This is a genomic window from Sphingomonas kyungheensis, assembly GCF_037120395.1.
GTDB lineage: Bacteria > Pseudomonadota > Alphaproteobacteria > Sphingomonadales > Sphingomonadaceae > Sphingomonas > Sphingomonas kyungheensis.
Genome location: NZ_JBBBDM010000017.1, coordinates 1 through 48,554, shown reverse-complemented (window position 1 = coordinate 48,554; position 48,554 = coordinate 1). Strand labels below are relative to the sequence as shown.

General features: G+C 68.0%; 41 protein-coding genes and 2 tRNA genes. 27 read left to right on the top strand and 16 right to left on the bottom strand.

Features of this window, described 5'->3' with window-relative positions:
- Window positions 1-264 precede the first annotated feature (264 nt).
- Complete coding sequence (locus tag V8201_RS18015; protein WP_336546150.1) at window positions 265-918, top strand: peptidylprolyl isomerase; 654 nt, start codon at window positions 265-267, stop codon at window positions 916-918.
- Between the two features lie 24 nt (window positions 919-942).
- Here V8201_RS18015 and V8201_RS18010 read toward each other — a convergent pair whose 3' ends face one another.
- Both V8201_RS18010 and V8201_RS18005 read right to left on the bottom strand, forming a co-directional pair.
- On the bottom strand, window positions 943-1,161 hold the full coding sequence (locus V8201_RS18010; RefSeq protein WP_336546149.1) for a hypothetical protein: 219 nt from the start codon (window positions 1,159-1,161) through the stop codon (window positions 943-945).
- Between the two features lie 3 nt (window positions 1,162-1,164).
- The gene (locus V8201_RS18005) at window positions 1,165-1,326 is read right to left on the bottom strand and encodes a hypothetical protein (RefSeq protein ID WP_271299133.1); all 162 of its coding nucleotides are present in this window, start codon (window positions 1,324-1,326) and stop codon (window positions 1,165-1,167) included.
- A 111-nt stretch (window positions 1,327-1,437) separates the two neighbouring features.
- On the opposite strand from V8201_RS18005, the gene V8201_RS18000 reads away from it, so the two are divergent.
- The 8 genes from V8201_RS18000 to V8201_RS17965 all read left to right on the top strand — a co-directional run bounded on the left by V8201_RS18000 (window position 1,438) and on the right by V8201_RS17965 (window position 9,492).
- A tRNA-Leu gene (locus V8201_RS18000) sits at window positions 1,438-1,522 on the top strand.
- Between the two features lie 74 nt (window positions 1,523-1,596).
- A complete protein-coding gene (tig, locus tag V8201_RS17995) occupies window positions 1,597-3,279 on the top strand; it encodes a trigger factor (RefSeq protein WP_336546148.1) in 1,683 nt (560 codons plus the stop codon).
- Window positions 3,280-3,466: 187 nt separating this feature from the next.
- Complete coding sequence (locus V8201_RS17990) at window positions 3,467-4,399, top strand: glycosyltransferase family 2 protein (RefSeq protein WP_037533121.1); 933 nt, start codon at window positions 3,467-3,469, stop codon at window positions 4,397-4,399.
- A gap of 56 nt (window positions 4,400-4,455) precedes the next feature.
- Window positions 4,456-5,145, top strand: a complete 690-nt coding sequence (locus tag V8201_RS17985) for an ATP-dependent Clp protease proteolytic subunit (RefSeq protein WP_336546147.1) — start codon at window positions 4,456-4,458, stop codon at window positions 5,143-5,145.
- Window positions 5,146-5,265: 120 nt separating this feature from the next.
- Window positions 5,266-6,537, top strand: coding sequence for an ATP-dependent Clp protease ATP-binding subunit ClpX (clpX, locus tag V8201_RS17980; RefSeq protein ID WP_037533125.1), 1,272 nt, complete (start codon window positions 5,266-5,268; stop codon window positions 6,535-6,537).
- A gap of 470 nt (window positions 6,538-7,007) precedes the next feature.
- Complete coding sequence (locus V8201_RS17975; protein WP_235199681.1) at window positions 7,008-7,541, top strand: hypothetical protein; 534 nt, start codon at window positions 7,008-7,010, stop codon at window positions 7,539-7,541.
- A gap of 75 nt (window positions 7,542-7,616) precedes the next feature.
- Window positions 7,617-8,261 carry a hypothetical protein gene (locus tag V8201_RS17970; protein ID WP_336546146.1) on the top strand — a complete coding sequence of 215 codons (645 nt, stop codon included), beginning with the start codon at window positions 7,617-7,619 and terminating at the stop codon, window positions 8,259-8,261.
- A gap of 142 nt (window positions 8,262-8,403) precedes the next feature.
- Window positions 8,404-9,492, top strand: a complete 1,089-nt coding sequence (locus V8201_RS17965) for a calcium:cation antiporter (protein WP_271299132.1) — start codon at window positions 8,404-8,406, stop codon at window positions 9,490-9,492.
- On the opposite strand, the gene V8201_RS17960 is transcribed toward V8201_RS17965, so the two are convergent.
- Both V8201_RS17960 and V8201_RS17955 read right to left on the bottom strand, forming a co-directional pair.
- Entirely contained in the window at window positions 9,465-9,731 is a 267-nt protein-coding gene (locus V8201_RS17960) for a hypothetical protein (protein ID WP_235199682.1), read from the bottom strand. The two genes, V8201_RS17965 and V8201_RS17960, sit on opposite strands and share 28 nt — an antisense overlap.
- 14 nt (window positions 9,732-9,745) lie before the next feature.
- Window positions 9,746-11,449, bottom strand: a complete 1,704-nt coding sequence (locus tag V8201_RS17955) for a M1 family metallopeptidase (RefSeq protein WP_336546145.1) — start codon at window positions 11,447-11,449, stop codon at window positions 9,746-9,748.
- Between the two features lie 150 nt (window positions 11,450-11,599).
- Between V8201_RS17955 and lon the strand changes: the two genes are divergently transcribed.
- From lon to V8201_RS17925, 6 genes are all read left to right on the top strand, one after another.
- Window positions 11,600-13,993, top strand: a complete 2,394-nt coding sequence (gene lon / locus V8201_RS17950) for an endopeptidase La (RefSeq protein WP_336546144.1) — start codon at window positions 11,600-11,602, stop codon at window positions 13,991-13,993.
- A gap of 149 nt (window positions 13,994-14,142) precedes the next feature.
- Entirely contained in the window at window positions 14,143-14,415 is a 273-nt protein-coding gene (locus V8201_RS17945) for an HU family DNA-binding protein (protein ID WP_037533138.1), read from the top strand.
- A 51-nt stretch (window positions 14,416-14,466) separates the two neighbouring features.
- A tRNA-Val gene (locus V8201_RS17940) sits at window positions 14,467-14,541 on the top strand.
- 148 nt (window positions 14,542-14,689) lie between these two features.
- Complete coding sequence (locus V8201_RS17935) at window positions 14,690-15,022, top strand: hypothetical protein (RefSeq protein WP_037533141.1); 333 nt, start codon at window positions 14,690-14,692, stop codon at window positions 15,020-15,022.
- A 413-nt stretch (window positions 15,023-15,435) separates the two neighbouring features.
- Window positions 15,436-17,058, top strand: coding sequence for a beta-helix domain-containing protein (locus V8201_RS17930; RefSeq protein ID WP_373276501.1), 1,623 nt, complete (start codon window positions 15,436-15,438; stop codon window positions 17,056-17,058).
- A 107-nt stretch (window positions 17,059-17,165) separates the two neighbouring features.
- Window positions 17,166-20,009 (top strand): TonB-dependent receptor domain-containing protein, encoded by a 2,844-nt coding sequence (locus V8201_RS17925; RefSeq protein ID WP_336546143.1) that lies wholly within the window; start codon window positions 17,166-17,168, stop codon window positions 20,007-20,009.
- 75 nt (window positions 20,010-20,084) lie between these two features.
- Here V8201_RS17925 and V8201_RS17920 read toward each other — a convergent pair whose 3' ends face one another.
- The 3 genes from V8201_RS17920 to V8201_RS17910 all read right to left on the bottom strand — a co-directional run bounded on the left by V8201_RS17920 (window position 20,085) and on the right by V8201_RS17910 (window position 23,631).
- Window positions 20,085-21,152 carry a hypothetical protein gene (locus V8201_RS17920; RefSeq protein WP_336546142.1) on the bottom strand — a complete coding sequence of 356 codons (1,068 nt, stop codon included), beginning with the start codon at window positions 21,150-21,152 and terminating at the stop codon, window positions 20,085-20,087.
- Window positions 21,149-22,852 (bottom strand): Hsp70 family protein, encoded by a 1,704-nt coding sequence (locus V8201_RS17915; RefSeq protein ID WP_336546141.1) that lies wholly within the window; start codon window positions 22,850-22,852, stop codon window positions 21,149-21,151. Before V8201_RS17915 ends, V8201_RS17920 begins: the two co-directional genes overlap by 4 nt.
- Window positions 22,853-22,974: 122 nt before the next feature.
- Window positions 22,975-23,631 carry a prolyl hydroxylase family protein gene (locus V8201_RS17910; RefSeq protein ID WP_336546140.1) on the bottom strand — a complete coding sequence of 219 codons (657 nt, stop codon included), beginning with the start codon at window positions 23,629-23,631 and terminating at the stop codon, window positions 22,975-22,977.
- A gap of 91 nt (window positions 23,632-23,722) precedes the next feature.
- Between V8201_RS17910 and V8201_RS17905 the strand changes: the two genes are divergently transcribed.
- From V8201_RS17905 to V8201_RS17890, 4 genes are read left to right on the top strand one after another with little or no spacing between them, the layout of a single operon-like run.
- Window positions 23,723-24,649: a bifunctional riboflavin kinase/FAD synthetase gene (locus V8201_RS17905; RefSeq protein WP_037533154.1), complete on the top strand. Its 927-nt coding sequence runs from the start codon at window positions 23,723-23,725 to the stop codon at window positions 24,647-24,649.
- A gap of 56 nt (window positions 24,650-24,705) precedes the next feature.
- Window positions 24,706-27,492 (top strand): isoleucine--tRNA ligase, encoded by a 2,787-nt coding sequence (gene ileS / locus V8201_RS17900; protein ID WP_336546139.1) that lies wholly within the window; start codon window positions 24,706-24,708, stop codon window positions 27,490-27,492.
- Window positions 27,485-27,994 (top strand): signal peptidase II, encoded by a 510-nt coding sequence (gene lspA, locus V8201_RS17895; protein WP_037533159.1) that lies wholly within the window; start codon window positions 27,485-27,487, stop codon window positions 27,992-27,994. The genes ileS and lspA overlap by 8 nt, the downstream gene beginning before the upstream one ends.
- A complete protein-coding gene (locus V8201_RS17890) occupies window positions 27,987-28,397 on the top strand; it encodes a DUF3035 domain-containing protein (protein ID WP_037533161.1) in 411 nt (136 codons plus the stop codon). Before lspA ends, V8201_RS17890 begins: the two co-directional genes overlap by 8 nt.
- 245 nt (window positions 28,398-28,642) lie before the next feature.
- Here V8201_RS17890 and metC read toward each other — a convergent pair whose 3' ends face one another.
- The 3 genes from metC to V8201_RS17875 all read right to left on the bottom strand — a co-directional run bounded on the left by metC (window position 28,643) and on the right by V8201_RS17875 (window position 32,304).
- Window positions 28,643-29,845 carry a cystathionine beta-lyase gene (gene metC / locus V8201_RS17885; RefSeq protein ID WP_336546138.1) on the bottom strand — a complete coding sequence of 401 codons (1,203 nt, stop codon included), beginning with the start codon at window positions 29,843-29,845 and terminating at the stop codon, window positions 28,643-28,645.
- Complete coding sequence (gene sseA / locus V8201_RS17880) at window positions 29,835-30,698, bottom strand: 3-mercaptopyruvate sulfurtransferase (protein WP_336546137.1); 864 nt, start codon at window positions 30,696-30,698, stop codon at window positions 29,835-29,837. The genes metC and sseA overlap by 11 nt, the downstream gene beginning before the upstream one ends.
- 61 nt (window positions 30,699-30,759) lie before the next feature.
- The gene (locus V8201_RS17875) at window positions 30,760-32,304 is read right to left on the bottom strand and encodes a cryptochrome/photolyase family protein (RefSeq protein ID WP_336546136.1); all 1,545 of its coding nucleotides are present in this window, start codon (window positions 32,302-32,304) and stop codon (window positions 30,760-30,762) included.
- A 29-nt stretch (window positions 32,305-32,333) separates the two neighbouring features.
- On the opposite strand from V8201_RS17875, the gene queF reads away from it, so the two are divergent.
- The 3 genes from queF to V8201_RS17860 all read left to right on the top strand — a co-directional run bounded on the left by queF (window position 32,334) and on the right by V8201_RS17860 (window position 36,514).
- The gene (gene queF, locus V8201_RS17870) at window positions 32,334-32,780 is read left to right on the top strand and encodes a preQ(1) synthase (protein ID WP_037533167.1); all 447 of its coding nucleotides are present in this window, start codon (window positions 32,334-32,336) and stop codon (window positions 32,778-32,780) included.
- Window positions 32,781-32,901: 121 nt separating this feature from the next.
- Window positions 32,902-35,175: a glycosyltransferase gene (locus V8201_RS17865; protein WP_336546135.1), complete on the top strand. Its 2,274-nt coding sequence runs from the start codon at window positions 32,902-32,904 to the stop codon at window positions 35,173-35,175.
- Window positions 35,176-35,230: 55 nt separating this feature from the next.
- Entirely contained in the window at window positions 35,231-36,514 is a 1,284-nt protein-coding gene (locus tag V8201_RS17860) for a glycoside hydrolase family 130 protein (protein WP_037533169.1), read from the top strand.
- A gap of 134 nt (window positions 36,515-36,648) precedes the next feature.
- Here V8201_RS17860 and V8201_RS17855 read toward each other — a convergent pair whose 3' ends face one another.
- Together V8201_RS17855 and V8201_RS17850 are read right to left on the bottom strand one after the other, a co-directional pair.
- Window positions 36,649-36,831, bottom strand: coding sequence for a hypothetical protein (locus tag V8201_RS17855; RefSeq protein ID WP_271299118.1), 183 nt, complete (start codon window positions 36,829-36,831; stop codon window positions 36,649-36,651).
- 142 nt (window positions 36,832-36,973) lie between these two features.
- Window positions 36,974-38,941 carry an OPT family oligopeptide transporter gene (locus V8201_RS17850; protein WP_037533171.1) on the bottom strand — a complete coding sequence of 656 codons (1,968 nt, stop codon included), beginning with the start codon at window positions 38,939-38,941 and terminating at the stop codon, window positions 36,974-36,976.
- A 140-nt stretch (window positions 38,942-39,081) separates the two neighbouring features.
- Here V8201_RS17850 and V8201_RS17845 point away from each other — a divergent pair, with 140 nt between their 5' ends.
- Window positions 39,082-40,377, top strand: coding sequence for a homoserine dehydrogenase (locus tag V8201_RS17845; RefSeq protein WP_336546134.1), 1,296 nt, complete (start codon window positions 39,082-39,084; stop codon window positions 40,375-40,377).
- 312 nt (window positions 40,378-40,689) lie between these two features.
- Here V8201_RS17845 and V8201_RS17840 read toward each other — a convergent pair whose 3' ends face one another.
- The 4 genes from V8201_RS17840 to V8201_RS17825 are packed head-to-tail and all read right to left on the bottom strand — an operon-like array spanning window position 40,690 to window position 42,888.
- The gene (locus tag V8201_RS17840) at window positions 40,690-41,091 is read right to left on the bottom strand and encodes a hypothetical protein (RefSeq protein ID WP_336546133.1); all 402 of its coding nucleotides are present in this window, start codon (window positions 41,089-41,091) and stop codon (window positions 40,690-40,692) included.
- Entirely contained in the window at window positions 41,088-41,441 is a 354-nt protein-coding gene (locus V8201_RS17835; RefSeq protein ID WP_336546132.1) for a hypothetical protein, read from the bottom strand. Before V8201_RS17835 ends, V8201_RS17840 begins: the two co-directional genes overlap by 4 nt.
- 51 nt (window positions 41,442-41,492) lie before the next feature.
- Window positions 41,493-41,924 (bottom strand): CoA-binding protein, encoded by a 432-nt coding sequence (locus tag V8201_RS17830; protein WP_336546131.1) that lies wholly within the window; start codon window positions 41,922-41,924, stop codon window positions 41,493-41,495.
- Window positions 41,925-41,934: 10 nt separating this feature from the next.
- Window positions 41,935-42,888: an Mrp/NBP35 family ATP-binding protein gene (locus V8201_RS17825; protein WP_336546130.1), complete on the bottom strand. Its 954-nt coding sequence runs from the start codon at window positions 42,886-42,888 to the stop codon at window positions 41,935-41,937.
- Between the two features lie 70 nt (window positions 42,889-42,958).
- Here V8201_RS17825 and hflK point away from each other — a divergent pair, with 70 nt between their 5' ends.
- The 4 genes from hflK (at window position 42,959) to V8201_RS17805 (ending at window position 48,338) form a co-directional block, all read left to right on the top strand.
- The gene (gene hflK / locus V8201_RS17820; RefSeq protein WP_037533185.1) at window positions 42,959-44,080 is read left to right on the top strand and encodes an FtsH protease activity modulator HflK; all 1,122 of its coding nucleotides are present in this window, start codon (window positions 42,959-42,961) and stop codon (window positions 44,078-44,080) included.
- Entirely contained in the window at window positions 44,077-44,952 is an 876-nt protein-coding gene (gene hflC / locus V8201_RS17815; RefSeq protein WP_200870370.1) for a protease modulator HflC, read from the top strand. The genes hflK and hflC overlap by 4 nt, the downstream gene beginning before the upstream one ends.
- Window positions 44,953-45,068: 116 nt before the next feature.
- Entirely contained in the window at window positions 45,069-46,625 is a 1,557-nt protein-coding gene (locus V8201_RS17810; protein ID WP_336546129.1) for a Do family serine endopeptidase, read from the top strand.
- Between the two features lie 108 nt (window positions 46,626-46,733).
- A complete protein-coding gene (locus V8201_RS17805) occupies window positions 46,734-48,338 on the top strand; it encodes a helicase HerA-like domain-containing protein (protein ID WP_336546128.1) in 1,605 nt (534 codons plus the stop codon).
- Window positions 48,339-48,554 lie beyond the last annotated feature (216 nt).

Below are 48,554 nucleotides of genomic sequence, written 5' to 3'. Positions count from 1 at the left end.
AAGGCCGGGGTCCAGATGGGTGAAGCTTTGTCGTGACTTACGACGGTCTCCCAACCGGGCCCCGGCCTCCGCCGGGGCGGTCAGGAGGGTGGTGGGGCGGATTTCGCCTCGCGGAGCGGAGGGTGCCGGGACATGTTCGCGCGGCAAGGGGTCGCCGGGGCCATCCCACCTTTGAGCGAGCAGCCTAATCGGCAGCTCCGGCTCATCACCGGGGCGACGGGTCGACGCAGGTCGGGTAAGGCCGTGCGCCGAAGGAGAGTGGCGATGAAGCGGATGGTCGGTCTGATGATGATGGCGTCGCTCGCGATGCCAGCCATGGCGCAGCAGGCAGTCGGGACGGCGCCACCGGTGCCGGCGCCCGCGCCCGCGCCGTCGACGCCCGCATCCGCGCTGCCGCGCGTCGCGCTCGACACCAGCGCCGGGCGGATCGTGATCGAGGCGGATACGCAGCATGCGCCGATCACCGCCGGCAATTTCCTCAAATATGTCGCGGGCAAGCGGCTCGACGGCACCGTCTTCTACCGCACGGTCAAGGTCGCCGACCGGTTCGGCTTCGTCCAGTTCGGCACCAATGGTGACGCCAAGCGGACGTTGCCGCCGATCAGGCACGAGCCAACGACGCAGACCGGGCTGCATCATACCGACGGTGCGATTTCGGTGGCGCGGTTCGCGCCGGGCAGCGCACGCGGCGACTTCACGATCAGCGTCGGCGATCAGAGCGCGTCGCTCGACGCCGATCCCGCCAAGCCGGGCGACAATCTCGGCTATGCCGCCTTCGGTCACGTCGTCGAGGGGATGGACGTGATCGTCCATATCCTCGACGCGCCGGTGTCGCCGACCGAGACGATCGGCGGTTCGTTCAAGGGCGAGGTGCCGGCGAGCAAGGTGACGATCCGCACGGCGCGGATCGTCCCATAAGGGGCGGCCCCGCGGGGCCGCCGGTCATTGCTGGGTCAGATCCTGATTCTTGACCTCGCCGCCGGTGCCGCTGTTGCCGTCGAAGGCGCCGGTATCGGTGAAGCGCGAGGGCTCTTTGCCGCCTTCGCCGCGGGCGACGGCGTCGGCGCGCGCCTCGACCGCCTGTTCGATGTCGCTGCGCTCGTCGTCACGCTGATCGTCGGGGTTGCTGTCCGGCGCGCCGGCCGGGATGGAATCGGCCATGGGTCAGATCTCCGCCGGTTGCGAGGTGCCAGGATCGGTCGCCGGTGTCGCGGGCGAGGGCACGTCGATATCGGGTGCCGGCGTCTGGATCTCCGGCGGCGGGGCGCTCGGCTGCACCGGCTGCGAATCGGGAACGGGGCTTTCGGGCGGCGGCTGGGTTGCCATGTCGGTCTCTCCTTCATATGACCCAACGTTCCGGGTGCGCGCCGGTTGCCTCTTGGCTTGCCCCCGGGCGTCAGGCTGGTATAGACGCGCGCCCAACGGCGGGTCCTTCGTGCGGGCGTGGCGGAATTGGTAGACGCAGCAGGTTTAGGTCCTGCCATCGCAAGATGTGGGGGTTCGAGTCCCTTCGCCCGCACCAGTCCCGCGCTCCTGTGGGCGGGACGACAGCCTTAGAAGATTTTCCGTCAGATTTCTCAAGATTGAAGGCCGAACATGCAGACTGTCGAGACGTTGAACGAGGGCCTGAAGCGTGCCTACACGCTGACCATCACCGCCGCTGACATCGACGCGAAGGTCGATGCCGAGGTGAAGCGGGTCGCGCCGCAGGTGAAGATGCCCGGCTTCCGCCCCGGCAAGGTTCCGGTCAATCTCGTCCGCAAGATGCACGGCGAGGCGCTCGCCGCCGACGCGCTCAACAGCGCGATCCAGCAGGGCGTGCAGCAGCTGATCGCCGACAAGGCGCTGCGTCCGGCGATGCAGCCCTCGGTCGCGCTCAACGAGGATTATGCGCCGGGCAAGGATGCCGCGGTGACGGTCGAGCTGGAAGTGCTGCCGACCGTGCCGGCGCCGGCGATCGATTCGCTCAAGCTGGAGCGGCTGACCGTGCCGGTCGCCGACGATCTCGTCGACGAGCAGCTGCAGAAGTTCGCCGACCAGTCGAAGAAGTGGGACGATGCGCTCGAGGACAAGGTCGCCGAGACCGGCGACCTTGTCACCGTCGACTTCGTCGGCAAGACCGCCGACGGCGTCGCCTTCGATGGCGGCACCGGCACCGACATGGGCGTCGAGATCGGCTCGGGCCGGCTCATCCCCGGCTTCGAGGAGCAGCTCGTCGGCACCAAGGTCGGCGAGGAGAAGGTGCTCAACGTGACCTTCCCCGAGGATTACGGCGCCAAGAATCTCGCCGGGCAGCCCGCGACGTTCGAGATCACCGTCAAGAAGATCCAGGTCGCCGGCGAGAGCACGATCGACGAGGATCTCGCCAAGAACCTCGGCCTCGAGAGCCTCGAGCAGCTGCGCGGCCTGATCAAGGGTCAGATCGAGCAGGAGCATAACGGCCTCACCCGCACGCACATGAAGCGCAAGCTGCTCGACCAGCTCGCCGAGGGCCATGATTTCGAAGTGCCGCCGTCGATGGTCGAGGCGGAGTTCGCGCAGATCTGGCAGCAGCTGGAGCATGAGGCGACGCACGAGGAAGATCCCGCCGCGGCGCTCGCCGAGATGGAGTCGGAGCGCGACGATTACCGCAAGATCGCCGAGCGCCGCGTCCGCCTCGGCCTGCTGCTCTCCGAGATCGGCCAGGCGAACGGCGTCGAGGTGTCGCAGCAGGAGATGAACCGGCTGATCGGCCAGGCCGCGCAGCAATATCGCGGCGAGGACCAGCAGCGCTTCATCCAGTATATCCAGCAGGAGCCGATGGCGGCTGCCCAGCTGCGCGCGCCGCTCTACGAGGACAAGGTCGTCGACTTCCTGTTCGATAAGGCCGAAGTGACCGATCGCGAAGCGACCCGCGAGGAGCTGGAAGCGGCGATCGAGAGCGAGGACGGTTTCGCCACCGGCACGCACTCGCACGACCATGACAACCACAAGCCGCGCGCCAAGAAGGCCGCCGGCGAGGGCGCGGCCAAGCCGAAGAAGGCCGCCGCCAAGAAGCCCGTCGCCGAGGGCGACAATGCTGCGACCGAGACGCCGGCCGCCGAGGCTGCGACCGACGAGGCCGCCACGGAGGCGCCTGCCAAGAAGCCGCGCGCCAAGAAGGCCGCGCCGGTCGAGGCCGAGACGGCGGTGACCGAATCGTCGCCGGTCGCGGCCGAGGCGGCGGAGGGCACCGAGGCGGCCGACGCACCGGCGAAGAAGCCGCGCGCCAAGAAGGCCGCAGCGCCGACCGAGGGTTGATCGACGGGGAGGGGAGCATCGGCTCCCCTCCTTTGCTTCGTCATACCGGCGCGAGCCGGGATCCATGGACGCGCGCGGGCTCGCGATGACGTTTGCGTCAGACGTTCCGTGACCGTGGGTCCCGGCTTTCGCCGGGATGACGAATGAACAAACGCTCAGGCTTGCATAACTTGGGACGCAGACCAACGTGACGCCACCGACGATCGCCGTCCTGCTACCCTGCTACAACGAGGCCGCGGCGATCGCGCAGACCGTCGCCGGCTTTCGCGCCGCGCTGCCGGACGCGACGATCTACGTCTACGACAACAATTCGAGCGACGACACGATCGCGGTCGCCCGCGCCGCGGGCGCGGTGGTGCGCAGCGAGCGCATCCAGGGCAAGGGCAATGTCGTCCGCCGGATGTTCGCCGATATCGATGCCGACGTCTATGTGATGGCGGATGGCGATGCGACCTATGACGCCGCCTCCGCGCCGGCGCTGGTCGCGCGGCTGCTCGACGAACCGTGCGACATGGTGGTCGGCAGCCGGGTGAGCCAGGTGCAGGAAAGCTATCGCCGGGGCCATCGCTTCGGCAATGCGCTGCTCACCGGCATGCTGGCGCGGCTGTTCGGGCGCAGCTTCACCGATATCCTGTCCGGCTATCGCGTCTTCTCGCGCCGCTTCGTCAAGAGCTTCCCGTCGCTGTCGGCGGGGTTCGAGATCGAAACCGAGATCAGCGTCCACGCGCTCGAACTCAAGATGCCCTGCGCCGAGGTCGAGACGCCGTATTTCGCGCGGCCCGAGGGATCGCAGTCGAAGCTCAGCACCTATGGCGACGGTTTCCGCATCCTCAGGACCATCCTGACGCTGTACCGGATCGAGCGGCCGTTGCTGTTCTTCGGTGCGATCGGCGCGCTGCTCGCCGCGCTGGCGGTGGGGCTGAGCGTGCCGCTGGCGATCACCTATATGCACACGCATCTGGTGCCGCGCTTCCCGACCGCGATCCTGATCACCGGGCTGATGATCATCGCCGCGCTGTGCGGCTTTGCCGGGCTGATCCTCGATACCGTGGTGCGCGGGCGGCGCGAGGTGCGCCGGCTCGCCTATCTGACCCACCCCGCCCCGTCCGGCGGGGCTTGAACTCCCCCGCCGGAGCGCCGATGTTGGCGATCTTCGGGGCCTATAGAGAGATTTCCATGCACAATCCGTTCGAGACCGGCGACTTCATGAGCCCGATCGCCCACGCCGGCCTTGGTTTGCAGCAGACCCAAGCAGGCCTCGTGCCGATCGTCATCGAACAGTCGAACCGCGGCGAGCGTTCGTTCGACATCTTCAGCCGCCTGCTGCGCGAGCGGATCATCTTCGTCACCGGCGGTGTCGAGGACGGCATGGCCAGCCTGATCACCGCGCAGCTGCTCTTCCTCGAGTCCGAGAACCCGAAGAAGGACATCTTCATGTACATCAACTCGCCGGGCGGTGTCGTCACGGCGGGCATGGCGATCCACGACACGATGCAATATATCCGTCCGCGCGTCGGCACGGTGTGCATCGGCCAGGCGGCGTCGATGGGCAGCTTCCTGCTCGCCAGCGGCGAGCCGGGGATGCGCGTGGCGCTGACCAATGCGCGGATCATGATCCACCAGCCGTCGGGCGGTGCGCAGGGCATGGCCAGCGACATCGAGATCCAGGCCAAGGAGATCCTGCGGATCCGGGCGCGGATGAACCAACTCTACGCGCAGTACACCGGCCAGCCGCTCGAGGAGATCGAGCGCCGGATGGATCGTGATACCTTCCTCGAAGCGAATGAGGCGAAGGATTTCGGCCTCGTCGACGAGGTGTTCGACAAGCGCCCGACGCCGGCGGACGAGACCGCGCCTTCGGTATAAAGGCGCGGTAACGCGCCCGGCCGATCCGTTAAGATCGTTTGGGCGTTGTGGTTTGCGTAATGGCCGGTCTACCATGGTCGGCCTCACCAGCGGGGCCTCACCCGCGACAAGGAAGTGTGAATGACGAAATTGAGCGGTGGCGACTCGAAGAGCACCCTCTACTGCTCGTTCTGCGGCAAGTCGCAGCACGAGGTCCGCAAGTTGATTGCCGGACCCACCGTGTTCATCTGCGACGAGTGCGTCGAGCTGTGCAACGACATCATCCGTGAGGAGACCAAGTCGGCGCTCGTCTCGAAGAAGGACGGCGGCGTCCCCACGCCGCAGGAGATCTGCGACGTACTCGACGATTACGTCATCGGCCAGAAGCGCGCCAAGCGCGTGCTGTCGGTGGCGGTGCACAACCATTACAAGCGGCTCAACCACGGCGCCAAGGGTGCCGACGTCGAGCTGAGCAAGTCGAACATCCTGCTCGTCGGGCCGACCGGCTGCGGCAAGACGTTGCTCGCGCAGACGCTGGCGCGCATCCTCGACGTGCCGTTCACCATGGCGGACGCGACGACGCTGACCGAGGCGGGCTATGTCGGCGAGGATGTCGAGAACATCATCCTCAAGCTGCTCCAGGCCTCGGACTATAACGTCGAGCGGGCGCAGCGCGGCATCGTCTACATTGACGAGATCGACAAGATCAGCCGCAAGGCCGAAAATCCGTCGATCACCCGCGACGTGTCGGGCGAGGGCGTCCAGCAGGCGCTGCTCAAGCTGATGGAAGGCACCACCGCGAGCGTGCCGCCGCAGGGCGGGCGCAAGCATCCGCAGCAGGAATTTCTCCAGGTCGACACGACCAACATCCTGTTCATCTGCGGCGGGGCGTTCTCAGGGCTCGAGAAGATCATCGGCGACCGGTTGCAGGGCAAGTCGATCGGCTTCGGCGCCTATGTCGCCGCCCCCGAGGAGAAGCGCACCGGCGAGCTGCTGCGCCAGACCGAGCCCGAGGATCTGCTCAAGTTCGGCCTGATCCCCGAATTCGTCGGCCGTCTGCCGGTGATCGCGACGCTGGAGGACCTCGACATCCCGGCGCTGGTCAAGATCCTGTCCGAGCCGAAGAACGCGCTGGTCAAACAATATCAGAAGCTGTTCGAGATGGAGCAGGTCGAGCTCGACTTCACCGACGATGCGCTGGTCACGGTCGCCAAGAAGGCGATCGAGCGCAAGACCGGCGCGCGCGGGCTGCGCTCGATCCTCGAGGCGATCCTGCTCGACACGATGTTCGATCTGCCCGGCATGGACGGCGTCGACGAGGTGATGATCGACAAGGACGTGATCGAGGGCCGCAAGGAGCCGATCCGCGTCTATGCCGAGAAGAAGAAGGACGGCGCCGGCGCCGCCGCCTGATCGGTTGGGTCTGGGTTGAGGAAGGGGCGTCGCGGAAGCGGCGCCCTTTTTTCGTGCGGGCGGTCGGAGGCGGCGGGTTTACGCGGTTTGTGGTCTTTTCGTGCCGCCAATGCGCTTTCCGCGACGGGGCGGGGCGTTTGCCGTACCTCCAGTGCTGCCGCGGAGGCGGGAGCTCCGTTTCTGCTTTCGCGCCGCCGTTGTTCTGCTGGGCCACTGGGTTCCCGCCTGCGCGGGAACACTGGGGCTCTGGCTAGCGGAACGACTTCGCACCCGTTTCGATGGGACGAAGGCGATGCTATCCTGCGCTGGCTGAGCGACCTTCGAACAACCCCCACGCGCTCGCCAAGCCGCGGCCACGTCGCGCCGCATCCCCGCCTCGCGCCGTAACGCCGCTCCTCGCGCATCGCGTTTCCCTCATCGCGCGTTAACCCGGCGCGCCGCACAGCGGGGCGGCAAGCGACGGAGCGATGATGGCGACACGAATAGACCCTGCGGTGGAGCGCAGTCCGGCGTGGCAGGCGGGGCGGGGGCCGCTGGCGGTGCTGCCGGCGCTGCTGTTCCGCGACCGGCGGGCGTGGCTGGCGATCCTCGTCGGCTGGCTGCTGACGATCGGTGGCAGCCTCATCCTCAGCTGGATCATCGAGCATCTCGCACCGGGCCATCCGGGGCCGGACCTCGGCGATACCTCGGGGCCGATGAAGCTGTTCCTCGTCGCCGGCTTCAGTCCGGTGGTCGAGACGCTGATCATGGCGGCGGTGCTGACGCTGCTGCTCTACGTCCTCAAGGGCTGGCAGGCGGTGCTGGCGAGCAGCCTGCTGTGGGGCATCGCGCACAGCCTCGCCACGCCCCTGTGGGGGGCGGTGATCTGGTGGCCGTTCCTGATCTTCTCGACGCTCTACGTCACCTGGCGGCCGCGCGGCTTCTGGGTGGCGGTCGGCGTCGTCATCGCGGTGCACGTCCTTCAGAATCTGTTTCCGGCGCTGCTGATGGTGTTCGGCCAGTGAGGCGCGGTCGCATTCGCCCGTGGCGATAATCGAGGAGTCGGTCTACGTCAGTGGGATGCACAGATTGTCCCCGTCATGACCGTGACCGAGGCCTATCGTGCCGAGGGCCATGTCGCGCTGCCTGCGCTGTTCGAGCCCGAGGTGCTGCTCGCCTTCTACCGGATGATGCAGGCCGATCTCCAGGCGGCGGGGCGGCCGTTGCAGAGCTTCGCGGCGCGCGGGCCGTTGCTGCGCCAGCCGGCGATCGAGGTCTATGCGTTTCAATATGCGCCGATGCTCACCTTCCTCTGGGGTCTGACGCCGCGTGTCGCCGAGGTGGTGGGGGCGACGTTGCTGCCGACCTATGCCTATTTCCGCGCCTATCGGCAGGGCGATGTCTGCCGCATCCATTCCGACCGGCAGGCGTGCGAGCACAGCCTGTCGCTGACCATCGCTTATGGCGAGGACAAGCCGTGGGCGCTGTCGGTGGGACGCGACCGTATCGCGGTGCCGCAGCCCGAGGTCAGCGATGATTTCGGTGGCCAGCCTTATGGTTCGGTGGCGATGGCGGCGGGGGATGGCGTGCTCTATCAGGGGACGCATCACCGGCATGGCCGGCTCGACCCCAATCCCAACAGCTGGTCGGCGCATCTCTTCCTGCACTGGGTGGAGAAGGACGGGCGCTACAAGGATCAGGCGTTCGACCGGCCGGCGCAGGCGCGCGCGGCGCAGGGGCGGTGAGGCCGGCCCGCTGGTCGGCAGACCGCCGCATCCGTGGGGGCCATTGTGTTAAAGTGTGAACGGCGCGCATGCGTCAGGGCCGTACCGGAGCTTTCGGCGCGACCGAGCATTCGCTTGCCATGACGATGTGCGGACCATGGCGATGACGGCGACGAACGGATGGATCGGCCTGCCGCGCTGGGCGATCCTCTTTCCGGCGGTGGGCGTGCCGGCGGTGCTGGGATCGGTCTATGCGATGGGGCTGGTCGGCACGATCGTCGCGGCGGTGGTGCTGATCGGCGCGGTGATCGCAGCGGTCCATCATGCCGAGGTGGTGGCGCATCGCGTCGGCGAGCCGTTCGGCACCCTGGTGCTGGCGATCGCGGTGACGGTGATCGAGGTGTCGCTGATCGTGTCGCTGATGCTGTCGGGATCGGGCGACGTCGCGGCGCTGGCGCGCGATACCGTGTTCGCGGCGATCATGATCATCCTCAACTTCATCATCGGCCTGTGCCTGCTCACCGGCGGGATCGCGCATGGCGAGCAGCGCTTCACGCTGCGCGGGATCAGCGCGGCGCTGGCGACGCTCGCGGCGCTCGCCGTGCTGTCGCTGATCCTGCCCAATTATACGACGAGCGCGGCGGGGCCGACCTATGCGCCGTCGCAGCTCGTCTTCGTCGCGATCGTCAGCCTCGTCCTCTACGGCACCTTCGTGCTGGTGCAGACGGTGCGCCATCGCGACTATTTCCTCCCCGCCGGCGACGTCGAGCCCGACGACCATGCCGCGCCACCGAGCGACCGCACCGCCTGGACCGCGTTCGGCGTGCTGCTCGTCGCACTGGTCGTCGTCGTGCTGCTCGCCAAGGGGCTGTCGGCGCAGGTCGAGGCGGCGATCCTCGCCGCCGGGCTGCCGCTGGCGATCGTCGGCGTGGTGATCGCCGCGCTGGTGCTCGCGCCGGAGAGCCTCGCCGCCTATAATGCCGCGCGGCGCGACCGGCTGCAGACCAGCCTCAACCTCGCGCTCGGATCGGCGCTGGCGACGATCGGGCTGACCATCCCGGCGGTGGCGATCGTCAGCCTGATGCTCGGCCTGCCGCTCACGCTCGGCATCGGCGCGAAGAGCATGACCTTGCTCGCGCTGTCGCTGTTCGTGACGACGATCTCGCTCGGCACCGGACGCACCACCGTGTTGCAGGGGGTGGTGCATCTGGTGATCTTCGCGGCCTATCTGTTCACGACGATCGTGCCCTGACCGGCGCGCGGCCGCTGGCGGCTCGCCAGCCACAGGCCGCCGGCGATCTGCGCCAGCGCATAGAGCCGCCGCCGGCCGGGGCGGCCGACGAACGGGCGCACCGTCGCCTCGGCACCGAGCGCCTCGTCCTTCCACAGGTCGACGTGGCGCGTGGGCTGGAGCAGGCCGACGAGGCCGTCGCCGACCATGAAGATCGCCGCCATCTCGGCGGCACGGGCGGTCCAGGGCTGGTCGGTCATCGGGCGTCCTCCGCTCATTTCGGCTTGGGCTGGGCGGCGCGCCACGCCTGATAGGCGTCGATCGCGTCATCCTGTTTGAGCACGCGCGCCATCGGATCGACGATCACATGCGCTGCGGCCGGCACGGTGATCGTCGCCAGCCCGCCGCTCATCGGCACCGTCTGGACGCTCCCGTCGACCGATACCTCGACCGGCAGCGGGAAGGGCTTGTTGGTCGGCGTCGTCCATTTGAGCGACAGCTGCGTCGCGTTGCGCGTCACGGTAAGCTTGGGCAGCGCCGCCTGATAGAGATAGACGTCGAAGAACCATTGCCAGTCCTGCCCGGTCACCTGCTTCACATAGCCGATGAATTCGGGGGTCGAGCGGAACAGCGGCTGGAAATTGCCCGGCGCGGGATCGGCGCGGCCGTAGACGGTCCAGCGCAGCACCTCGTCGAACGCCTTGTCGCCGATCGCATTGCGCAAGGTGTGCAGCACCCAGGCGCCCTTGTAATAGATGTCGCCGCCGCGGCCGGGCGCGGTCTTGTAGACCTCCTCGGCGGTCTGCGGCTTGCCGGCGACCAGCGCCGACTGGTTGAGGATCTTCGGCCGCATCTCGAGCATCATCGCCGCATAGCGGGCCTCGCCCTCGCGCCAGCGACCGTAGAGCGGCTGCATATATTCGGTGAAACCCTCGTGCATCCAGAAGTCGTCCCAATTGGGCGCGGTCATCTGGTTGGCGAACCATTCGTGGCCGAACTCATGCTGGAACAGCCAGTCGAACCCCTCGGGCGCCTTGGCATAGTCGTTGCCGTAGGCGTTGATCGTCTGATGCTCCATGCCCTTGTGCGGCGTCTCGACCACGCCGACCTTCTCGTCCGCCCAGGGGTAGGGGCCGACGACGCTCTCGTAGAAGTCGAGCGTCGGGGCGAATTCGGCGAACAGTTTCTCCGCCTTGTCCTTCTCGCCGGGCAGATACCAGTAGAACATCGGAATCTCGTTGCCGAACCGGCTCTTGTAGGTGCCGGACAGCTCCTCATAGGGGCCGACGTTGAGCGCGATCGTATAGGGGTTGGGGTGCGCCACCTCCCAGTTCCAGGTGGTGCGGCCGTCGTCGAGATGATCGACGCCGAGCAACTTGCCGTTCGACGGCGCCTTCAGCCCCTTGGGCACGGTGATGTGCAGCGTCACCTTCTGCGGCTCGTAGGTCGGATAGTCGATGCACGGCCAGAACAGGTCGCAGCCCTCGCCCTGCACCGCGGTGGCGATCCACGGCGCGCCGGCGGGGGTCTTGGCCCAGACGAAGCCGCCGTCCCACGGCGCGCGGACGGCGGTATGCGGACGGCCGCCATAGGTGATCTTGACGGTGAGCTTGGCGTCCTTGGCGACCTTCTTGGCGAGCTTGATCGTCATGCGGCCTTCGGGATTGGCGAAGCTCGCCGGATCGACGCCGTCGACCGTCACCGCGGTGACGGTGAAATTCTTGTCGAGGTCGATCGCCAGCCGGTCGGTACGCTCCTTGGCGTTGAACACCAGCGTCGCGGTGCCGTTGATCACCTCGCGCACCGGATCGACCTCAATCTGCAGATCGGCGGTGTCGAACGTCACCTTCTTCTGCGCCGGATCGAGCGGCCCGCCCGAGGCCGCGGTCTGTGCGCTGAGCGGCGGCTTGCCCGGCTCGGCGGCATAAGCGGCGGTCGACAGCAGCAGCAGGGCGGCAAACGGCAGGCGAGGCGACATTCGATACTCCCGGGTGGAAGCGGCGGGTTTCCACGCTCGGCGGAGCGAAGACAAGTCCCGCCGTGCCGTGCGCGCAACGATTGATGGATAGGCCTCCGACCCCATATAGAGGGTCACAGCCGCCCCGTTCGAGGCGGCGCCGGAGTATCCATGACCAGTTTTCCCGTACTGCCGTTGCGCGACATCGTCGTCTTTCCGCATATGATCGTGCCGCTGTTCGTCGGCCGCGACAAATCGGTCGCCGCGCTGGAAGCGGCGATGGGAGCCGACAAGGAGATCTTCCTCGTCGCGCAGCTCGACCCGGCGGAGGACGATCCCGCGCGCGAGGACCTGTATGAGGTCGGCGTCACCGCGACGGTGCTGCAATTGCTCAAGCTGCCCGACGGCACGGTGCGCGTGCTGGTCGAAGGCAAGGCGCGCGGCCGGCTCGGCGAGCTGACCGAGGCGGACGGCTATCTGCAATCGACCGTCGAGATGCTTGAGGAGCGCGAGGCGGAGGGTGTCGAGGTCGCGGCGCTGATGCGCTCGGCGGTCGAGCAGTTCGAAACCTATGCCAAGCTCAACAAGAAGCTGCCGAGCGAGACCGCGCAGCAGTTGAGCGAGATCGTCAAGGCGTCCAAGCTCGCCGATGCGATCATGGCCAACGTCCAGGTCAAGGTCGCCGACAAGCAGGCGCTGCTCGTCGAGCCCGATCCGGTCAAGCGACTGGAGATGGCCTATGCGCTGATGGAGGGCGAACTCGGCGTCCTCCACGTCGAGAAGAAGATCAAGAGCCGCGTCAAGCGCCAGATGGAGAAGACGCAGCGCGAATATTATCTCAACGAGCAGCTCAAGGCGATCCAGCGCGAGCTGGGCAATAGCGACGACGAGAGCGACGGCGACGAGATCGCCGAGCTGACGCAGAAGATCGCCGGCCTCAAGCTGAGCAAGGAAGCGCGCAGCAAGGCGACGTCGGAGCTGAAGAAGCTCAAGACGATGGCGCCGATGAGCGCCGAGGCGACGGTGGTGCGCAATTACCTCGACGTGCTGCTCGGCCTGCCGTGGGGCAAGAAGTCGAAGATCAAGAAGGACATCGCCGCCGCGCAGGCGGTGCTGGACGAGGATCATTACGCGCTGGAGAAGGTCAAGGACCGGATCGTCGAATATCTCGGCGTGCAGGCGCGCACCAACAAGCTGAAGGGACCGATCCTGTGCCTCGTCGGCCCGCCGGGCGTGGGCAAGACCAGCCTCGGCAAGTCGATCGCCAAGGCGACGGGGCGCGAGTTCATCCGCCAGAGCCTCGGCGGCGTGCGCGACGAGGCCGAGATCCGCGGCCATCGCCGCACCTATATCGGCTCGCTGCCGGGCAAGATCGTCACCAATCTCAAGAAGGCGGGGACGGGCAATCCGCTGTTCCTGCTCGACGAGATCGACAAGCTCGGCCAGGATTTCCGCGGCGATCCCGCCTCGGCGCTGCTCGAGGTGCTCGACCCCGAGCAGAACGGCAAGTTCAACGACCATTATCTCGAGATCGACATCGATCTGTCCGACGTGATGTTCGTCTGTACCGCCAACACGCTCAACCTGCCGCAGCCGCTGCTCGACCGGATGGAGATCATCCGGCTGGAGGGCTATACCGAGGACGAGAAGGTCGAGATCGCCAAGGGCCATCTGATCGACAAGCAGATCGAGGCGCATGGCCTGAAGGCCGGCGAGTTCACGCTGACCGAGGAGGGGCTGCGTGCGCTGATCCAGAAATACACCCGCGAGGCGGGGGTGCGGACGCTGGAGCGCGAGATCGCCAAGCTGGCGCGCAAGGCGCTGCGCCAGATTCTCGAAGGCAAGGCGACGAGCGTGACGATCACGCCCGACAATCTGCACGAGTTCGCCGGCGTGCAGAAGTTCCGCCACGGCCTCGGCGAGACCGAGCATCAGATCGGCGCGGTCACCGGTCTCGCCTGGACCGAGGTCGGCGGCGAATTGCTGACGATCGAGAGCGTCACCGTGCCCGGCAAGGGCGCGGTCAAGACGACCGGCAAGCTCGGCGACGTGATGAAGGAATCGGTGCAGGCCGCCTTCAGCTTCGTCCAGGCGCGCAGCCCGAGCTACGGCATCAAGCCGTCGCTGTTCCACCGCAAGGACATCCACATCCACCTGCCCGAAGGCGCGGTGCCCAAGGATGGTCCGTCGGCTGGCATCGGCCTTGTCACCTCGATCGTCTCGACGCTGACCGGCGTCGCGGTGAAGAAGGATGTGGCGATGACCGGCGAGGTGACGCTGCGCGGCCGGGTGCTGCCGATCGGCGGGCTCAAGGAAAAGCTGCTCGCGGCGCTGCGCGGCGGCATCACCACGGTGCTCATCCCGCAGGAGAATGAGAAGGACCTCGCCGACATTCCGCAGAACATCAAGGACGGGCTGACGATCGTGCCGGTCAGCCATGTCGACGAGGTGCTGACGCTCGCGCTGACCGAACCGCTCGCCGCGATCGAATGGACCGACGCCGACGAACTCGCCGCACTGCCGCCCGCGGGGGTTGCACCGGCCGGCGGCGAGTTGCATCACTGACCGGCTGCTACCGAGCACGGCGGTTAAGGTTTTGAAACCACATTGCCTTCATAGGCGGCATATCGATTGACTCGGCCGGGCCGGAGCGCGTTACTGATCGTTCTGGCTCGGCAATGATTCTCCAGGAATACCGAAGGGGGCTGCATTTCATGAACAAGCAAGAGCTGATCGCGACCGTCGCCGATACGTCCGGGCTCGCCAAGGGCGATGCCATCAAGGCGGTCGAGGCGGTCTTCGAAGCGATCACCGACAGCTTGAAGAAGGGCGACGAAGTGCGCCTGGTGGGGTTCGGCACCTTTTCGGTGACGAAGCGCAAGGCCTCGCAGGGCCGCAATCCACGCACCTTGGCGCCGATGACGATCAAGGCGTCCAACCAGCCCAAGTTCAAGGCGGGCAAGGGCCTCAAAGATTCGGTCAACTGAGGCTGGACAGCGGCGGCGGCGTTCCGTAAAGGCGCGCCTCCGAACAGTTTCGGGCGCGTAGCTCAGCGGTAGAGCACACCCTTCACACGGGTGGGGTCACAGGTTCAATCCCTGTCGCGCCCACCATATCAGCCCGTCCGATCCACCGATCGGCGGGCTTTTTGGTCTCCGGCGCCGTCCCGCCGCGGGCCATCGCCGATCGCCCGGTCGTTGCGGGCAGGGAACAATATGTTGCTGACCGGATTACCTTCCTCAGTTCAAAGGGAGAGTGATCATGGTTGAATACACCACCGACCGGAATGGCGATCGTGTCATCGTCGAGCGTCGCGGCGGCGCGGGCCGCGTGCTGGCGATCATCGCCGTGATCGCGATCATCATCGTCGCCTTGCTGTTCCTGACCGGCTTCTGGAGCGCGGACGTGACCAAGAAGGGCTCGCTGCCGTCGGTCGACGTCAGCGCCAAGGGCGGTTCGCTGCCGAAGGTCGACCTCGATTCGAAGAAGGTCGTCGTCGGCACCAAGGAGACCACGGTCGAGGTTCCCAAGGTCGAAACCAAGAAGGAAACGATCTCGGTGCCTGCGGTCGGCGTCAAGGACGGCGACAAGTAAGCTTCGCCAGATCGGCGTTTCGACGGGCGTCCCTCGCGAGAGGGGCGCCCGTTTTGCGTCGGGGGCGACGATCCTTCCCCCCTCCGGACCACCCCGGCGCAGGCCGGGGTCCAGTTCGGTGACGCTGTGCGAGCAATAGCGGCCTTCACCCAACTGAGCCCCGGCCTCCGCCGGGGTGGCCGGCGGCATGATTCCTTCGATGCAGCGCGGATTGAAGCGGCGGGCAGGGCCTGGATGCCGCCCTCCGCCGCCGTCGTAACAAAAGCATCACATCACCGTCATCATTCTGTCTCCCGAATCTCATTCAGGAGTCATTTACCGCTCGTACCGCGGCTCTCAGGGACCGGCCGCAGGGGGAGCCTCGGCCGGCCGACACGATATACGACCGGGAGCTTTCGATCATGGCGAGCCACATGCGCATCGGTACCATCCTCATGGCGTCGAGCGCCTGCCTCGCGCTGGCCGGCTGCGGCGGCGCGGACAGCGTCGCCTCGCCGGGCGCGGGCAGCGTGACGATCGTCTCGCCGACGCCGACCCCAGCGGCGACCCCGACCCCGTCGGCGACGCCGAGCGCGATCACCGCCGCGCAATTCGCTGCGGTCACCACGGTCAACGGCATCTCGGTCACCGCCGACGAGCAGCTCGCGATCGTCAACGCCGGGTCGAACAACAACGTCAACGGCGTCGGCTCGGTGCTGAACGGCGTCTATCCGACCTCGGCGACGTCGCTGACCACCGCGATCGATCCGTCGACGATCAACAGCTTCTTCACCAGCACCAATTATGTCGGCGCGCTGAGCGGGCCGACCGATACCAGCTTCCAGGGCTGGACCTGCAATTCGACCGCCGCCGAATTCGGCGGCAGCGGCGCGCGCTGCACCGCGGTGCCGGCGATCGGCACGCTGGCGAGCGGCGCCGCCTGCCCGAGCGGCACCACCGCCGCGACCGGCGGCAGCGGCAGCGCGACCGCGGCGACGATCGGCGGCTTCAAGATCTGCGACCTCCCGCAGGCGATCACTTCCAGCCTGACGCTGCCGCGCATCGCCGGCATCGCCTATCGCTTCACCGGCCAGACCGAGGTCGGCACCGATCTCGGCGCGACCGGCGGCAGCGGCGTGACGCTGACGATCGAGCCCGGCGTCACCGTCTTCGCGAACGCGAATGAGTCGACCAACGACCTGCTGCTGGTCAACCGCGGTTCGAAGCTCAATGCGATCGGCACGCGCGATGCGCCGATCATCTTCACCTCGCAGCAGAACGTCAGCTCGGCGACCGGCGAATCGGAAACCAGCCAGGGCCATTGGGGCGGCATCATCCTGCTCGGCCGCGCGCCGACCGCGGTGTGCGCGACCGGCAGCGGCGGCAGCAACCCGACGCCGTGCCAGCTCGCGATCGAGGGCGTCACCGGCCGCTTCTACGGCGGCACTAACACCGCCGACTCGAGCGGCCAGATGTCCTATGTCCAGATCCGCTATTCGGGCATCGCGATCAGCGACGGCAACGAATTGCAGGGCCTGACGCTCGGCGCGACCGGTTCGGGCACCGTGCTCGACCATATCCAGAGCCACAATTCGGCAGACGACGGCATCGAGATCTTCGGCGGCACCAGCAACCTCAAATATATCGCGATCACCGGCGCGGACGACGACGGCTTCGACATCGACAACGGCTATCGCGGCTTCATCCAGTTCATGATCGCGGCGCAGCGGACCAGCGGCGCGACCGTCGACAGCTTCTCGACCGAGATCGACTCGAACAACGCCGAGGACCTGCTGCCGCGGACCTTCGCGACCTATGCCAACTTCACCTTCGTCCAGACCGCGCTGGCCCCCGCCGCGATCCGTCAGCGCGGCGGCAGCGACATGCGCTTCGTCAACGGCGTGGTGAAGACGGTGAGCAACGTCGCCTGCGTCAACATCATCGCCGGCGAGCAGACCAGCGGCGGCCGGACCACGGTGCGCCCGGCGGATACGACGCTGCAGGACTTCGGCCCGCCGTCGTTCAACTCGGTCTATTTCGCCTGCCAGGGCCGCTGAGGCGATGGGGCGCCTGACGGTGCCCCGACCCAGCATCGGTGCCGCAGGTGGCGATCCCGCCACCTGCGGACACCTGTATCCAGACTTCTGATCCGGGATTGACGGTCATGCCGCAGCGGCTCGCTTTCGCCACCCTTCTTTCACTTTCCTCGATGCTGGTCGCGCCCGCCGTGCTTGCGCAGACCGCGGGCGGCACCGCGGCACCGACGCCGCCGCCGGCGCAGACCTCGACCCCCGCCACCTCGCAGCCCGGCGGCGCGAGCGATCCGCAAAGCGCCGAGCCGACCGCCAACGACCAGCAGGAGGCGCCGGTCGAGGTGTCCGCGCCCGGCATGAACGGCGATGCCGGCGATATCGTCGTCGTCGGCCGCAACATCCCCAACGTCGTCCGCGCGACGCCGCAGATCGTCTCCGTCCTGTCGAGCGCCGATATCGCGCGCACGGGCGAGGGCGACATCGCCGGGGCGCTGACCCGCGTCACCGGCCTGTCGGTGGTCGGCGGCGGCTTCGTCTACATCCGCGGTCTCGGCGACCGCTATTCGTCGTCGCTGCTCAACGGATCGCCGCTGCCGAGCCCCGAGCCGCTGCGCCGGTCGGTGCCGCTCGACATCTTCCCGACGACGATCGTCGGTTCGGCGCTGGTGCAGAAGACCTATTCGGTCAATTATCCCGGCGAATTCGGCGGCGGCGTCATCAACCTGACCACCAAGGCGATTCCGGACAAGAACTTCCTCTCGTTCGGCGCGACGATCGCCGCCGACGATGCGACGACCAGCGAGCTCGGCTATACCTATGCCGGCGGCGACGCCGACTGGATCGGCTATGACGACGGCACGCGCAAGGTGCCCGCCTTCATCCGCAACGCCCCCGACGGCAGCGGCATCATCCCCGCCGAACAGGTGGCGCAGCTCTCCAATGCCTCGACGACGCTGCTCCAGCGCAACAACCAGCTGCCGGCCAATTGGTCGGGCGAGATCAGCGGTGGCTCGGTCTATGACATCGGCGGCTCGCGGCTCGGCGTGATCGCCTCGCTGAGCGCGAGCAACACCTTCCGCACCCGCTTCGCCAACCAGCAGGACAGCGTGTCGGCGGACGGCACGCTGCGCAACGACTTCACCACGCTGATCACCGACAATCGCATCGTCGCCAATGCGCTGGTCGGCGTCGGGCTGGAGTTCGGCGAGAATACGATCCGCTGGACCAACGTCTATATCCACGACACGCTCAAACAGGGCCGCGGCTCGGCGGCGACGCTGTACAACAATGCCAGCGGGCTGCGTTTCCAGCAGAACACCAACTGGTTCGAGCGCCAGCTGATCGAGACGCAATTGGTCGGCGAGTTCAAGCTCAGCGACGCGCTGAAGATCGACGCACGCGGCGCCTATGCCAATTCGAAGCGCAACGCGCCCTATGAGCGCCAGTTCGACTATCTCTGCTCGGCGACGACCACCACCGGCCTGCCGATCACCAGCGACGGCGAGCAGCAGGCGGGCGGCTATCAATGCGCCGGCGCCTATCAGGTGACGCAGCGCTTCACGCCGTTCGCCTCGATCATCTTCAGCGAGCTTAACGAGAATCTGTGGACCGGCCAGGCGGACGCCTCGTACAAGATCGATGGCGACCGGCCGATCACATTGTCGACCGGCTATTTCTATCAAGGCACCGACCGCACGTCGTCGCGGTTGCAGTTCAACTATCAGACCTCGAACGGCGGCGGCACCGCGCCGGGCTATCCGTACAATCTGCTGCGGCCCGACTATCTGCTCAGCCCGGACGTGCTCAACAACGCCTGTCCGCTGACCGCCAATACCGCGCCCTGCACGATCCAGTTGCAGTTCAACACCGCGGCGGGCGCCTATCGCTATGACGCGAGCCTCGACGTCCATGCCGGCTATGTGCAGGCGGAGGGCGAGGCGTTCGACGGGCTGCGCGCGGTGGTCGGCGTGCGCTACGAGCGCGGCGACGAGCGGGTGACGCCATTCGGGGTGACCACCGGGCTGGCCCGGCTCAAGAACGATTATTTCCTGCCGGCGTCGACGCTGACCTGGAATTTCGCTGCCGACATGCAGCTGCGCGCCAGCGCCGCCAAGACGATCTCGCGCCCACAGTTCCGCGAGCTCGCGCCGCAGCAGTTCCGCGACCCCGATTCGGACCGGCTGTTCTTCGGCAACCCGCTGCTCCGCGATTCGAAGCTCTACAATCTCGAAGCGCGCTACGAATGGTTCTTCAAGCGCGACCAGCGCTTCACGCTCGCGGGCTTCTACAAGCGGATCGACAATCCGATCGAGCAGGTCGGCTTCTACACCGGCGCCGACGACCGGTTGCAGACCGGCTTCACCTATCTGCCGAAGGCGACGCTATACGGCGGCGAGGTCGAGGTGCAGAAATATTTCCCGCTCGCCAATGTCTTCGGCGGCGACTTCTTTGCGACGCGGCGGGCGCTGCTGATCGCCAATTACACCTATACCAAGTCGCGGATCACCGCGAACGGCGAATGCGCCCCCTCGGTCGCCTCGTCGACGCAGGCGGTCGGCGGCTGCCCGGTCGGCTTCGCGCCGGCCTCGTCGCTGTTCCGCGATGGCGCGCCGCTGACCGGCCAGTCGGATCATCTCGTCAATCTGCAACTCGGCATCGAGGACAGCGCGGCGCTGTCGCAGATCACGCTGTTGTTCAACTATGCGAGCAAGCGCGTCACCAATCGCGGGCCGTCGCTGCTCAGCGGTACCGGCTTCCAGCCCGACATCGTCGAATATCCCGGCATCCGGCTCGACCTCGTCGCGCGCCAGGGATTCGAGCTGATCGGTGGCAAGTTCGAGATCAAGGCGGAGGCGCGCAACCTGACGCGCACCCGCTATCGCGAGAGCCAGACGTTCAGCAACGGCAACGAGGTCTATATCAACCGCTATAACCTCGGGCGGGTGTTCAGCCTCGGGGTGAGCACGACGTTCTGATGGGGGCAGGGCGGGGGCGGCGTCTGGCCGGCACCCGCCCGGCGTCCGGAGCTATCCCCGGTCGGACAGCTTGTCCTACGATCGATAGCCGGACCGGTGGGACATCATATTATAGGCCGCCACCCAGCCAATCGGCCCAATGGCGATGAGGACCAGGCACAGGAACAGGAAAGCGGCGCCACCGATCGTCCACACCAGATACTGCCAGATGCGGGCAAGGATCGCCTGCGTGCCGGGCTGGCGTCGGTCATACCAGGCGGCAGGCGACAGGCTCAGCAGCCACCGGCCGGCGCGGCGATACCAGCGGGCGTCGCGGCGGGTGAGATAGGCGTCCCACGCCGTCACGGCGGCCGGTGACACATCGTGGAGCGCGGTCGGGTGATGGCGCCGGATGACCCCCAGCAGCGCCGCGACCATCGCGGCCGGGCCGCTCCGCGGCGGCAGGCTCGGATCCCGCAGCAGCGCGAGCGCATAGACTTCGTCAAAGCGTTCGTCCGCACGGCCGTCGCGGTCGAGCGACTGGATCCAGCCGATGTCCCAATAGCGTTTCATCACCTCGCGGATGCGCGGCGGGCAATCCCAGCGCTCGGCCGTGGCGACCCAGTCGAAATGGTCGGCGGCGAGGATCAGCAGGGCGTCCGATCGCGGCATGCCGTCGATGGCGATGTCGATCATCCAGCGTTCGATCTCGGCGGCATGGGCGATCGAGAGCATCGCGGGGTCTTGCAGGATCCGCGATGTGCGCGCGATCAGTTCGTCGCGTATGTCTGCCGCGGGCGTATCACTCCAGATGAGCCGCTCGACGGCCTCGACGTCCGCCATCCACGCCGGCGGTGCGGCGGCGAGCGGCGCCGGGGCTTGCGCGGGCTCCGGGATGCGATTCGGCACCTCCGTAACGCTGGCGGGTGCGTCGGGTGCGATCCCGGCGTCGGTGTCCGACGCATCGAACGGCGCCGCCTCATCCTCGTCCGGCGATGCTCTGGCGAAGGCGCGTGCCTGTTCGAAGGCGTGGCGGAGAGCGATGAATGCCGCGGGCTCCCCCTCGGGATCGATCCGCTTCAGCTGCACGGCATAGGCGCGACGGATGCTCGCCTCGTCGCGCGTCGCGGCGATCTTCAGGCGGTGCCAGATCGCGTCGTTCACAGGAAGCGCTCGCCTTCCATGGCGTCGAGCATCGCCTCAAGCTCCCGGCGCAAATCGGCGATCGCATGTGGCTCCTGCCGGTCGAGCACGGCCTGGAAGGCCATGACCATCTGTCCGATCCGCTCGCGCTGGTCGCCAAGGAACGATTCGTAGCAGCGTTCGGCGCGGGCCATGGCCGCCGCATTGGGCGCCGCCTCGCGGGGATGGATCTTGAGCGCCGCCAGTGCGCTCCGCCGCGCATCGAGCGTGTCGGCGTCGCCATCCCCTTCGCTCACCACCCGTTGGAACGTCTGCTGGGTGATCGGGATCGTGACATCGACCTCAAGCAGGCCGCTCGCGTCACAGGAGAAGCGGACGTCCGCCCGCACCTCGCCGGCGGGCCGGCGCGGTACGGCGACCTCCACGGTATCGAGCAGGACGTTGTCCGATGCCCGTCGCGCCTCACCCTGGTAGATCTGGAACTGGATCTTCGTTTGCCGGTCGACGATCGTCTGGAACCCGTGCGACCGGCTGAGCGGCACGACGCTGTTGCGCTCGATGATCGGCACGAAGACGTCATGGTGGAGGTTGCCGAAGGTATCGTGGTCGGCGGCGGCGACACCCAGCGTGAAGGGGCAAACGTCGGTCAGCCGCACCTCCTCCAAGGCGGCATCGCGTGCTTTCAGCCCGGCCTGTACCGCCGCCCCCAGCGCGACGGCATGATCGGGGTGGAGCGACGCATTGGGAAAGCGGCCGAACAGGCGCGTCACCGCGCGGCGGACGATCGGCATGCGGGTCGCGCCGCCGACCAGGACGATGTCCGACAGGCTGTCGCTGCGCAGGCCGCCGTCGCGGAGCGAGCGCAGCACCGGATCGCGCAGGCGGTGCAGCAGCGGCTCGGCCGCCGCCTCGAAGGCGTGCGCGGTGAGGGTGGCGACATGCTCCTTCCCGTCCCAGACGATCCGGAAGAGCGCCTCCTCGGCTTCGCTGAGCGTGCGGCGACACCGTTCGGCTGCCGCGCGCCACACCGCCTCGAACCGATCGGCGCGCGCGCCGCCCGCCAAGGCGTCGGCAGGATCGATCGTCTCGCGCGCGAGCCGCATGACGACATCGTTGAAGTCCTCGCCACCCAGCCGGTTGTCGCCGGCGGAGGCGCGCACCTCGACCACCCCGTCGAACACCTCGACCACCGACACGTCGAAGGTGCCACCGCCCAGGTCGAAGACGAGGAACGGCTCGCGATCCTGCCGGTCGTGAATGCCATAGGCGAGGGCCGCGGCAGTGGGTTCGTTGATCAGCCGGTCGACCGTGAACCCCGCGATCTCGCCCGCGCGGCGTGTCGCCTTGCGCTGGCGATCGTTGAAATAGGCCGGAACGGTGATCACCGCATGCGTGACCGCTGCGCCGAGATACGCCTCGGCATCGCGTTTGAGACTGGCGAGCACCAGCGCCGAAAGATCCTCGGGCAGATAGGTGTGGCGGCCGAGCTGCGTCGTCCTGCCGGTGCCCATCAGGCGTTTGAAGACGGTCGCGGTCTGCGCGGGGTGCGTCGACTGGCGATCCCGCGCCGGCCGCCCGACCAGCAGCTGCCCATCGTCGGCAAGGCTGACGGCGGAGGGCGTCAACAGCTCGCCGAGCGCGTTCGGAATGAGCTCGGGCGCTCCGTTCCGGAAGCAGGCGACGGCACTGTTGGTCGTGCCGAGGTCGATGCCGACAATCATGAAAGGACCGCGCAGATGAGGATGAGACCATCTGTCTTTTAGGATGCGATCAGGCGATCCGCGTCGCGGCCCTTCGGTTTGGGGCGTGCCGGTCGGAAGTACCTGCGGTCACGCCGCCCGCGTCACGCCCACTCCCGCTCGCGATACCATTTGGTGATGACGTATTTGACGCCGGTGCGCACCTTCATCCCCTGGTGGAGGGTTGCGGGGTTGAGCGAGCCGTCGGGACGGCGGTTGTTCCAGGCGACGAGCTTGCCGGTTTCCGGCTGGATGATCTTGTCGACCGCCTTGAAGCGGGTGGCGCCGCCCGCCTCGGGCTGGTTGAGATAGACCATTACCGTCCAGGTGCGGTTGCCCGCCACCGAGCAATATTGCGCGAAGTCAGCGCCCTGCGGGTCGAAATAGTCGGTGTGGCCCTTGAATTCCTGGCCGACCGCGTAGCGCTGGCCCTGCAACGGCTCGCCATAAGCGGGGTCGAGGCCGGTGAAGGCGGCGAGGCGTGCCTCGACCGCCTGCACCACCGGATCGGTGGCGGAGAGGTCGCCCGTCTCGCTGGTGCGGAAGGTGGCGTCGCCGTTGGCATCGGCGATCGTCGACGGGCGACGCACCGCGTCGATCCGCTCGATCAGCGCCTCGCACAGCAGGGCGCCGATGAAGTCGCGCGCGATGAACAGGTCGAGCTTGGGGCTCGGCACCTTCTGCAGGCCGGGCTGGGCGAGCAGCCGCGCGACGATCGGCTCTGCGGCGAGGCCGTTGCCGAGGGAGGGGAGGGTCGTCATGCCCGCCCTTCTACCCGCGCCGGGGAGGTGGCGGAAAGAGGGCGTTTGCACCCTGTTGCCCGATCGCCGCGCGCGGCCTAAGGCGCGGGCGATGGAGCGGCTGGACGGTGGCTCGGCGGTGCCGTCGCATCTGGCGGGCGGGATCGTCGCGCTCGGCAATTTCGATGGCTTTCACCTCGGGCACCAGGCGGTGGTCGGTCGGGCGGTCGCGCGTGCGCGCGCCGAGGGGCGGCCGGCGCTGGTCGCGACCTTCGATCCGCACCCGGTGCGCCACTTCCGGCCCGACGCGCCGCCGTTCCGGCTGACCACGCTCGACCAGCGCCAGCGGCTGTTCGCCGCCGCCGGCGTCGATGCGATGGTCGTCTTCCACTTCGACGCGGCGCTCGCCGCCCTGTCGGCGGAAGACTTCATCGCGACCGGGCTGCACCGCAACCTCGCCGCGGCGGGGGTGGTGACCGGCGAGGATTTCACCTTCGGCCATCGCAAGAGCGGCAATGTCGCCCTGCTCGCCGCGCGTGGCAGCGCGCACGGCTTCACCGCGGAGACGGTGGCGGCGGTGACGCTCGACGGCGAGCCGGTCTCGTCGACGCGCATCCGCACGTTGCTGCGCGCGGGCAAGCCGCGCGAGGCGGCGCGGCTGCTGACCCGGCCCTTCGCGGTCGAGGGAATCGTCCAGCACGGCGACAAGGTCGGCAGGACGATCGGCTATCCGACCGCCAATCTCGACATGGGCAAATATCTCCGCCCGGCGTACGGCATCTATGCGGTGACGGCGACGCTCGCCGACGGGCGGCGGCTGAACGGGGCGGCGAATCTCGGCATCCGGCCGACCTTCGATCCGCCGAAAGAGCTGCTCGAGCCGTATTTCTTTGATTTCTCGGGCGATCTTTATGGCCAGCCGATCGAGGTCGCACTGATCGACTATCTGCGCGCGGAGGCGAAATTCGACAGCCTCGACGCGCTCACCCGGCAAATGGCGCGCGATTGCGCCGCGGCACGGGCGTTGCTGGGCGGTTAACCGTTCGCGTTTATGCGCTTTGTGCTGACCGACACTCACGATAAGACGCGCCCCGTATGACCGACGCCCCAACAACCGCGCCAGACTGGCGCGACACCGTCTTCCTGCCGAAGACCGACTTCCCGATGAAGGCGGGCCTCGCCGCCAAGGAGCCGGCGATCCTCGAACGCTGGGCGCGGATCGGCGTCTACGACCGGCTGCGCGAGCAGCGCGCCGGGCGCGAGCGGTTCATCCTCCACGACGGCCCGCCCTATGCCAATGGCGACATCCATATGGGCCATGCGATGAACAAGGTGCTGAAGGACATCATCGTCCGCAGCCAGTCGCTGATGGGCAAGGATGCGCCCTACGTCCCCGGCTGGGACTGCCACGGCCTGCCGATCGAATGGAAGGTCGAGGAGGCGTATCGCGCCAAGAAGCAGAACAAGGACGAGGTGCCGGTCGCGCAGTTCCGCGCCGAATGCCGCGCCTATGCCGACCGGTGGGTCGGCGTGCAGCGCGACCAGTTCGCGCGGCTCGGCGTGATGGGCGACTGGGCCGATCCCTATCTGACGATGAATTATGACGCCGAGGCGGCGATCGTCGGCGAATTGCTCAAGTTCGCCGAGAGCGGTCAGCTCTATCGCGGCGCCAAGCCGGTGATGTGGTCGCCGGTCGAGAAGACCGCGCTCGCCGAGGCGGAGGTCGAATATGAGGACGTCGTCTCGACGCAGATCGACGTCGGCTTCGAGATCGCCTCCGCGCCGGAGGCCGAGCTGCTGGTCGGCGCGACCGCGGTGATCTGGACGACGACGCCGTGGACGATCCCGGTCAACCAGGCGCTCGCCTATAATCCGGCGCTCGATTACGTGCTGTTCGAGAGCGGCGGGCGGCGCTTCCTCGTCGAGGAAAACCTGCTGCCGGCGTTCGGCAAGCGCACCGGCCTTGCGGTCGACAGCGTCGTCGCGCTGGTCAAGGGCAGCGCGCTGGAGGGCGCGACCGCGCGCCATCCGATGCACGCGCGCGGCGGCTTCTTCGCGCGGCCGCGGCCGTTCCTCAGCGGCGACTTCGTCACCAGCGACGCGGGCACCGGCCTCGTCCATATGGCGCCCGACCATGGCGAGGACGATTTCCTGCTGTGCAAGGCGAACGGGCTCGAACCCGTGTTCGCGGTCGACGGCGCCGGCATGTACCGCGCCGACTGGCCGTGGCTGGGCGGGCAGGGCAGCGTCATCAACAAGAAGTTCGTCGGCAGCGACGGGCCGATCTGTGCGGACCTGCGCGAGGTCGGCGCGCTGCTCGCGGCGTCGGACGATTTCGCGCACAGCTATCCGCATTCGTGGCGGTCGAAGGCGAAGGTGATCTTCCGCGCGACGCCGCAATGGTTCATCCCGATGGACCGGCCGATCCTCAACGGCGGCGAGGGGGCAAGCAACGGCGCGACGCTGCGCGAGACCGCGCTCGACGCGATCGAACATACGCGCTGGGTGCCGGCGCGCTCGCAGAACCGCATCCGCTCGATGGTCGAGGGGCGGCCCGACTGGGTGATCAGCCGCCAGCGCGCCTGGGGCGTGCCGATCGCGCTCTACGTCGATCGCGCCACCGGCGACTATCTCAACGATCCCGCGGTCAACGCGCGGATCATCGCCGCCTTCCGCGACGGCGGGGCGGATGCCTGGTTCACCGCCGATCACCAGACCTTGCTCGGCGCGGACTATGACCTCGCCGATTACGAGCCGCAGAACGACATTCTCGACGTCTGGTTCGACAGCGGCTCGACGCACGTCTTTACCGTCGAGGCGCGCTATGGCGCGGACGTCCGCGCCAACCTCTATCTGGAAGGCAGCGACCAGCATCGCGGCTGGTTCCAGTCGTCGCTGCTCGAAAGCTGCGGCACGCGCGGCCGCGCGCCCTATGATGCGGTGCTGACCCACGGCTTCGCGCTCGACGGGCAGGGGCGCAAGATGTCGAAGAGCCTCGGCAATGTCGTCGATCCGCTCAAGGTGATCGGCGAGAGCGGCGCCGACATCCTGCGCATGTGGGTCGCATCGACCGACTATTTCGACGACGTGCGGATCGGCAAGGAGGTCCTCGGCACCGCGTCCGACGCCTATCGCAAGCTGCGCAACACCTTCCGCTATCTGCTCGGCGCACTCGACGGCTTCACCGAGGCGGAGCGGGTGCCGGTCGCGGCGATGCCGGAGCTGGAACGCTATGTGTTGACCCTGCTCGGCCAGCTCGACATGGACCTGCGCGAGGCGGCGGACGGTTATGAGTTCAACCGCTATCTGCGCCGGCTGACCGATTTCGCCAACGAGGATCTGTCGGCCTTCTTCTTCGATATCCGCAAGGATTCGCTCTATTGCGACGCCGCGGACGATCCCAAGCGGCGGGCGTATCGGACGGTGCTCGACACGCTGTTCCACGCGCTCGTCCGCTATGCCGCGCCGATCCTCTGCTTCACCGCGGAAGAGGTGTGGCAGGCGCGCTTCCCGAGCAAGGACGGATCGGTCCATTTCCTCGAATGGCCCGAGCTGCCGGCGCTGCCCGGCGATCAGCCGCTCGCCACCGACTGGGCCGACGTCCGCCGGCTGCGCGCGACCGTGACCGAGGCGATCGAGCCGCTGCGCCGCGCGAAGACGGTGCGCTCCAGCCTGGAGGCGGAGGTGACGGTGCCGGCGCTGCCGCTGTCCGCCGCCGCGCTCGCCGAGACGTTCATCGTCGCCGATGTCGCGCAGGGCGAGGACGTCACCGTGACGCGGACCGATTACCACAAATGCGGGCGCTGCTGGCGGCACCTGCCCGAGGTGACGGCGGACGGCGCCTTGTGCGACCGCTGCGCCGAGGTCGTCGCGCATGCGTAAGCTGCCGATCGCAGGCCTTGCCACCGCCGCCGTGCTGTTCGTCGTCGACCAGCTGACCAAGGTGACGATCACCGACGTGTTGCAGCTCAACGAGCTGACCGCGGAGCGGACGGTGACGTCGTTCTTCAACCTGCGCTTCGTCGCCAATCACGGCATCTCGCTGGGGCTGCTCCATGCCGACAGCAACACGATGCGCTGGGGGCTGGTCGCGATGACCGGGGCGATCGCGCTGGCGGTGGCGATCTGGATGACGCGCGAGCCGCAGCGCGGCGATCAGATGGCGCTGGGCGCGGTGCTCGGCGGCGCGCTCGGCAATATCGTCGACCGGGTGCGGTTCGGCTATGTCGTCGACTTCGCCGACCTGCATTTCGGCGACTGGCGGCCGTTCCTCGTCTTCAACGTCGCCGATGCGGCGATCACCCTCGGCGTGCTGGTGCTGCTTGTCCGCGCGCTCCTGATGCGCGACAAGCGCGACATTCCCTCGGAGAATCCCCATGCGTAAGTCAGTTCCGATTCTCGCCGGCCTCGCCTGCGTCGTCCTCCTCTCGGGCTGCGGCAAGCGTGGCTATGACCGGGCGCGTCCCGACGAATTCGCCGTCGCCCGTCAGGCGCCGCTGGTGATCCCGCCCGATTATGCGCTGGTCCCGCCGCAGCCGGGCGCCGCCCGCCCGCAGGACAATGCCAACAGCGCGCAGACGCTCGACGCGCTGTTCGGCGGCAACACGCAGCGCAGCGCCGCCGAGAATGGCGTCGTCAACCAGGCCGGCGGCGACGTCGCCGATACCGGCATCCGCTCGTCGGTCGGCGATCCGGCGACCAACGTCGTCGACAAGGGCACGACGACGCGCGACATCGTCGCGGCGCCCGAGGGCGACGGTCAGGACGCCCGCGCGTCTGCGCAGTAACGCCGCGGGCGGGATAACCGACTCAGCTTGGTGGTAGGTTGGCGTGCATTTCGGCGGGCACGAAGCTGCTGCCGATCCCTCGTCACCACCCCGGCGAAGGCCGGGGTCCAGATGGGAAGTCCGTCGTGAGCTGTCACGGAGCTTCACCGGACTGGACCCCGGCCTTCGCCGGGGTGGCCGGACGCTCCGCGACCCTGGGCTCCTGCGTCCGCAGGAACCCCCGCCGGGTCTGACGAAGGCCCCCTCTACAAGGCTGCGCGGAACGCCGCCAGGCCGCGGTCGAGGTCGGCGATGAGGTCGTCCGCATCCTCCAGGCCGATCTGCAGGCGGACCAGCGGGCCGGCATAGTCGCGCGGTGCGGCGGTGCGGATGCGCGCCGGGTCGGCGGGGATGGCGAGGCTTTCGAACCCGCCCCAGCTGTAGCCGATGCCGAACAGCTCCAACGCGTCGATCAGCGCCGCGCGTGACGCCTCGCCGCCGCCGTCGAGCACGAAGGAGAAGAGGCCGCTCGATCCCTTGAAGTCGCGCACCCATGTCGCGTGACCGGGGCAGGCGGGCAGCGCCGGATGGAGCACCTGCGCGACTTCGGGCCGGGTTTCCAGCCAGCGCGCGACGGCCAGCGCGCTGCGCTGATGCTGGGCGAGCCGCACCGCCATCGTCCGCAGGCCGCGGCTGCCGAGCCAGCTGTCGTCGGGCGAGGCGACCTGGCCGAGCTGGAAGCTCATGTCGCGCAGCCGCGCGAAATGGCCGGGCGCAGCGGTCACCGAGCCAAGCATCGCATCGCTGTGGCCGACGACATATTTGGTCGCGGCGAGGATGGTGAGGTCGACCCCCTGTTCGATCGCGGGGAAGAACAGCGGCGTCGCCCAGGTGTTGTCGAGCAGGGTGACCAGCCCGTGGCGCTTGGCGACGGCGACGATCGCCGGCACGTCCTGCACCTCGAAGGTCAGGCTGCCCGGGCTTTCCATGAAGATCGCCCGGGTCGCCGGGCCGATCAGCGATTCGATCCCCGCGCCGATCAGCGGATCGTAGAAGCGCGTGGTGATGCCGAAGCGCTTGAGCAATTGCATCGCCTGCCCGCGGGTCGGGTCATAGGCGCTGTCGACCAGCAGCAGCTCTTCGCCGGGCGACAGCACCGACAGCAATGCCGCGGCGATCGCCGCCACGCCCGACGGATAGAGGAAGGTCGCCTCCGCACCGGGTTCGAGGCTGGTCAGCGCATCGGCAAGGCTCCACTGCGTCGGCGTGCCGCGGCGGCCGTAGTACAGGCGGTGATGCGTGTCGCGCCCGGCATTGGCGCGCAGATCGGCGATGCTGTCGTAGAGGATCGTCGAGGCGCGCCACACCGGCGGATTGACGATGCCCTGCGTCCATTCGGTGCGTCGCCCGGCCTGGACGACGCGGGTCGCGTCGGCCAGGTCACGGTCCTTGCTCGCTTTATCCGTCAACTGTCTCTCTGGCTCCCATGGCCTTGGGGGTCGAGCGATCGGCGCCCCATTCCGACCAGCTGCCGTCATAGATCGGCATCGCCTTGCCGACCAGATGCGCGCCGAAGGCGAGCACCGCCGCGGTGATGCCCGAGCCGCAGGTCGCGACCATCGGCCGGTCGAGATCGACCCCCGCCGCGGCAAAGGCCTCGCGCAGGGCGTCGCCCCGTTTCCACGTGCCGTCGGCATTGAACAGCTTGCCCTGCGGCAGGTTGCGCGAGCCGGGGATATGGCCGGCGTGCGTCGCGGGACGCGGATCGGGCTCCTCGCCGGTGAAGCGCGCCGCCGAGCGGGCGTCGACCACCTGTTCGGCGCCGCTGTCGATATTGGCCTTCATCTGGTCGAGCGTGCGGACGTTGCCGCGATCCGACCAGACGGTGAAATGGCGGTGGCGCAACGCCTCCCGGCTGCTCGCCGTCGGCCGGCCCTCCGCCTGCCATGTGGCGAGGCCGCCGTCGAGGATCGCGACGTCATGCGCGCCGAAGGTGCGCAGCATCCACCAGGCGCGCGCCGCCGTGTGATGCGGCGAATTGTCGTAGAGGACGATGCGGCTGCCGTCGCCGAGGCCGAGGCTCTGCATGCGGCTGGCGAATTTCTCGGCGCTGGGCAACATCATCGGCAGGTCGCTGTCGGTATCGCGCAACTCGCCGAGGTTGAGGAACACCGCGCCGGGGATATGCGACGCCTCATATTCGGCGGCGGCGTCGCGCGGCGCTTCGCCGGGGAAGTTGGCGAAATAGGTGGCATCGACGATCCGCAGATCGCTTGCGCCCATCTCCGTCGCCAGCCATTCGGTGGTCACCAACGCGTCCATAGCATTCCTCCTGCACATAGCTTGACCGGGCGAACGACTGGGGAGGAATGCCCGCCGCCGGTCAATAGCCGGCCGGACCCGATGCGTCCAGTGCTTGCAAGAATGTTTCGGCCTGACCTAGCGTTTCGTTACGAGATTGCGCAGATTGCTTGTCCCACGTGCTGTAGGGCATCCGCAGCCGCATGTTGTCGCCGAGCTTGTCGCGGTGGCGGTGCAGGAAATCCCAGTAGAGCGCGTTATAGGGGCAGGCGTTCTCGCCGACCCGCTTGCGCACGTCGTAGCGGCAATGGCCGCAATAGTCGCTCATCCGGTCTATATAGGCGCCCGACGAGATATAGGGCTTCGATCCGAGCAGGCCGCCGTCGCCGAACTGGCTCATGCCGAGCGTATTGGGCAGCTCGACCCATTCATAGGCGTCGATATAGACTTCGAGATACCAGCGATGCACTTCGGCGGGGTCGGCACCGATCAGCAGCGCGAAATTGCCGGTGACCATCAGCCGCTGGATATGATGGGCATGCGCGGTGGCGATCGTTTGGCCGATCGCCTCTTTCAGGCAATGCATGTCGGTGTCGCCGGTCCAATACCAGCCGGGCAGCTGCCGATGATGGTCGAGGAAATTGCGGCTGACATAGTCCGGCCCCTCGCGCCAATAGATGCCGCGCATATATTCGCGCCAGCCGATGATCTGGCGGACATAGCCCTCGACCGAATTGAGCGGCGCGCGGCCCGCCTCATATTCGGCGACGGCACGGCGGCAGAGGTCGAGCGGATCGAGCAGGCCGGCGTTGATATAAGGCGACAGGATCGAGTGCCACAGATAGCGCTCGCCGGTCAGCATCGCATCCTCATAGTCGCCGAACCTGGGCAGCGCCTGGTCCAGGAAATAGGCGGCCTGTTTTTCCGCCTGCGCGGCGGTGACGGCATAGCCGAAGCCGTCGAGCGTGCCGGGATGATCTGCAAAATGCTCTGCGACCAGCGCGAGCACCTCGCGGGTGGTCACGTCGGGCTTGAAGACATGCGGGTGCGGCATGAACAGGTCGGCCTTGGCGGGCTTGCGATTCTCCTTGTCGAAGTTCCAGCGGCCGCCGACCGGGTCCTTGCCGTCCATCAACAGCCCGGTCTTGCGCCGCATGACGCGATAGAAGAATTCCATCGTCAGCTGCTTGCGGTCCTTGGCCCAGGCCTCGAACTCGGCATGGTCGCAGACGAAGCGGTCGTCGCCGCGGATCTCGACCGGGATGCCGAACAGCGTCTGCCAGCCGTCGATCATCGCGACGACGCGCCATTCGCCCGCCTCGGTGACGACGATCCGGTCGGGGGCGTGGCGCTGCACCGCGCGGGCGATCTCGCCGGTGAAGGAGCCGCTGTTGGCGGGATCGTCGAGGCGGACGTAATCGACCGTCCAGCCGGCGTTTTGCAGTGCCGCGGCGTGATGCCGCATCGCCGAAAGGATGAAGGCGATCTTCTGCTTGTGATGGCGGACATAGGTCGTCTCGTCGCCGACCTCCATCATCAGTACGACCGTCTCCGCCGGATCGGCGTCGCGCAGCGACGTCAGCGTCATGGTGAGCTGATCGCCGAGTACGGGAACGAGCGTTTTCATATCGGGGTCGACGTCCTACATGGCGGGGCATGACCCCCAAGCATCTCGGCCAGACCAGCCAGCTGCCCGCTTCTCCCGAAGAGGCGGTGCTCGATTATGTTCCCAATCCGCGCGTCGGCACGACCTATCTCGTCCGTTTCGCGGTGCCGGAGTTCACCTCGCTCTGTCCGGTGACCGGCCAGCCCGACTTCGCGCATCTCGTCATCGACTATGCGCCCGGCGAGACGATCGTCGAATCGAAGTCGCTCAAGCTGTTCCTCGGCGCGTTCCGCAACCATGCCGGCTTCCACGAGGATTGCACCGTCGGCATCGGCCAGCGGCTGTTCAGCGAGATGAAGCCGCTGTGGCTGAGGATCGGCGGCTATTGGTATCCGCGCGGCGGCATCCCGATCGACGTCTTCTGGCAATCGGGCGCGCCGCCCGCTGACCTCTGGCTGCCCGATCAGGGGGTTGCGCCGTACCGCGGGCGAGGTTGATCCAAATCAGCCCGATCCTTTGGTTGCACTGCAACAACCATGCAACCTTTGGGCCGGGCGCGTGTTCATCCTGTTGCAAGGTCATGGGTCCGCCCTGATCGGCATCAATGAAGGGACGGGCATGGTCACGACGGCGGGGAATGGCGACGCAATCCAGCATCTGGCGATGATCGGCAACTTCCTGCCGCGCCAGTGCGGTCTCGCGACCTTCACCACGGACGTGTATCAGGCGATGCGCGATCGCTTCCCCGGCGTGCAGGTCGACGTCTATGCGATGGACGATCATCCCGGGCGCTACGACTATCCGCCGGCGGTGACCGGCACGATCCCGCAGAACGAGCTGTCGGCCTATCTGACGACCGCCCGGACGATCGAGGCGAGCGGCGCGCAGGCGATCTGGGTGCAGCACGAATATGGCATCTACGGCGGCCCGGCGGGCGAGCATCTGCTCGCCTTGCTCGACCGCACGACGCTGCCGGTGATCGTGACGCTGCACACCGTGCTTGAAAAGCCCAATGCCGACGAACGCCGCGTGCTTGAAGGCCTGCTGCGCCGCGCCGCCAAGGTCGTGGTGATGGCCGAGCGTGGCCGCGATATCCTCCGCCGCGTCTATGGCGCCGCGCCGCGCCAGATCGCGATGATCCCGCATGGTGTGCCCGACCGTCTGTTCGTCGATCCCGAGACGCTCAAGCCGCGCTTCGGCTGGGAGGGGCGCGACGTCGTGCTGACCTTCGGCCTGCTCGCCCCGAACAAGGGGATCGAGACGATCATCGACGCGCTGCCCGCGGTCGCCGAGCGGCACCCCAATCTGCTCTACGTCGTGCTCGGCGCGACGCATCCCAATCTCGTCGCGCATGAGGGCGAGGCATATCGCGACCGGCTCAAGGCGCTCGCCGCCGAGCGCGGTGTCGCCCATAATGTCGCCTTCATCGACGCCTTCGTCGAGCATAACGAGCTGATCGATTATCTGCAGGCGGCGGATATCTACGCGACGCCCTATCTCAACCCGGCGCAGATCACCTCGGGCACGCTGTCCTATGCGGTCGGCGTCGGCAAGGCGGTGATTTCCACCCCCTATGTTCACGCCACCGAGATCCTTGCCGACGGGCACGGCGTGCTCGTCGACTTCCGCGACGTCGCCGCCTTCGCGCGCGAGATCGACCGGCTGCTGACCAGCCTGCGCGATCGCAACCGGCTGGCGCAGCGGGCCTATGACCGCGGCCGCACGATGATCTGGCCGCGCCTCGCCGAAGCGACGCTGCACGAGACCGAGGTCGCCGTCGCCGCCCGCCCTAGGCGGCTGGCGCAGGCGCAGCCGCAGGGGGTGCGGGCACTCAAGCCCAATTTCGCCGCCGTCGAGCGGATGAGCGATGCCACCGGCATGCTCCAGCATTCGATCTATTCGGTGCCGGATCGACGCCACGGCTATTGTATCGACGACAACGCCCGCGCGTTGATGCTGATGAGCGCGATGGACGATCTCGATCCGGTCGAGCGCGACAAATGGACGACGATCTATGCGTCGTTCGTGCAATATGCGTGGAACCCGGACGAGCGCCGCTTCCGCAACTTCATGAACTTCGATCGCACCTGGTGCGAGGATGTCGGGTCGGAGGATTCGAACGGCCGCGCGATCTGGGCGCTCGGCGTCACCGCACGTGACGGCAAGGATGCCAAGCATCGCGACTGGGCGCGCAACATGTTCGACGCGACGGCGAGCCTCGCGCTCGACCTCGGCTCGCTGCGCGCGCAGTCGTTCGCGATGCTTGGCGCGGCGGCGATGCTCGAAGCCTCGCCCGGCCATGATCTCGCCCGGTCGATCCTCGAGCGCTTCCCCGACGACCAGCTCGCGCTGCTCGCCGAGGCGCGCCGGCCGGAGTGGAAGTGGTTCGAGATCGTCCTCGCCTATGACAACGCGCGCCTGCCGCAGGCGCTGATCGTCGCCGGCAAGGCGCTGGGCCGCAAGGACCTGATCGACTGCGGGCTGGAGACGCTCGACTGGATCGTCGCCAAACAGACCTCGCCCGAGGGGCGGTTCCGCGCGGTGGGGACCGAGAGCTTCGGTCGGCCCTATGCCGATCCGCTGCAGTTCGACCAGCAGCCGCTCGAAGCGCAGGCGACGGTCGATGCCTGCCTGTCCGCGTGGCAGGCGACGGGCGATGCGCGCTGGGTCGCCGAGGCGGAGCGTGCCTATGCCTGGTATCTCGGTCAGAACGACCTCGATCTGCCGCTCGCCAGCCCGGCGGACGGCGGCTGTTTCGACGGTCTGATGCCGACCGGGCTCAACCGCAATCAGGGCGCCGAGTCGATTTTGGCGCTGCAACTCGCCAGCTGCGCGATTTCGGGGCTTTCAAAGTCGGTCCAAGGCGTGGCAGGGACGACCCGCGTCGCCTGATCGGTTCGGGCGACCGCTCAGTCAACGACCCGACCGGCGAGGCTTAACAATCGCGATGGATCTGTTCACCCACCGCTTGCGGCTTCATGCCGATCCATCCCGCGTCGTCGTCCGGCCGTTCCACATTGCGTGGGGCGGCAAGGGCGGCCCGCCCAACCGTACCGAGCGACTGGTCGGCGAGGTGCTCGCCATGTCGACGAGCGAAGCGCGCGAGCAGCTGTCCGAGGTGCTCAAGGACTTCGAGGCGCGCCACTGGCAGACGCGGCGCGTGTTCATGACCCGCTATGACGAGATCGAGGATCTGCTCGGCCTCGACGGGGCGGAGATCAGCGACGAGAAGCGCCAGCTGATCGGCGCCTATTTCTGCCACGAATACAGCTATGCCGCCGCGGCGCTGATGAATCCCAGCGCGGTGCCGCATTTCGACCAGACCGGCATGCCGGAAGGATCGATGCGCATCCTGATGAGCCTGCGGTCGGTGGGTGAGGGGCATATCTCCTCGGTCGCCTTCCGCGAGGGGATCATCACCAGCGACCATGAACTGAAACTTGCGCCCGAGCCGCCCTTCGCCACCGCGACCGACGTCGTCGGCGCCGGCGAGGACGAGATGCCGGAAGGGCCGGTGACGGTCTGGCGGCATCGCGATTCGACCTTGTCGGGCACGGTGATCTTCCCGATCACCCAGGCGCAGTCGAAGGGGCTGGAGGATCTGCGCATCGTCCATTTCCAGCATGACGACGGCACCATCGAGTGGATCGGCACCTACACCGCCTATAACGGCTCGGTGATCCAGTCCGAGCTGCTGCGCACGCGCGATTTCCGCGCATTCGATCTCGTGCCGATGTCGGGCCCGGCGGCGCGCAACAAGGGCATGGCGCTGTTCCCGCGCAAGGTCGCCGGCCAGTATATGATGATCGGCCGGCAGGACGGCGAAAACCTGTTCCTGCTCAAGTCGGACAGCCTCGAACATTGGGACGAGGGCGAGAAGATCCTGACGCCGGTCTTCCCCTGGGAGCTGGTGCAGATCGGCAATTGCGGACCGCCGATCGAGCTCGACGAGGGCTGGCTGCTGCTGACCCATGGCGTCGGCGCGATGCGCAAATATTCGATCGGCGCGGCACTGCTCGACAAGAACGATCCCTCCAAGGTGCTCGGGCGGACGCGCGAGCCGATCCTCGCCGCGAAGGACCAGGATCGCGAGGGCTATGTGCCCAACGTCGTCTACAGCTGCGGCGCGATCCGCCATGGCGACACGCTGTTCCTGCCCTATGGCATCGCCGACAGTTCGGTGGGCTTCGCCTTCGTCAAGATCACGGATCTGCTCGCCGCGATGGTGTGAGGAGGCGGGCGTCCGGCGGGCGCCCAGTCCTGCGGCTCGGCATCGGCCGCTTTGGCACAATCTATTAATGTCATCCCCGCGCAGGCGGGGATGACAGTCGCACGAGTGACGACCCCGACTGCGCCGCGGCGGGTCTAGCCCTCGCCTTCGTCCGTCTTGCCCTTGCCCTTCCGCTTCGCCGGTATCCGCGACAATTTCGTCAGCAGCAGCGGGATGTCGTCGGTGATGAAGGTATCGGTCGGCACCGCGACGCTCGACTGTAACGCCTCGCCGACGCGCGACAGGCGGTCACGCTGCTCTTTTGCTGACGATGTCACGACTGACCCTACAAGACGCAAACGGCAAACCCGGCAATCGCCGGCCGAGGGGGGGGGGGATGGCGGGGCGATCACCGGGTTCAGTCGGTCAAACGGACGATGTCCGACCGCGTTCCCACCGCGACCAACGGTTGGCCGCATTTCACGCCGCGACGGAGCGCCGGGTGTAGCGATACAGGCCGGCGATCAGCGCGAGGAAGGCGATCGTGCCGCCGATCAGCGCGGCGGGCGCGAAGCCGGCCGGCGCGATCGCCAGCGGCGCGTCCGAATTGGTGAGGTAGACGATCACCGCGAAGCCGACGCCCCACAGGCTTTCGCCGACGATCATGCCCGTCGCGGTCAGCACGCCCATCCGCTTGGCGAGTTCGACATCCGCCGTCCGCTCCGCCCAGCGATCGTAGATCGCGCCGATCACCGCGCCGATCACCACCGGCAGCGTCACCGCCATCGGCAGATAGACGCCGAGGCCGATGCCGAGCGGCGGCAGCCGCAGCTTGCCCGCCCGACCGAGCGCCTCGTCGAGCGCGATCACCGCGACGCCGACGAGCGCGCCATAGCCGATCATCGCCCAGTTGAGATCACCGCCGAGCACGCCCTTGGCAAGCGCCGAGATCAGCGCCGCCTGCGGCGCGGCGAGCGCATTGGGGCCGGCGCCCGGCGCGCCCTGGAAGCCGAGCGTCGTCGCGAGCAGTTCGAGCACCGGCGGCACCACCAGGCTGCCGAAGATGACGCCGAAGATCAGCGCCACCTGCTGCTTCCACGGCGTCGCGCCGACCAGCTGGCCGGTCTTGAGGTCCTGCAGATTGTCGTTGGAGATGGTCGCGACGCCGAAGACGATGCCGGTGACGATCAGCGCATAGGCGACCAGCGCCTGCGTTGTGTCCGCGCCCGCGCCGCGGCCGAACAGGCCGACCAGCATCAGGCTGGCGGCGAGCACCGACAGGATGCCGATCCCCGACACTGGGCTGTTCGACGCGCCGATCAGGCCCGCCATATAGCCGCAGACCGCGGCGATGATCAGGCCGAGCACCAGCACGAAGACCAAAGCACCGGCGATCAGCACCAGTGCCGAGCCGGCCAGCGGCCCGCCCGCGATCACCGACCAGAGCAGCCCGGCGATCGGCACCAGCGTCGCCAGCGTCACCGCGACGACGAGGCCGATCGACAGGTCGCGCTCGCCGAGTTCGAGCACCGCGCCGCCACGCTTCGCCTTGCTCGCCGCGATCGACGAGCGGATGCCGCCGAGCACCGGGCCGATGATCTTGAGCAAGGTCCAGATCGCCGCGACGCCGATCACGCCCGCGCCGAGGAAGCGGACATCGGTGCGGAACACGCCGCCGACCCAGTCCTCGAGGCCCACACCCGCGGCGGCGGGCGACAGGCCGGTGAGGATCGGCAGCGCAATCCACCAGCCGATGATCACACCGGCGAACATCGCCAGCCCGACCGACAGGCCGACGAGATGGCCGGCGCCGATCAGCGCGAAGGAGAGCCCGCCCGAAATCGCGGTGGCACCGCCGCCGACGCGGAAGAAATGCGCCGCCTCGGCGACCACCAGCTTGGTCTGGGTGAGGATCGCGAAGCCGGCTGAAACCAGGGCGTTGACGACGATCAGCCGCAATCCGCGGCTGCTTTCCGCCTCACCGGCGCGGCTGCCCGCGCCGACCATCAGCACCTCGGCGGCGGCACGGCCTTCGGGATAGGGCAGATCGGTATCGACGACGAGCGCGCGGCGCAGCGGCACCGAGAACATCACGCCGAGGATGCCGCCGGTCATCGTGATCCCGGCGGTGAGCAGATAGGGGAAGCCCTGCCACCAGCCGATCATCACCAGCCCCGGCAGCACGAAGATGATCGCCGCGAGCGTGCCCGCCGCCGACGCCACCGTCTGGACGATATTGTTTTCGAGGATCGTCGCGCCGGGCAGATAGCGCAGGATCGCCATCGAGATCACCGCGGCGGGGATCGAGGTGGCGAAGGTCAGCCCGACCTTGAGTCCGAGATAGACGTTGGCGGCGGTGAACAGCAAGGTGATGAGCCCGCCGAGCAGGATGCCGCGAACGGTGAGTTCGGCGACGGGCCGCGCGGCGGGGCTGGGGGCGGTGGCCATGGGGGTAATGCGCTCGCTGGCAAAGGGAACAGGCGGCGGGTTGTGGCACGAGGCGAACCGGTCGGGCAATGCTTGCGGCGTGAACGACATAAAGCTGCGCCGGCTCGACAGATGACGCGGCTTTCCGCTAGGCGGCAGCCATGAAAACCAACACTCCCTTGCGCGTCGCCCTCGCCGGGCTCGGTACGGTCGGCGGCGGCGTCGTCCGTCTGCTCGACGGCAACCGCGATCTGATCACCCGCCGCGCCGGCCGTCCGATTGAAATCGTTGCGATTTCCGCGCGCGATCGCAGCAAGGATCGGGGCTTCGACGCGACGCGCTTCGCCTGGGTCGACGATATGCGCGATCTCGCCGGCCATGCCGCCGCCGATATCATCGTCGAGCTGATCGGCGGTTCGGACGGCCCGGCGCTCACGCTGGCGCGGCAGACGATCGCCGCGGGCAAGGGGCTGGTCACCGCCAACAAGGCGATGATCGCGCATCACGGCCTGGAGCTCGCGACCGCGGCGGAAGCGGCGGGCGTGCCGCTCAAGTTCGAGGCGGCGGTGGCGGGCGGCGTGCCGGTGATCAAGGGGCTGCGCGAGGGCGCCGCCGCCAACCGCATCGGCCGCGTCTACGGCATCCTCAACGGCACCTGCAATTTCATCCTATCCAAGATGGAGGCCGAAGGCCGCGATTTCGCGGAGGTGCTCGCCGAGGCGCAGGCGCTCGGCTATGCCGAATCCGATCCGAGCTTCGACATCGACGGCGTCGATGCGGCGCACAAATTGTCGATCCTCGCCAGCCTCGCCTTCGGCACGCGGCCCGCGTTCGGCGACGTGTCGGCGACCGGCATCCGCCACGTCATCGCCGCCGATATCGCCGAGGCGGCGGCGCTCGGCTATCGGGTGCGGCTGGTCGGTGTCGCCGAGGCGGATGCGCATGGCCTGTTCCAGCGCGTCCACCCGCATCTGGTGCCGATCGACCATCCGCTCGCGCATGTCACCGGTTCGCTCAACGCGGTGGTCGCGGAGGGCAATTATGTCGGCCGCCTGTTCTTCCAGGGCGCCGGCGCGGGCGAGGGGCCGACCGCGAGCGCGGTGGTCGCCGACCTGATCGATATCGCGCGCGGCGAATATGGCGCGCCTTATGCGATGCCCGCCGCGGCGCTCACCGCCGAGCCCGCCGCCGACACTGGCGAACGCCGCTCGCGCGCCTATCTGCGCTTCACCGTGCAGGATCGCGTCGGCGTGCTCGCCGAGATCGCCGCGGCGATGCGCGACGCCGGCGTCTCGATCGAGAGCCTGATCCAGCGCGGCGTCACCGCCGAGGGCGGCGCGATCGTCGCGATCGTCACCCACGAGGGGCCGGAGCGGTCGGTCGCGCAGGCGCTGGAGAAACTACGCGGTTCGCAGAGCCTGTCGGGACAGCCGTTGTGGATGCCGATCCTGGGGTGAGGGGCGTGTCGGGTGGCCCGTCGACGATTGTCGCTGAGATTGTCGGCCGCCGGGTCAGTCGCCAGGATTGGTTCCGTGCTCCCGCGCAGGCGGGGGGCATGGTGTCGACGCCCTGCGCGCCTGCCGAGCGTGGCCGAGACACCTCCCTGTGCAATTACGTGTGACAGATATCTCCCTTACCACCCCGGCGGAGGCCGGGGTCCAGTTGGGAGATCGTCGCGTCTTATCCCTGCATTTTACCCAACTGGACCCCGGCCTGCGCCGGGGTGGTGCGCAGTTGGTCGGGCGACCGTTGGCGTTCCTTCCAGCCGGTCACCGCGCCGGCTCGCCGAGATCGATCGGCACCCGGCCGCGCGTATCGGGCTTCTTGGCAAAGGTGGCTCGCGTGACCTTCACCAACGCGGTCACGATCGGCACGATCGGTGGCGCGACGCCGACGGTGCAGCCCTCAAGGCGCGCCGCGCAGGGTGGCGCATGGAGCGCGAAGACCTTGGTGGTGGACCGGTCGGGATTGGCGCCGCGGCCCGCCGGCGGATCGACCTCGTCGGGAAGCGGCAGCCGCTGCGCGCTCCTGCCATTGCCGCAGACGACGATGTCGCTCCTGTCATCGCGGGTCGGGCAGGGTTGCGGGGCGAGGATCGACCAGCGTTCGGACCCCGCTGCCGGAGTCGCCGCGGCCGTCGCGGCCTGGATCAGCAGCGCCAGCCCGATCATGGCGCGAGCGGCCGGTCGCGGATCCCGCCGACGCCGGTGCGGCTGCTGATCGTCGCGCCGGCCATGCCGCCGCCGACGAGGAACGGCGTCAGCTCCTCGACGGGGTTGGTGCGGTGGAGCAACCGATCGCGTTCGACCGCCACCGCCTCATGTTTGGGATCGCCGGGCTCGTAGCCGACGAACGGCACGCGGAAGCGGTCGGCGCGGCGACGGCCGCAGACGGTGATGTCGGTATGGTCGCGGTCCGCGGCGCAGCGCTCGCCGGCGATCATCGACTGGGAGCGGGCGAGCATCGTCGCGGCATCGTCGTCGGCGGCGGTCACGAGCAACAGCAGCGCAAGCATCGGCATCGGCTCCCACGACGGGTGATGCCGCCAGTGTCGTCCAGCCGCCGGCGCGAATCAAGCCGCGATCGATGCGACCCCCAGCCGCGGGATCTCGATTGCCGGACAGCGGTCCATCACCACCTGCAAGCCTGCCGCCTCGGCCCGCGCCGCCGCGGCCGCGTTGACGACGCCGAGCTGCAGCCACACCGCCTTGGCGCCGATCGCAATCGCCTCGTCGACCGCCTCGCCGGCGGCCTCCGGACGGCGGAAGATGTCGACGATGTCGATCGGGTCGCCGAGCTGGTGCAGGTCGCGGAAGACGAATTCGCCATGGACGTGCTCGCCGGTGATCTGCGGATTGACCGGGATGACGCGATAGCCGTGCCGTTGCAGCATCGCCATCACGCCATAGGAGGGGCGGTCAGGGCGATCGGAGGCGCCGACCATCGCGATCGTACGCGCGCCTTCGAGCAGCGCCTTGATCGCGGCGTCGTCGGTCAGCGGCATGCCCGTCTCCTCAATGCTGATGCAGCCAGTCGTCGACCGCTGCGGCTATCGTGTGGAACGCCACGCCGTCCGCGCCGTTCCCCGCCGCCGGCGGTGCGCCCGCGTCGGAGGCGGTGCGGATGCCGATCGCCAGCGGTACCCGGCCAAGGAAGGGTAGGCCGAGCCGCGCCGCCGTCTCCTGCGCGCCGCCGTTGCCGAAGGGGTCGGAGGCTTCGCCGCAATGCGGGCAGATATAGCCCGCCATATTCTCGACCAGTCCGATGATCGGGATGCCGGCCTTGTCGAACAGGTCGATCGCGCGGGTCGCGTCGATCAGCGCGAGATCCTGCGGCGTCGAGACGATCACCGCGCCCGCCGGCTTGTGCTTCTGCACCATGGTCAGCTGGACGTCGCCGGTGCCCGGCGGCAGGTCGAGCACCAGCGTGTCGGTCGCGCCCCAGTCGGCGTCGACCAGCTGGGTGAGCGCGCCCGCCGCCATCGGGCCGCGCCAGGCGATCGCCTTGCCGGGCGCGATCAGCTGGCCCATCGACAGCATCGGCACGCCGAACGGGGTGGCGACCGGATCGAGCACCTTGTCCTTGGCGGTCGGCCGTTCGTCCTCCGCCGCCATCAGCCGTGGCTGCGACGGGCCGTAGATATCGGCGTCGACCAATCCGACGCGGCGACCACGCGCCTTGAGCGCGATGGCGAGATTGGCGGCGAGCGTCGACTTGCCGACACCGCCCTTGCCGCTCGCCACCGCGATGATGCGGCGGTTGATCCGCTCGGCGGTGACGACCATCCGCACCTCGCCCGACCAGGCCGCTTCCGCCGCCGCGCGCACCTTCGCCTCGAGCGCGTCGCGTTCCGCGCCGCCGAGCCCGGTCGCGTCGAGGACGATGCCGGCGCGCGTTCCGTCGAAGCGGAGCGTCGCGCGGTCGCCCGCGGCGGCGCGCACCGCGGCTTTCGTTACGTCTTGTGTCATCGCGCACCAGATAGGCCCGCGGCGGCGGCTTGCCACTGTTTTTCCGCGTTCGCCTTCTTATAAGGAACGGATGACAATTCTGCCGGGTCGCCGATCGCGCCCTCCCATTCTCGCCACCGAAACGCCCAAGGGGCCCTGGGGACAGGGTGATGACGCCAACGGCGGCGGCCCGCGCAATCCCTGGTCGCTGCCCCCCGGCGCACGCAAGCCCGGCGTGAAACCGACCGCGCTCGACGAGTTTCTCAAGAAGGCGCGCGGCGGCGGCGGCGGGGACAATGGCGGCGGGCTCGGCGGCCTGCCCGGATCGTCCAACCCGCGCGCGCTGTGGCTGATCGGGGCGGGGATCATCCTGCTGGTATGGATCCTCTACACCTCGATCCACCCGATCGCGCCGCAGGAACGCGGCGTCGTCACCTATCTCGGCCGCTATTCGGGGACGCTCGATCCCGGCATCGCGATGACGATGCCCGCGCCGATCGCCCGCGTCGTCAAGGTCGACGTGCAGAATATCCGCATCGAGAACTTCCCCGAGAGCGGCACCGAGAATCTGATGCTGACCCGCGACCAGAACATCATCGATCTGGCCTATGCGGTGCGCTGGAAGATCTCGAACCCGCAGAATTACGTCTTCCAGATCGATCGCCCGCGCGACACGGTGCGCGCCACCGCGGAGAGCGCGATGCGCGAGGTGGTGGCGAACGTCAGCCTCGATTCGGCGCTCGGGCCGGGCCGCGCGCTGATCGAGAATCAGGTGCAGGAGCGGATGCAGAAGGTGCTCGACGATTATAAGTCGGGGATCGTCGTCGTCGGCGTCGGCATCAAACAGGCCGATCCGCCCGCGCGCGTCAACGATGCGTTCAAGGACGTCACCGCCGCGCAACAGGATGCGCAGGGCCTGCGCAACCAGGCGCAATCCTATGCCAAGCAGGTCGTCGCCCGCGCCGAAGGCGAAGCGTCGCAGTTCGACAAGGTGTACGAACAATATCGCCTCGCCCCCGAGGTGACCCGCCGCCGCATGTATTACGAGACCATGGAGGCCGTGCTGGCCAAGTCCGACAAGACGATCGTCGAGCCGAACGGCGTCGTACCCTATCTGCCGATGGGCAATGCGCGTCGCCTGCCCGACGCGACGCAGCCGCCGCAGGTGCAGGCCACCGAGCCGACCGTCTCGGCAGCGGGAGGCGGCCAGTGACCGGCCTCTGGCGGCATCCGATCGCGCTCGGCCTCGGCGCGCTGATCCTCGTCATCCTGCTGTCGGCGACGATCACCATCGTGCCGGAGACGCAGCAGGCGGTGATCCTGCGCTTCGAACAGCCGGTGCGCACCGTCAACGCGTGGCGGCCCAACGAGCAGTTCGGCCGCACCGGCGCCGGGCCGATCCTGCGCATCCCGTTCATCGACCGACTGGTCTGGCTCAACAAGCGCGTGCTCGACGTCGATTACGACAATCAGCAGGTGCTGTCCTCCGACCAGCTGCGGCTGGAGGTGGACGCCTATGCGCGCTTCCGCATCATCGATCCGCTGAAGGCGGTGAACGCCACCGGCAGCACCTCGCAGACGGAAAGCGCGATCACCGAGGCGCTGCGTCCGCTGCTCGGCAGCTCGATCCGCAACGAGCTCGGCAACCAGCCGTTCGCGACGCTGCTCAGCCCCGAGCGCGATCAGGTGATGGACAATATCCAGACGCGGATGCAGCGGCTCGCCAGCCAATATGGCGTGCAGATCGTCGACGTGCGGATCAAACATGCCGACCTGCCCGACGGCAGCCCGCTCGACCGCGCGCTCGCCCGGATGGCGACCGCGCGCCAGCAGCAGGCGACGACCATCCGCGCGCAGGGGCAGAAGGAAGCGCAGATCATCCGTGGCGAGGCGGATGCCGCGGCGGCGCGCATCTATGCGCAAAGCTTCACCAAGGACGCCGACTTCTACGATTTCTACCGGGCGATGCAGTCCTACCGCCACACCTTCGGCGCGGATGGCGGCACTCCGCCGAGCGGGTCGACGTCGATCATCCTGTCGCCCGGAAACAGTTACTTGCGTGAGTTCGAAGGGCGGGGGCGTTGATCCGCGGGAAATGAGCCCCCAACTTTCGGCAGTATGAACATTCAAGCGGCGTTCAGGCGTTTGGTCGCAGTAAGGCACCACGTCCGAATGCCCCTTATCAAGAGGATCTTCTCCTAGTGCGCTACGCTTACGCCATCACCAGTGCGCTTCTCCTCGGCGGCGCGACCGCCACCCTGGCGCTCCAGCCGAGCACCGCGCAGCAGGCGCAGAACGAGCCCGGCGCGATCCAGGCGGCGGTGCCGCGCGCCGGCGCGCCGATGAGCTTCGCCGACATGGTCGCCAAGTTGCAGCCGGCGGTGGTCAACATCTCGACCAAGCAGACGATCGTCCAGCGCCAGCCGGCCAACCCCTTCTCGGGCACGCCGTTCGGCGATCTGTTCGGCGGCATGGGCGGCGGGCAGGGCGGTGCGCCGGTCAAGCGCGAGGGCGCGTCGCTGGGGTCGGGCTTCCTGATCTCGCCCGATGGCTATGTCGTCACCAACAACCACGTCATCGCGCCGGGTGCGGAGGGGGCGACGGTCAATTCGATCACCGTCACCCTGAGCAACAACAAGGAATATACCGCGCGGGTGATCGGCAAGGACCAGGATTCCGATCTGGCGCTGCTCAAGATCGACGCCGCCGGCCTGCCCTTCGTCAAATGGGGCGATTCGAGCCGCGCGCGCGTCGGCGACTGGGTGCTGGCGATCGGCGAGCCGTTCGGTCTCGGCGGCACCGTCACGGCGGGCATCATCTCGGCGATCAACCGCGTCACCGGCCAGGGCGGCGCCTATGACCAGTTCATCCAGACCGACGCCTCGATCAACCAGGGCAATTCGGGCGGCCCGATGTTCGACCTCAACGGCAATGTGATCGGCGTCAATTCGCAGATCTTCAGCCAGTCGGGCGGTAATATCGGCATCGGCTTCGCCATCCCGGCGGCGACCGCCAAGCCGATCATCGAGACGTTCATGAAGGGCGGCAAGATCACCCGCGGCTATATCGGCGTGACGATCGGCGGCGCGGTCAACGACGATGCCGCCGCGGCACTGGGCATCCCCAAGAACCAGGGCGAGCTGATCGCCCGCGTCGAGCCGGCCGGTCCGGCGGCGAAGGGCGGCCTGCGCGCCGGCGACGTCGTCACCAAGATCAACGGCCAGCAGGTGACCCCCGACCAGACGCTGACGCGCCTCGTCTCGAACCTCCAGCCGGGCACCACCGCCCGGTTCGAGGTGCTGCGTGCCGGTCAGCCGGTGTCGGTCAACATCCAGGTCGCGACCCGCCCGTCGAACGATCAGATCCGCGCGCTGGCGAACGGCGGCGAGGATTCGGGCGGCTTCGGGCCGAACGATCCGCAGACGGACGGCGACGACGACAGCGACGGCACGACGCAGGGCAGCACCGCCCCGCTCGGGCTCAACGTCCAGCCGCTGACGCCGGGGATCGCGCGCGCGATCGGCGTCGATTCGAGCGTGCAGGGGCTGGTGATCGCCACCGTCGATTCGAACAGCGACGCGGCCGGCAAGCTGAAGCGCGGTGACGTGATCCAGGCGATCAACGGTACGCCGGTCCGCACCACTGCGGACATGGCGCGACTGGTCGCGCAGGCCAAGGCGGCGGGTCGCCCGCAGGTGCTGCTGCTGGTGCAGCGCGGCCGCGGCGTGCCGCAGTTCCTGGCGCTGAAGGTCAAGTAAGCCGCTGTCCGGACGCCGTCAGGGCCGTCGCTCCCATCGGAGCGGCGGCCCTTTCCTTTTCCCGGTCGGCCGCGGTAGGTCTGCTCGGGACAAGGGACAGGAACGGACATGAGCGACGGCATCTTCATCGGACTGGGCGGTGGCAAGCCGCAGACCCTCGATCTGAGGCGCGCCAACCGCCACGGGCTGATCGCCGGCGCGACCGGCACCGGCAAGACGGTGACGGTGCAGGGGATCATCGAAGGCTTTTCGAGGGCCGGCGTGCCGAGTTTCGTCGCCGACGTGAAGGGCGATCTGTCCGGGCTCGCCATGGCCGGATCGCCGCAGGCGAAGACGCACGCGGCCTTCGCCGCCCGCGCCGCCGAGATCGGCGAGAGCGACTGGGCCTATGCCGACACGCCGGTGCAATTCTGGGACCTGTACGGCGAGCAGGGCCATCCGATCCGCACCACGGTGAGCGAGATGGGGCCGCTGCTGCTGTCGCGGCTGATGGACCTCAATACGGTGCAGGAGGGCGTGATGACGATCGCCTTCCATGTCGCCGACACGGAGGGGCTGCTGCTCCTCGACCTCGACGACCTGCAGGCGATGCTGGCGCATTGCGCGACCCGCGCCGACGAGCTCACCACCAGCTACGGCAATGTCTCCAAACAGTCGATCGGTGCGATCCAGCGCGCGCTGCTGCAATTGCGCACGCAGGGCGGCGATCATTTCTTCGGCGAGCCGGCGCTCGACATCGCCGATCTGATCGCCACCGACGACAAGGGCAGGGGGATCGTCAACATCCTCGCCGCCGACAAATTGATGGCGGCGCCCAAGCTCTACAGCACCTTCCTGCTCTGGCTGATGAGCGAATTGTTCGAGCATCTGCCCGAGGTCGGCGATCCCGACAAACCCAAGCTCGTCTTCTTCTTCGACGAGGCGCATCTGTTGTTCGACGACGCGCCCAAGGCGCTGCTCGACAAGATCGAACAGGTGGTGCGGTTGATCCGGTCGAAGGGGGTCGGCATCTATTTCATCACGCAGAACCCGATCGACGTGCCCGATACGATCGCCGGGCAGCTCGGCAACCGGGTGCAGCATGCCCTGCGCGCCTTCACCCCGCGCGATCAGGCGGCGGTGCGGTCGGCGGCGGAGACGTTCCGCGCCAATCCCGGCGTCGACGTCGCCACCGCGATCACCGAGCTCAAGGTCGGCGAGGCGCTGGTGTCGCTGTTGCAGGCGGACGGCGCGCCGTCGCCGGTCGAACGCACGCTGATCAAGCCGCCGGCGAGCCGCGTCGGGCCGGTGACGCCGCAGGAGCGCGGCGTGATGATCCAGACCGATGCGATCGGCGACCGCTACGACACTGCGGTCGACCGCGAATCGGCGGAAGAGATCCTCGCCGCCAAGACGCAGGAGGCCGCCGCGGCGGCGGCCGCGACGCGCGCGCAGGACGATGCCGCCAAGGCTGCCGCGGTCCAGGCCAAGGCCGACGCGCAGGCGGCCAAGGAGGCCGCGCGCGCCCAGGCGGCGCAGGCGCGCGAGGCCGCCAACTCGCCCTGGGCCAAGGCGATGACCTCCGCCACCCGCGCCGCGAGCGCCTCGATCGGTCGGCAGGTCGCCAATGAGATCGGCAAACAGGTGTTCGGCAGCGGCTCGCGCCGCGGGTCGGCCGGCGGCGGTCTGATGGGGACGGTGCTGCGCAGCGTGCTGGGCAATCTGATGCGGTGAGGGGGGTGCCGCGCAGCGTGCTGGGCAACCCGATGCGATAAGGGGCGGACGGCTCGACGGGACCTCGCTGCGATCGTGCAGGCGCGTCCACCGCCTCGTTGAGTGATCTTTCCCTCACCCCCATTCGTCATCCCGGCGGAAGCCGGGATCCATGGACACGGTGGACCGGCGTCGGCGCGCTGCCATTCGCGTCCCGCTTCCATGGATCCCGGCTTG

Coding starts and splice junctions, on each gene's coding strand:
- V8201_RS18010 (WP_336546149.1), bottom strand. CDS start 1,161: ATGGCCGATTCCATCCCGGCCGGCGCGCCGGACAGCAACCCCGACGAT.
- V8201_RS17935 (WP_037533141.1), top strand. CDS start 14,690: ATGGTTGAATACACCACCGACCGGAATGGCGATCGTGTCATCGTCGAG.
- V8201_RS17875 (WP_336546136.1), bottom strand. CDS start 32,304: ATGAAAACGCTCGTTCCCGTACTCGGCGATCAGCTCACCATGACGCTG.
- V8201_RS17825 (WP_336546130.1), bottom strand. CDS start 42,888: ATGACACAAGACGTAACGAAAGCCGCGGTGCGCGCCGCCGCGGGCGAC.
- V8201_RS17835 (WP_336546132.1), bottom strand. CDS start 41,441: ATGCCGATGCTTGCGCTGCTGTTGCTCGTGACCGCCGCCGACGACGAT.
- V8201_RS17970 (WP_336546146.1), top strand. CDS start 7,617: ATGACCGTGACCGAGGCCTATCGTGCCGAGGGCCATGTCGCGCTGCCT.
- hflK (WP_037533185.1), top strand. CDS start 42,959: ATGACAATTCTGCCGGGTCGCCGATCGCGCCCTCCCATTCTCGCCACC.
- V8201_RS17960 (WP_235199682.1), bottom strand. CDS start 9,731: ATGACCGACCAGCCCTGGACCGCCCGTGCCGCCGAGATGGCGGCGATC.
- V8201_RS18015 (WP_336546150.1), top strand. CDS start 265: ATGAAGCGGATGGTCGGTCTGATGATGATGGCGTCGCTCGCGATGCCA.
- V8201_RS17845 (WP_336546134.1), top strand. CDS start 39,082: ATGAAAACCAACACTCCCTTGCGCGTCGCCCTCGCCGGGCTCGGTACG.
- tig (WP_336546148.1), top strand. CDS start 1,597: ATGCAGACTGTCGAGACGTTGAACGAGGGCCTGAAGCGTGCCTACACG.
- queF (WP_037533167.1), top strand. CDS start 32,334: ATGACCCCCAAGCATCTCGGCCAGACCAGCCAGCTGCCCGCTTCTCCC.
- V8201_RS17890 (WP_037533161.1), top strand. CDS start 27,987: ATGCGTAAGTCAGTTCCGATTCTCGCCGGCCTCGCCTGCGTCGTCCTC.
- V8201_RS18005 (WP_271299133.1), bottom strand. CDS start 1,326: ATGGCAACCCAGCCGCCGCCCGAAAGCCCCGTTCCCGATTCGCAGCCG.
- V8201_RS17850 (WP_037533171.1), bottom strand. CDS start 38,941: ATGGCCACCGCCCCCAGCCCCGCCGCGCGGCCCGTCGCCGAACTCACC.
- V8201_RS17965 (WP_271299132.1), top strand. CDS start 8,404: ATGACGGCGACGAACGGATGGATCGGCCTGCCGCGCTGGGCGATCCTC.
- V8201_RS17955 (WP_336546145.1), bottom strand. CDS start 11,449: ATGTCGCCTCGCCTGCCGTTTGCCGCCCTGCTGCTGCTGTCGACCGCC.
- lspA (WP_037533159.1), top strand. CDS start 27,485: ATGCGTAAGCTGCCGATCGCAGGCCTTGCCACCGCCGCCGTGCTGTTC.
- V8201_RS17985 (WP_336546147.1), top strand. CDS start 4,456: ATGCACAATCCGTTCGAGACCGGCGACTTCATGAGCCCGATCGCCCAC.
- lon (WP_336546144.1), top strand. CDS start 11,600: ATGACCAGTTTTCCCGTACTGCCGTTGCGCGACATCGTCGTCTTTCCG.
- V8201_RS17930 (WP_373276501.1), top strand. CDS start 15,436: ATGCGCATCGGTACCATCCTCATGGCGTCGAGCGCCTGCCTCGCGCTG.
- clpX (WP_037533125.1), top strand. CDS start 5,266: ATGACGAAATTGAGCGGTGGCGACTCGAAGAGCACCCTCTACTGCTCG.
- V8201_RS17805 (WP_336546128.1), top strand. CDS start 46,734: ATGAGCGACGGCATCTTCATCGGACTGGGCGGTGGCAAGCCGCAGACC.
- V8201_RS17910 (WP_336546140.1), bottom strand. CDS start 23,631: ATGACGACCCTCCCCTCCCTCGGCAACGGCCTCGCCGCAGAGCCGATC.
- V8201_RS17905 (WP_037533154.1), top strand. CDS start 23,723: ATGGAGCGGCTGGACGGTGGCTCGGCGGTGCCGTCGCATCTGGCGGGC.
- V8201_RS17830 (WP_336546131.1), bottom strand. CDS start 41,924: ATGCCGCTGACCGACGACGCCGCGATCAAGGCGCTGCTCGAAGGCGCG.
- V8201_RS17975 (WP_235199681.1), top strand. CDS start 7,008: ATGGCGACACGAATAGACCCTGCGGTGGAGCGCAGTCCGGCGTGGCAG.
- V8201_RS17840 (WP_336546133.1), bottom strand. CDS start 41,091: ATGATCGGGCTGGCGCTGCTGATCCAGGCCGCGACGGCCGCGGCGACT.
- V8201_RS17915 (WP_336546141.1), bottom strand. CDS start 22,852: ATGATTGTCGGCATCGACCTCGGCACGACCAACAGTGCCGTCGCCTGC.
- V8201_RS17865 (WP_336546135.1), top strand. CDS start 32,902: ATGGTCACGACGGCGGGGAATGGCGACGCAATCCAGCATCTGGCGATG.
- ileS (WP_336546139.1), top strand. CDS start 24,706: ATGACCGACGCCCCAACAACCGCGCCAGACTGGCGCGACACCGTCTTC.
- sseA (WP_336546137.1), bottom strand. CDS start 30,698: ATGGACGCGTTGGTGACCACCGAATGGCTGGCGACGGAGATGGGCGCA.
- V8201_RS17925 (WP_336546143.1), top strand. CDS start 17,166: ATGCCGCAGCGGCTCGCTTTCGCCACCCTTCTTTCACTTTCCTCGATG.
- V8201_RS17945 (WP_037533138.1), top strand. CDS start 14,143: ATGAACAAGCAAGAGCTGATCGCGACCGTCGCCGATACGTCCGGGCTC.
- V8201_RS17860 (WP_037533169.1), top strand. CDS start 35,231: ATGGATCTGTTCACCCACCGCTTGCGGCTTCATGCCGATCCATCCCGC.